Origin of the sequence: Desulfotomaculum sp. (assembly GCA_003513005.1) — a bacterium.
Classification (GTDB): domain Bacteria; phylum Bacillota; class Desulfotomaculia; order Desulfotomaculales; family Nap2-2B; genus 46-80.
Map to the genome: position 1 here is coordinate 1 of DOTD01000062.1, position 52,509 is coordinate 52,509.

50 protein-coding genes, 1 other RNA gene and 1 pseudogene are annotated in these 52,509 nt (G+C 48.0%); 20 read left to right on the forward strand and 32 right to left on the reverse strand.

Annotation, left to right across the window (positions count from 1 at the left end; genetic code table 11):
• Positions 1 to 305: 305 nt before the first annotated feature.
• Both DEH07_07490 and DEH07_07495 read left to right on the forward strand, forming a co-directional pair.
• Positions 306 to 1,256, forward strand: coding sequence for a DNA methyltransferase (locus tag DEH07_07490; GenBank protein ID HBY04368.1), 951 nt, complete (start codon positions 306 to 308; stop codon positions 1,254 to 1,256).
• A gap of 4 nt (positions 1,257 to 1,260) precedes the next feature.
• Positions 1,261 to 2,043, forward strand: coding sequence for a nciI (locus DEH07_07495; protein HBY04369.1), 783 nt, complete (start codon positions 1,261 to 1,263; stop codon positions 2,041 to 2,043).
• A gap of 274 nt (positions 2,044 to 2,317) precedes the next feature.
• On the opposite strand, the gene DEH07_07500 is transcribed toward DEH07_07495, so the two are convergent.
• The 4 genes from DEH07_07500 to DEH07_07515 are packed head-to-tail and all read right to left on the reverse strand — an operon-like array spanning position 2,318 to position 8,144.
• A complete protein-coding gene (locus DEH07_07500; GenBank protein ID HBY04370.1) occupies positions 2,318 to 2,830 on the reverse strand; it encodes a hypothetical protein in 513 nt (170 codons plus the stop codon).
• A gap of 42 nt (positions 2,831 to 2,872) precedes the next feature.
• Positions 2,873 to 3,112 (reverse strand): hypothetical protein, encoded by a 240-nt coding sequence (locus DEH07_07505; GenBank protein HBY04371.1) that lies wholly within the window; start codon positions 3,110 to 3,112, stop codon positions 2,873 to 2,875.
• An 11-nt stretch (positions 3,113 to 3,123) separates the two neighbouring features.
• Entirely contained in the window at positions 3,124 to 5,589 is a 2,466-nt protein-coding gene (locus DEH07_07510; GenBank protein ID HBY04372.1) for an endonuclease MutS2, read from the reverse strand.
• Positions 5,590 to 5,597: 8 nt separating this feature from the next.
• Positions 5,598 to 8,144, reverse strand: coding sequence for a peptidase U32 (locus DEH07_07515; GenBank protein HBY04373.1), 2,547 nt, complete (start codon positions 8,142 to 8,144; stop codon positions 5,598 to 5,600).
• 175 nt (positions 8,145 to 8,319) lie between these two features.
• Here DEH07_07515 and DEH07_07520 point away from each other — a divergent pair, with 175 nt between their 5' ends.
• On the forward strand, positions 8,320 to 9,018 hold the full coding sequence (locus tag DEH07_07520) for a hypothetical protein (protein HBY04374.1): 699 nt from the start codon (positions 8,320 to 8,322) through the stop codon (positions 9,016 to 9,018).
• Between the two features lie 38 nt (positions 9,019 to 9,056).
• On the opposite strand, the gene DEH07_07525 is transcribed toward DEH07_07520, so the two are convergent.
• From DEH07_07525 to DEH07_07565, 9 genes are all read right to left on the reverse strand, one after another.
• Positions 9,057 to 9,647: a DNA-3-methyladenine glycosylase gene (locus tag DEH07_07525; GenBank protein HBY04375.1), complete on the reverse strand. Its 591-nt coding sequence runs from the start codon at positions 9,645 to 9,647 to the stop codon at positions 9,057 to 9,059.
• Positions 9,648 to 9,760: 113 nt separating this feature from the next.
• Entirely contained in the window at positions 9,761 to 10,012 is a 252-nt protein-coding gene (locus tag DEH07_07530; GenBank protein HBY04376.1) for a cell division protein ZapA, read from the reverse strand.
• 150 nt (positions 10,013 to 10,162) lie between these two features.
• Positions 10,163 to 12,580, reverse strand: a complete 2,418-nt coding sequence (locus DEH07_07535) for a phenylalanine--tRNA ligase subunit beta (GenBank protein HBY04377.1) — start codon at positions 12,578 to 12,580, stop codon at positions 10,163 to 10,165.
• A gap of 36 nt (positions 12,581 to 12,616) precedes the next feature.
• Positions 12,617 to 13,639 (reverse strand): phenylalanine--tRNA ligase subunit alpha, encoded by a 1,023-nt coding sequence (locus DEH07_07540; GenBank protein HBY04378.1) that lies wholly within the window; start codon positions 13,637 to 13,639, stop codon positions 12,617 to 12,619.
• A gap of 379 nt (positions 13,640 to 14,018) precedes the next feature.
• Positions 14,019 to 14,813, reverse strand: coding sequence for an RNA methyltransferase (locus DEH07_07545; protein ID HBY04379.1), 795 nt, complete (start codon positions 14,811 to 14,813; stop codon positions 14,019 to 14,021).
• A 6-nt stretch (positions 14,814 to 14,819) separates the two neighbouring features.
• Entirely contained in the window at positions 14,820 to 15,464 is a 645-nt protein-coding gene (locus tag DEH07_07550; GenBank protein HBY04380.1) for a potassium uptake system protein, read from the reverse strand.
• 99 nt (positions 15,465 to 15,563) lie between these two features.
• Complete coding sequence (locus DEH07_07555; protein HBY04381.1) at positions 15,564 to 15,923, reverse strand: 50S ribosomal protein L20; 360 nt, start codon at positions 15,921 to 15,923, stop codon at positions 15,564 to 15,566.
• Between the two features lie 29 nt (positions 15,924 to 15,952).
• Positions 15,953 to 16,147, reverse strand: a complete 195-nt coding sequence (locus tag DEH07_07560; GenBank protein HBY04382.1) for a 50S ribosomal protein L35 — start codon at positions 16,145 to 16,147, stop codon at positions 15,953 to 15,955.
• 16 nt (positions 16,148 to 16,163) lie between these two features.
• Positions 16,164 to 16,700 carry a translation initiation factor IF-3 gene (locus DEH07_07565; GenBank protein HBY04383.1) on the reverse strand — a complete coding sequence of 179 codons (537 nt, stop codon included), beginning with the start codon at positions 16,698 to 16,700 and terminating at the stop codon, positions 16,164 to 16,166.
• Here DEH07_07565 and DEH07_07570 point away from each other — a divergent pair.
• Positions 16,626 to 16,808 carry a hypothetical protein gene (locus DEH07_07570; GenBank protein ID HBY04384.1) on the forward strand — a complete coding sequence of 61 codons (183 nt, stop codon included), beginning with the start codon at positions 16,626 to 16,628 and terminating at the stop codon, positions 16,806 to 16,808. The two genes, DEH07_07565 and DEH07_07570, sit on opposite strands and share 75 nt — an antisense overlap.
• A gap of 73 nt (positions 16,809 to 16,881) precedes the next feature.
• On the opposite strand, the gene DEH07_07575 is transcribed toward DEH07_07570, so the two are convergent.
• Positions 16,882 to 17,289: a DNA-binding protein gene (locus DEH07_07575; GenBank protein ID HBY04385.1), complete on the reverse strand. Its 408-nt coding sequence runs from the start codon at positions 17,287 to 17,289 to the stop codon at positions 16,882 to 16,884.
• On the reverse strand, positions 17,289 to 17,585 hold the full coding sequence (locus DEH07_07580; GenBank protein HBY04386.1) for an AbrB family transcriptional regulator: 297 nt from the start codon (positions 17,583 to 17,585) through the stop codon (positions 17,289 to 17,291). Before DEH07_07580 ends, DEH07_07575 begins: the two co-directional genes overlap by 1 nt.
• A gap of 168 nt (positions 17,586 to 17,753) precedes the next feature.
• Between DEH07_07580 and galE the strand changes: the two genes are divergently transcribed.
• Both galE and DEH07_07590 read left to right on the forward strand, forming a co-directional pair.
• Positions 17,754 to 18,740 (forward strand): UDP-glucose 4-epimerase GalE, encoded by a 987-nt coding sequence (galE, locus tag DEH07_07585; GenBank protein HBY04387.1) that lies wholly within the window; start codon positions 17,754 to 17,756, stop codon positions 18,738 to 18,740.
• A gap of 20 nt (positions 18,741 to 18,760) precedes the next feature.
• Positions 18,761 to 19,711: a GDP-mannose 4,6-dehydratase gene (locus tag DEH07_07590; GenBank protein HBY04388.1), complete on the forward strand. Its 951-nt coding sequence runs from the start codon at positions 18,761 to 18,763 to the stop codon at positions 19,709 to 19,711.
• Between the two features lie 12 nt (positions 19,712 to 19,723).
• Here the strand turns inward: DEH07_07590 and DEH07_07595 are convergent, their stop codons facing one another.
• Positions 19,724 to 20,644 carry a quinate 5-dehydrogenase gene (locus DEH07_07595; GenBank protein ID HBY04389.1) on the reverse strand — a complete coding sequence of 307 codons (921 nt, stop codon included), beginning with the start codon at positions 20,642 to 20,644 and terminating at the stop codon, positions 19,724 to 19,726.
• Positions 20,645 to 20,800: 156 nt separating this feature from the next.
• Here DEH07_07595 and DEH07_07600 point away from each other — a divergent pair, with 156 nt between their 5' ends.
• Positions 20,801 to 21,544 carry a phospholipase gene (locus DEH07_07600; GenBank protein ID HBY04390.1) on the forward strand — a complete coding sequence of 248 codons (744 nt, stop codon included), beginning with the start codon at positions 20,801 to 20,803 and terminating at the stop codon, positions 21,542 to 21,544.
• An 85-nt stretch (positions 21,545 to 21,629) separates the two neighbouring features.
• Here DEH07_07600 and DEH07_07605 read toward each other — a convergent pair whose 3' ends face one another.
• Entirely contained in the window at positions 21,630 to 23,171 is a 1,542-nt protein-coding gene (locus tag DEH07_07605) for a magnesium chelatase (protein ID HBY04391.1), read from the reverse strand.
• A 156-nt stretch (positions 23,172 to 23,327) separates the two neighbouring features.
• On the opposite strand from DEH07_07605, the gene thpR reads away from it, so the two are divergent.
• Positions 23,328 to 23,906, forward strand: a complete 579-nt coding sequence (thpR, locus tag DEH07_07610; GenBank protein ID HBY04392.1) for an RNA 2',3'-cyclic phosphodiesterase — start codon at positions 23,328 to 23,330, stop codon at positions 23,904 to 23,906.
• A gap of 3 nt (positions 23,907 to 23,909) precedes the next feature.
• Here the strand turns inward: thpR and DEH07_07615 are convergent, their stop codons facing one another.
• Positions 23,910 to 24,260: a hypothetical protein gene (locus DEH07_07615; protein ID HBY04393.1), complete on the reverse strand. Its 351-nt coding sequence runs from the start codon at positions 24,258 to 24,260 to the stop codon at positions 23,910 to 23,912.
• A 39-nt stretch (positions 24,261 to 24,299) separates the two neighbouring features.
• Here DEH07_07615 and DEH07_07620 point away from each other — a divergent pair, with 39 nt between their 5' ends.
• From DEH07_07620 to DEH07_07665, 10 genes and pseudogenes are all read left to right on the forward strand, one after another.
• Positions 24,300 to 24,578: an acylphosphatase gene (locus DEH07_07620; protein HBY04394.1), complete on the forward strand. Its 279-nt coding sequence runs from the start codon at positions 24,300 to 24,302 to the stop codon at positions 24,576 to 24,578.
• A 69-nt stretch (positions 24,579 to 24,647) separates the two neighbouring features.
• Positions 24,648 to 27,428: a single-stranded-DNA-specific exonuclease RecJ gene (recJ, locus tag DEH07_07625; GenBank protein ID HBY04395.1), complete on the forward strand. Its 2,781-nt coding sequence runs from the start codon at positions 24,648 to 24,650 to the stop codon at positions 27,426 to 27,428.
• A gap of 90 nt (positions 27,429 to 27,518) precedes the next feature.
• Positions 27,519 to 29,681, forward strand: a complete 2,163-nt coding sequence (locus DEH07_07630) for a (p)ppGpp synthetase (protein ID HBY04396.1) — start codon at positions 27,519 to 27,521, stop codon at positions 29,679 to 29,681.
• A gap of 16 nt (positions 29,682 to 29,697) precedes the next feature.
• A pseudogene (locus tag DEH07_07635) lies at positions 29,698 to 29,778 on the forward strand (D-tyrosyl-tRNA(Tyr) deacylase).
• A complete protein-coding gene (locus tag DEH07_07640) occupies positions 29,765 to 29,893 on the forward strand; it encodes a hypothetical protein (protein HBY04397.1) in 129 nt (42 codons plus the stop codon). The pseudogene DEH07_07635 and the gene DEH07_07640 overlap by 14 nt, the downstream one beginning before the upstream one ends.
• 19 nt (positions 29,894 to 29,912) lie before the next feature.
• On the forward strand, positions 29,913 to 30,536 hold the full coding sequence (locus tag DEH07_07645; protein HBY04398.1) for an MBL fold metallo-hydrolase: 624 nt from the start codon (positions 29,913 to 29,915) through the stop codon (positions 30,534 to 30,536).
• Between the two features lie 35 nt (positions 30,537 to 30,571).
• Entirely contained in the window at positions 30,572 to 31,819 is a 1,248-nt protein-coding gene (locus tag DEH07_07650; GenBank protein HBY04399.1) for a histidine--tRNA ligase, read from the forward strand.
• A 59-nt stretch (positions 31,820 to 31,878) separates the two neighbouring features.
• Positions 31,879 to 33,684 carry an aspartate--tRNA ligase gene (locus DEH07_07655; protein ID HBY04400.1) on the forward strand — a complete coding sequence of 602 codons (1,806 nt, stop codon included), beginning with the start codon at positions 31,879 to 31,881 and terminating at the stop codon, positions 33,682 to 33,684.
• Between the two features lie 49 nt (positions 33,685 to 33,733).
• Positions 33,734 to 34,087: RNase P RNA component class A (rnpB, locus tag DEH07_07660), an RNA gene on the forward strand.
• A 121-nt stretch (positions 34,088 to 34,208) separates the two neighbouring features.
• Positions 34,209 to 36,662 (forward strand): ATP-dependent protease, encoded by a 2,454-nt coding sequence (locus tag DEH07_07665; protein ID HBY04401.1) that lies wholly within the window; start codon positions 34,209 to 34,211, stop codon positions 36,660 to 36,662.
• Here DEH07_07665 and DEH07_07670 read toward each other — a convergent pair.
• The 9 genes from DEH07_07670 to DEH07_07710 form a co-directional block, all read right to left on the reverse strand.
• On the reverse strand, positions 36,659 to 37,156 hold the full coding sequence (locus DEH07_07670) for a hypothetical protein (GenBank protein ID HBY04402.1): 498 nt from the start codon (positions 37,154 to 37,156) through the stop codon (positions 36,659 to 36,661). The genes DEH07_07665 and DEH07_07670 overlap by 4 nt on opposite strands.
• A 22-nt stretch (positions 37,157 to 37,178) precedes the next feature.
• Positions 37,179 to 37,487 carry a hypothetical protein gene (locus DEH07_07675; protein ID HBY04403.1) on the reverse strand — a complete coding sequence of 103 codons (309 nt, stop codon included), beginning with the start codon at positions 37,485 to 37,487 and terminating at the stop codon, positions 37,179 to 37,181.
• Between the two features lie 56 nt (positions 37,488 to 37,543).
• Entirely contained in the window at positions 37,544 to 38,407 is an 864-nt protein-coding gene (locus DEH07_07680) for a protein translocase subunit SecF (GenBank protein ID HBY04404.1), read from the reverse strand.
• Between the two features lie 12 nt (positions 38,408 to 38,419).
• Positions 38,420 to 39,673, reverse strand: coding sequence for a protein translocase subunit SecD (secD, locus tag DEH07_07685; GenBank protein HBY04405.1), 1,254 nt, complete (start codon positions 39,671 to 39,673; stop codon positions 38,420 to 38,422).
• A 47-nt stretch (positions 39,674 to 39,720) separates the two neighbouring features.
• Positions 39,721 to 40,380 (reverse strand): phosphohydrolase, encoded by a 660-nt coding sequence (locus DEH07_07690; protein ID HBY04406.1) that lies wholly within the window; start codon positions 40,378 to 40,380, stop codon positions 39,721 to 39,723.
• A 29-nt stretch (positions 40,381 to 40,409) separates the two neighbouring features.
• Entirely contained in the window at positions 40,410 to 40,694 is a 285-nt protein-coding gene (yajC, locus tag DEH07_07695) for a preprotein translocase subunit YajC (GenBank protein ID HBY04407.1), read from the reverse strand.
• Positions 40,695 to 40,769: 75 nt separating this feature from the next.
• The gene (locus DEH07_07700; protein HBY04408.1) at positions 40,770 to 41,888 is read right to left on the reverse strand and encodes a tRNA guanosine(34) transglycosylase Tgt; all 1,119 of its coding nucleotides are present in this window, start codon (positions 41,886 to 41,888) and stop codon (positions 40,770 to 40,772) included.
• A 216-nt stretch (positions 41,889 to 42,104) separates the two neighbouring features.
• On the reverse strand, positions 42,105 to 43,130 hold the full coding sequence (locus tag DEH07_07705; protein HBY04409.1) for a tRNA preQ1(34) S-adenosylmethionine ribosyltransferase-isomerase QueA: 1,026 nt from the start codon (positions 43,128 to 43,130) through the stop codon (positions 42,105 to 42,107).
• A 2-nt stretch (positions 43,131 to 43,132) separates the two neighbouring features.
• Entirely contained in the window at positions 43,133 to 44,509 is a 1,377-nt protein-coding gene (locus tag DEH07_07710) for a stage II sporulation protein SpoIID (protein HBY04410.1), read from the reverse strand.
• Positions 44,510 to 44,762: 253 nt separating this feature from the next.
• On the opposite strand from DEH07_07710, the gene argH reads away from it, so the two are divergent.
• Entirely contained in the window at positions 44,763 to 46,097 is a 1,335-nt protein-coding gene (argH, locus tag DEH07_07715; protein HBY04411.1) for an argininosuccinate lyase, read from the forward strand.
• Positions 46,098 to 46,106: 9 nt separating this feature from the next.
• On the opposite strand, the gene DEH07_07720 is transcribed toward argH, so the two are convergent.
• The 5 genes from DEH07_07720 to DEH07_07740 form a co-directional block, all read right to left on the reverse strand.
• The gene (locus DEH07_07720) at positions 46,107 to 46,349 is read right to left on the reverse strand and encodes an RNA chaperone Hfq (GenBank protein ID HBY04412.1); all 243 of its coding nucleotides are present in this window, start codon (positions 46,347 to 46,349) and stop codon (positions 46,107 to 46,109) included.
• Between the two features lie 51 nt (positions 46,350 to 46,400).
• A complete protein-coding gene (locus tag DEH07_07725) occupies positions 46,401 to 47,330 on the reverse strand; it encodes a tRNA (adenosine(37)-N6)-dimethylallyltransferase MiaA (GenBank protein ID HBY04413.1) in 930 nt (309 codons plus the stop codon).
• A 111-nt stretch (positions 47,331 to 47,441) separates the two neighbouring features.
• Positions 47,442 to 49,205, reverse strand: a complete 1,764-nt coding sequence (gene mutL / locus DEH07_07730) for a DNA mismatch repair endonuclease MutL (protein ID HBY04414.1) — start codon at positions 49,203 to 49,205, stop codon at positions 47,442 to 47,444.
• 6 nt (positions 49,206 to 49,211) lie between these two features.
• Positions 49,212 to 49,349 (reverse strand): hypothetical protein, encoded by a 138-nt coding sequence (locus DEH07_07735; protein HBY04415.1) that lies wholly within the window; start codon positions 49,347 to 49,349, stop codon positions 49,212 to 49,214.
• 150 nt (positions 49,350 to 49,499) lie between these two features.
• The gene (locus DEH07_07740) at positions 49,500 to 52,085 is read right to left on the reverse strand and encodes a DNA mismatch repair protein MutS (GenBank protein ID HBY04416.1); all 2,586 of its coding nucleotides are present in this window, start codon (positions 52,083 to 52,085) and stop codon (positions 49,500 to 49,502) included.
• Between DEH07_07740 and DEH07_07745 the strand changes: the two genes are divergently transcribed.
• Positions 52,084 to 52,389 (forward strand): hypothetical protein, encoded by a 306-nt coding sequence (locus DEH07_07745; GenBank protein HBY04417.1) that lies wholly within the window; start codon positions 52,084 to 52,086, stop codon positions 52,387 to 52,389. The two genes, DEH07_07740 and DEH07_07745, sit on opposite strands and share 2 nt — an antisense overlap.
• The last annotated feature ends 120 nt before the right edge of the window (positions 52,390 to 52,509 follow it).

Below are 52,509 nucleotides of genomic sequence, written 5' to 3' on the forward strand. Positions count from 1 at the left end.
GTCATAAAGTGTACACCCATGTGCTAAACCGCGGACCTTCGGGCGTGCGCAGTCCGGTGGACGGACTTTGAAAAGGAGGTTTTTATGCCGACCCGCATAACATGCCGGGATAAATGGCTGGGAAGCGGCAAACCATTGCAGCAACGGGCTTTATCGTACCTTCGAAAGGAAATCCGAAGGCATCTTATAGGGGCAGAAAGCAAGGACTCCGCATCTTATGCGGATCCATCTAATTATTGTTGGCTGGAATAAAATAATGGCTGATTACCTCCAATTTAAAGAAAAAGAAGGATATGATAACCCCTATGAGTGAAAAGAACAAAACAGAATACGACTCAGTATCGAATGACCATTTTGTTATCCGAGAAAATAGTCCTCAATACGGCAAGCGGATAGACATTGGATTCACACGATCATGCAGTTGCGAACCATCTCACATAAACTGTATGACTGCGAAGGAGTGGCTTAAATCACAGCTCGGAGTCTGGCAATTTTTATACGAAGCAAGGGATGTGCGCGACAAGACACTTCATCCTGCCACTTTTCCGATCGCCCTTTCAAAGAAAGTCATTGAGTTGTTCACCCATCAAGGCGAGCTGATTCTTGACCCATTTATTGGAAGTGGAACGACGCTTGTTGCTGCCAGCGATACGAACAGGAATGCAGTTGGATTTGACTTGCAGAAACACTACATAGACTTATGCGAAAAAAGATTGCGACAGCAGGCGAATCTTTTTAACAAATCAAAACAACTTGCCATTCAAGATGATGCCAGAAATATTCATAAATATATTTCGAATGATACAATAAGTCTCATATGGACTTCACCGCCTTATGCCAATCTGCTGAACCGTGAGCGAAAGAATAAATCTAGGAGGGACAGAAATAACGAACAACTAGGAAAGGTTGAACAGTATTCACAGGACATACGCGATCTTGGAACGATGGCGATAGCGGATTATACAAACGCGATGGGTGACATATTTGAGTCATTGCTTCCCCTTTTGCGCCCGAAAGCCCATTGCGTTATAAATGTGCCTGACATGTGGTGGGAAAACCAAAGAATTACAATTCACGTTTCACTTATCGAGGAATTACGAAAAAGGGGTTATGAATTACGAAATATCATCATCTGGGATAGGACGAATGTCGTTAATAAAATCGGCATCTTCGGATGGCCCAGTAATTATATTACGATGGGGGTCACTTTTGAATACCTGCTTGATTTCTGGCGTTCCCCAACAGAAAAGGCGTAAGAATATGGAGATTTTCACGAAAGATGATTTAATCAACAAACTTCTCGAAATAAAGGCAAGGGGGTGGGTACCCAACGCGAGACGTGGAAATGCAGGGGGAGTTGGCAACACACTCGAAGACTTGCTTGGGATCCAGGAAAACAATTTGCCAATACCGAATGCGGCAGAGTGGGAGCTTAAATGCCAGCGAAAAGGTTCATCATCATTGACCACGCTTTTTCACATGGAACCTTCACCACGTGCCGTTCGTTTTGTGCCTCGCGTGTTTCTTCCCCAATATGGATGGATACATGAACAGGCCGGAGAGTTATATCCAGAGTCCGAAATGAGTTTCAGACAAACCATTCATGGCCAGGCGCGCAGCGATAGAGGCTTTTGCGTCGTTGTTGACAGAAGGACAAGGAAGGTGCTCATTTCTTTTGACGCTTCATCAGTGGATCAACGGCATCAAGATTGGCTTGCTTCCGTTAAGTTGCGCGTAGGGCTTTCCGAACTGAATCCGCAGCCTTATTGGGGCTTCGATGACTTGTTCCATAAAGCAGGCACGAAATTACTAAATTGTTTTTACGTGCAGGCTGACGTGAAGAAAGTCGCCGATCGTGAACATTACCATTACAATACGGTAATGATTTTGCGTAATTTCTCCCTGGAAAATTTTCTTAAGGCGATAGAAGATGGAATAATTCTGGTGGATTTTGACGCAAGAACAGGCCACAACCATGGTACAAAATTTCGAATTCGACAAGGCAATTGGGACCGCCTCTATTCCGATGTGAAAAAGATATAATCAGCCAACAAGGCGCTGCACCGGACGGCAATTCCGCTGCGCTCCATTGCCAGCCGGTTATGCGGAGCCGTTGGGCGTCTCATCAATCACTATCACCGTGCTTACGAAGGAGGAATTATGGCTAGCCCGACTTTCGATTTTCTAGTGCTTTTTAACTCTAAAAATAAATCTGAAAATGGTCTAACGCACTAAAAACATCGGTAATTCCCCACGAAAGCGAGTTTAAGTAGACCTGTTCGGTCAGGTCAAAAAGAGAACCAATAGCGGTCAGAGTCTAAGCGGATTCAGGTAATTTGACAACTGAATACCCCAAGCGCTGTAATAACTTAACCGCATGCTCTTCTGACGAAGCCACAAAGCCGGGTTTGCACTTTGCCTTTTCGTAGAGTGCCGGATTGAACAGTTCACCGGTTGAAAGCATGCAGTAAATTGCCGTCAGCATCATGCGAGCGATGGCGATAATCGCCTTCTTGTGGCCGCGGCGGAGCTTGATCGCCTCATAGCGGACGCGATAGTGCGGGAAGTCCTTGCACTTAATAGCGTTGTTGGCGCATTGAACGAGCACGGGCTTGATGTAAACGCCGGCTCGACTGATGCGAACTGATTTCTTCTTGCCGGCGCTCTGATCATTGCAGGGAGCAAGTCCAGCCCAGGAACAGAGATGCTTGGCAGAGTGAAATACCGACATGTTGGCGCCGATTTCAGAGAGAATGACAAGCGCCGCAAGTTGTTTAATGCCAGGAACTGACTCGATAATCCTCATAGCGCCGGAGTACGAGGCAGCCATCCGCAGAGCCGTTGCTTCTATCTGAGCTATATAGCTTTTAATTCAATCTATATGGCGCAGACACAAAGTGATTTTACCGGCCTGAACCTCGTTAATGGCGCCGTCAATGTCTAAAGCGATATCGTCTTCTTTCTTCAGCATCGAGCCGTGTAACAGCGGCCGAAAATCAAAGTCCTGATCATCAGGATGTTTCAACAGATGCCAAAGAATAGCCGAAGAGCTTTTGTTTTTGTCTATTAAAAAATGCGTAAATATACCAAAACGTACCACAAAATATGACAATTAATATATCACTAGGCAAGTTCTACTACGGTAACCCCCAGTCCTCCTTCGCCGTGTTCCCCAAACCGGAATGACTTAACCCGGGGATCCGCCTTTAAATACTGTTGGACGGCAATGCGAAGGGCTCCGGTTCCCTTGCCGTGAATTAAAAATATGCGCGCCAGGCCTGCAAGACCGGCGTCGTCCAGGTACTTGTCCACTTCAAGCAGGGCCTCTTCGGCTCTTTTTCCGCGCAGGTCCAACTGGGATGAGATAGCTCCGGCCTTATCCATGAGTGTGCCTCCGGTATGGACCTGGCCGGCGGGAGCAGTTTCTTTTTCTGCGGGGCGAAGTTCGTTCAGAGGAAGAAAAAGCTTAACCGCCCCGACCTGGACCTGGACACTGCCCTCCTCAACCGCATCAGTGATCCGGCCTCGCATATTAAACATGGGGACAAATACTTCCTGGCCTACTGTAAACCCTTCCTGGCTTTGTTCCCGGTTTTGAGGTTTAGACGCCTGCCTGCTGCTCCCTGCCTTAATCGCCTGTATTTTCCTGCGCACTTCCGAAATGGCGATTTCTTTATCACGGTTAGATTCCCCGGCCATCTGCTCCCGGAACTCCCGGATTGTCTCTTCCGCCTCTTTCTGCATCTTTAAAACAATCCGGCCGGCTTCCTCGCGGGCCTTTTCCGTCATCGACCGGCGTTGAGAGAGGAGATCCTCCTCCATTTTTTCGCAGCGCAGCCTGGTTTCCCGGGCCTGATCCAACAGCCGCTTTGTGTCCTCCCGCTCAACTTCAATATCCTGGCGGCTGCGTTCAAGATCCTTGATCAGATCCGCCATTTCAATCTGTTCTTTTGTCAGAAATTCCCTTGCCCTGTCGACAATCTTTTGTTCCATCCCCAGGCGCAGGGCAATTTCGAAAGCGTTGCTGTGTCCGGGTTTTCCCGTCAACAGCCTGTATGTAGGACGCAGCGTCATGGAGTCAAATTCTAAAGAAGCGTTTTCAACACCCGTCCTGCCCTGAGCAAAAGTTTTCAGTTCGGAAAAGTGGGTTGTTACCATTACCCTTGCGCCGGTATCAATCAGCCTTTCCAGGGTTGCCTGGGCTAAAGCCGCTCCTTCTGTGGGGTCGGTGCCGGCGCCCAGTTCATCAATCAAGACAAGGCTTGAAGGGCCTGCAGCCCCCAGGATATGGATGATATTGTTCAGATGTGATGAGAAAGTGCTCAGGTTCTGCTCGATACTCTGTTCGTCACCTATATCTACGAAAACCTGCTCGAAGATGCCCACTTCCGTCGTTTCCCCGGCGGGAATATGGAGTCCGGATTGGGCCATCAGGACAAGCAGTCCAGCTGTCTTCAGAGCGACCGTCTTCCCGCCTGTGTTTGGCCCGGTGATGACAAGTATGTTATAAGCTTTGCCTAAAAAAAGGTCGTTTGACGTTACATTCCCGGACAGCAGCGGATGGCGCGCTTTTTTTAAAGAAAAGTAAGCAGGTTTTTGTCCGGGCAGTGGTTCTTCGGCATAAAGATCGCTGCTGTAGCGTGCCTTAGCCATGATGAATTCCAGGTGTCCCAAACCTTCCAAAGACAGCCTGATGCTGTCGGCAGCCGCTCCGACCTGGCTGGAAAGGTCGCGCAGTATTTTAATAATCTCCTCTTTCTCTTCAGCCTGCAGCCGGCGTATTTCGTTATTGGCCTCAATGACCGCCATTGGCTCAATGAACACGGTGGCGCCGCTTGATGACTGGTCATGGACGATGCCCCTGACCTGCGAGCGGTATTCCAACTTAACCGGGACGACATAGCGGTCTTCCCTGATTGTAACAATGGGGTCCTGCAGATATTTCTGGAAAGCAGCGGAACGGATAAGTTTTTCAAGCTGGTCCTTGACAGAGCTGCGTGTGCGGGCCAATTTGCGCCTGATCGCCGCCAGAGCGCCGGACGCCGAATCGGATATCTCGGCTCCGGCGTCAATGGATGTGAAAATACTTTTTTCAATAGTATTATAGTAATCCAGCTTGGCGCCTGTCTCACCCAGTAACGGATAAGTTTCCTGCCGCGCTGTCAGGAAATCCTTAATCTGCCTGCAGGCGGCCAGGGTATGTCCGACGCTGAGCAGGTCGGACGGCTCAAGCACCGCCCCGTGGCCGGCTCTTTCCACTTGCTGCCGTACATCCGAATAGCCTCCTGTCTGCGCCAGAGGCTCAAGGCGCAAAAGCTTCTTTCCTTCTGTGGTTTCGGCCTGGGCTTTGCTAATTTCCTCCGCCAAAACCGAAGGCCTCAAGGCTAACACGCGTTCACGCCCCAGCGAAGTCCCGCAGTAACCCGCCAGATTTTCCAATACCTTATCATACTCAAGCCTTTTCAAAACGCGTTCGTTTATCTTTTTCACCAGACTCCAAACAGAGGCAAACAGGGCAAACAGAGGGACGTTCTTTTTGTTAGCAAACAGAGGGACGTTCTTTTTGTTTGTCCATTCTTCTATGTTCATTCTTTTAATTATAAGACTCCGCGGAAGAGGTGTCCAGAAGTGACGCCGCCGGGGTGGAGTACGGTAAGGGAATTTTTAATTTCGGCCAGCTGTGCGCCGTCATTTACACGGGCTGCCCGGCAGTATGCCCTTACAACTGCTTCAACAGAAGAAGGATCAAGCAGGCGGGCGTCTATCCGTACGGTTCCGATTCCCGCCTCCGCAAGTGTTGGAATGCTTTCCACCAGACATAAAACATGGGAGTTAAAAATATGCAGGCGGCAGGAACTGTCCATTTCAAGGGGGAATAATACGCCCAGCCTGTCCTTTAAAGAAAATTTCCTATTCCTGCAGGGTTGAGCGCATTTTCCCGGCAGGCATTTTTCAGCATCGATCAGGCTGCCGGGGGCACAGTATTCCGAAACCATCAGTTCGACCCTCCCATGCACAAGGACTTCCAGCATATACCCTGTCCGGGCGGCTATCCTACGGACTTGCTCAATTGTCAATTCTGGTGAAAGAGAAACCTGGGCTGCTCCCTGCCGCGAAAGATACTCAACAGTAAGCCTGTTAAAGGCATTCAGGGTGTAGTCGGTATAGACCGGGACAAGACCTTTTATTTTCTCCAGCAGCCCGAGGTTCCCGGCCAGAACACCGTCTACAGGCCAACTGCCCACCTCCTCAATCAGCCCGGTAAGTCCGTCCATCTCGCTGTTGCGGATAATCGCTGGCGTTGCTAAAACAAATTTAATACCGTTTTTCCGGCAGAATTCAAATCCCCTGAACAGTTCATCCCTGTTTACAGAAGACCTGGGGGAATATTCTCCGGATGAAAGGTAAACCAGGTCCGCTCCTGCGCGGACCGCTGCCTTTAAGGCGGATAGATCTCCTGCATGTACGGCAACCAGTGGACGGGTGTGCTGCAAGAACTGTTTTTTTCTGTCTTCCGGGCTGGTTTTAAAAACTCCGGCCAACCGCCGGTGAAAAACTTCAACAGCGACAGGCTCTATCTTCCAACTGTTCAGACGGGCCCGCTCAAGCGACACCACAGCTTCCCTTCTGGCCTGGTTTATCTCAGCGGCGGGATAAATTACACTTCCTTTAATTTCGCACTGCAACTCACTTAAGCTAAACGGAGTATTGCCCAGTCGGTCCATCTGCCGGCGCAGGTATGTTTCGTCCAGGGGCCGTTCGGAAGCCGTCTGTCCTACCTGTACGGTTGATCCGGAACCTGTGTTTCCGTCTTCATCCCTGACCGTAACTTCCATCGGTTCCCCGGCTCCCGCCCGTATAAAAAAGCTTACAGAAAGCTTTCTATTCTCTTTTGGAGATGTGAAGGTCAGTCTTGCCCGGTTAATCAGTTCCGCGTCATTTGTCTTGAACACCCTGTCGCCCTTCTTTACCGCTCCCTGGAAGGGGACCTTTACTGTCTGTCCTGGCCGAGCCTCACTGACTGTCTCTCCGTCCAATAAAAAAGCGCCGGCGACAAAACCCTTTCTGCCCCCTTCGGTGACCCAGATTCCAAGGCCGTCTCCTTTATTAAGCTTATCTTCAAGGTGAATTTCCACCATTTTTTTCTCCCAGTCGTAACTGCGCACCCTACCCAGAAAGATACCCCTGTTGTTCGGACGTTTGTAACTCATCATTTTATTGTACTGGCGGCCGTAGAAGTAACCGGTGGTAAATTCCCGGTTGAAGATCTGGGCAAGTTCCATGTTTTCCTGCGCTGTTACATAAAAACCTTCGTCCCCGTTTAAAACCGCCCTGTCGATTAATTTTCTGTAAATCCCTGTGACAACGGCAACGTATTCCGGCCGCTTGATCCTGCCTTCAATCTTGAAGGCGTCAATCCCAGCCCCGATAAGGTCGGGAATATGCCCGCTCATATTGAGGTCGCGCGGGCTTAAAAGATAATCCCCGGCTTTTTCCTGACCGACAAGGACAAGCGCCCTCCCCTTTTCGTCAGTAAGTGTATAAGGCAGGCGGCAGGGCTGGGCGCAGCTTCCGCGGTTGCCGCTCCGGCCGCCGATCATGCTGGAAAACAGGCACCTGCCGGAGTAGCTGATACAAAGAGCGCCATGGATGAAAACTTCTATCTTTGCCTTTTCGGCGGCGCAGATTTCTCTAATTTCGGACAGGTTCATTTCCCGGGACAGGACAACTCTCTTAAAACCTGCGGTGGATAAAAGTTCAACTCCCGGAAGGTTGTGGATTGTCATCTGTGTGCTTGCGTGAAGGGTCAGCCGGGGGACAACCTCACGGGCAAGCGCGGCCAGGCCGAGGTCTTGGACAATTATGGCGTCAGCGCCGGCATTGTATAGAAACAGGAGAAAACCGGCTACTTCTTCCATTTCCCGGTCGGCAACAAGGATGTTTACGGTGACATATACCTTCACACCCCGCAGATGAGCGTATTCTATAGCCCTTGCTATCTCCTGGTTTTCAAAATTGACGGCTGACCGGCGGGCGTTGAACATCCTGCCGCCCAGGTAGACTGCGTCAGATCCGTTTTGCACTGCTGCAACAAAGGACTCCCATCCGCCCGCAGGGGCAAGAAGCTCAGGTTTTTTGAGCAATAAAATCAGCGCTCCTAAAAAGAATTTTTTGCATATTATATTATCGGATTAATAACCATCCTAGCAAGTAGGCAAGTAGGGACGGTTCTTGCTTGCCTCTTGTTAATTGGGCAAGTAGGGACGGTTCTTGCTTGCCTCTTGTTAATTTATTCAAGGAAAATGGTTTTAAAAGGATCTGATTAAAATTATCCGTGTACTTACCTATAATATACACCACGGTGAAGGGATTTCCGGCATCTCACTGCCGGAAACAGCCGCAGTGATCAAAAAGAGCAGTCCCGATTTGGTTGCCCTGCAGGAAGTGGACATGTTTATGCCCCGCAGCCGCTTTGCAAACCAGGCCAAGAGGCTGGCCAAAATGCTCGGGCTGCGGTATGTGTATGGCCGCGCCGAGAGCTGGTGTATAGTTATGCGTTACGGCAATGCGATTTTATCCCGCTCAAGAATCCTCCGTCATAATAACCTTATCCTTTCCAAAGTCAAAGAACGACGGGCGCTTTTATGCGCCAGGATTAAGATCGGGCAATATCCGGATTTCTACTTTTTAAGCACACACCTGGGCTTGAGCAGTGATGAGCGCCGCACTCAGGTTGAAAAAATTGCGCAGATTGTCAACGCGTTGAAGGGACCTGTTATCCTGGCGGGGGATTTCAATACGGGGCCGGAAGCCGGGGAATTTAAAAGCCTGAATGGCCTTCTGAGCTTTTCCATGTTAACAATCCCTACCTATCCGTCTCATGAACCCGTTTATGTTGTGGACAATATCATGGTTTCCGGACACTGGTCAGTCCTCGGAGCCGCAACTGTAAAATCGCAGGTTTCCGATCACCTGCCGTTGATAGTTGACCTGGAATGCAATTATCACAAAAGTTAACTTGTATTAAGGGAGGTTAACTGTATTGCTAAGCGTGCTCATCTTTTTGAAACAAAGGGATTGCCGGCTATATAGAAACGCAGGGGAAGTTCTTTCCCCTCGCTTATACCAATCCGTGTTGTGCTGACAATCTTATGCCCGACCTCATCGGCGGCGCAGATGAAGAGTCCATTTTCGGTCAAATCCCGGCCATTCCAGCCTTTGTCGATTCCCATTGCCTGGACAAGCCGTCCCGGACCGCTGCAGAGTTCGGCCAGTTTATTCCTGCCCCGCCTTTCCTTCATAAGTTCTATACCCTCCAAGGGTTCCAGCGCTCTGATCAAAACGGCCTCTCCTATGCCCTGCTCCCTGGTCACTACGTTGAAACAATAGTACATCCCGTAAATAAAGTAGATATAGGCGCAGCCCGGGGGGCCGAACATAGCCCGGTTTCGTTTTGTCAAACCTTTTGCCGAATGGCAGGCAGGGTCGTTTTGAAGATAAGCTTCCGTTTCTACTATTATACCGGAAGTCATCCCATCAGAATTATTACTGACCAGGATGTGTCCGAGCAATTCCCGGGCAACTGTCCTGGTATCCCTGCCATAAAAGGATACCGGCAGTATGCGGCCAGTTTGTTCAGAGGCCATTCTTCTTTCTTTCGTAGCATTTTTCTCCATTCTGCCTTCTTCTGATCAAAATGCTCATGGAAATGTTCCATGAGCAATCATTTTATTCTGTATGGCTATTCTGTCATGGCGTCTTATTTTTTATGCTTTCCCCTAAGCTGCTGCTCATATTCCTTCTGCATTTTCATCAATTCGTCGGCGGTATTTATCGCCGCCAGAACAGCCGCCTTGGACGTGCCGAGCTTTGGATTCAGCGCAATGACCTGCCGCATTTTCTTGTTGACGTATTGCGCAAGCATTTCCATGTATTCAGGCGTTTCATCGCCTTTTAAGATATATGTCTCACCTAAAATTTCAACCTCGACACGGTTAACAGGTTCGCCCATATATTTTCACCTTCCGGCTTTTCTTTTATTTTTCGCCACCCGGGGAAATAATTCCTGCCATTGTGATAAACTTTTATATAGCTACTCTGAAAATGCTTTACATTAGGGAAGCCAACTGTCTATGTGCTCATGTTCGCCTTACCTCTCTATTTATGTGCGAAGCCGTGCCCCATACTTGCGGTCCAGTTCTCCGGAGACAGAATCCATACATTTCGCCACTTCTTCGTCAGTGAGTGTCCGGTCCTCAGCCTGGAATTTCAAAGAAAAGGCAAGGCTCCGGTAACCGGCCTGGATCTGTCCTCCCTCATAAACATCAAACAATGATACGGATGTCAGCGTATGCCCTCCTGACCGGCCTATAGTTTCCCTAATCCTTTCTGCAGGCACATCTCTGGGCGCCAATACGGCAATATCCCTTTCCATGGATGGAAAACGGGGCAGCGGCTGATATTTTCTAACGGTAGCGGCCAGGTTGGCAATTTTGTCCAGATCAAGTTCAAAGACAACAACCCGTATGGGAAGATCGAGCTTTTCCAATACTTCCGGATGCAGTTCACCAAGGATACCCAGTTCCTGTTCTCCGGCAAAAACCTTGGAGGTCCGGCCGGGGTGAAAACTGGGATTGGAGTATTCGGCTTCAAAGAAAAAGCCTGTTAAACCAACCTGCTGAAAAAGAGTTTCCAGAACTCCTTTTAAAAAATAATAATCAAGCGGCATAACTTTCCTGTTCCAGCCTCCCGAAGTTTCCCCCATGGCGGCTGCGGCAAGCATGGTTTTTTCTTCCGGAAGCCGTGAGGCCGGTACAAACACGCTGCCCAGTTCAAAGACAGCCCCGGATCTTATCTGCCGGTTATAATTTCGCTTCAGCGCTTCTACCAGGCCGGGTGTTATCCATGTGCGCATGACAGACTGCTCCTCACTCAGCGGGTTCTGCAATTTGACGGTCCGGCGCAGAGCGCTTTCCGGGGAGAGTTTGTAAAGGTCTGCCGTTTCCGGATTAAAGAAGCTGTAAGTGATTACCTCATTGAGACCGCAGCCTGCAAGTATATCTTTGATGTTCTCCCTAAACAGCTGGTTTGGAGTGCGTTTGCCAAGCGTTGTTCGGGCATTTGGCAAAGTTCCAGGGATCTGGTTGTATCCGTGGAGTCGGGCAACTTCTTCAACCAGGTCGGCTTCCATGCTGACGTCGCTCCGCCAGCTGGGCGCCCCGACGATTAGTTCGCTGCCGGGATCCTTAACATCGAACTGGAGGCGTGTTAAAATATCTGCTATTTCTTCTCCGGTTATTTCAGTGCCCAAAAGGAAATTTGTCCTTTCCGGGCGCAGGCAGATCATTTTTGGCTCTGCAGGCGCCGGGTAATTGTCCACTGCTCCTTCCAGTACCTGAACACCGGAAATCTGCTGAAGAAGTTGTACGGCCCTGTCGGCAGATCTGCGGCAGCCCGCCAGATCGATGCCCCCTTCAAATCTTTGTGAGGCGTCCGAGCGAAGACCGAGTATTTTGGATGTGCGCCTTATGCTGGCAGGGTTGAAATAGGCAGATTCCAAAAGGACGTTTGCAGTTTGATCAGTTACTTCTGTTTCAAGGCCGCCCATAACTCCCGCAATGGCAACCGGGTTTTTGGCGCCGGCGATAATTAGCATATCGGTAGTAAGTTCCCTGTTGATCCCGTCCAGAGAAACAAGGATCTCATTTTCCGCAGCCCTGCGCACCACTATCCGGCCTTCAAGCAGGGTATCATAGTCAAAAGCATGGAGAGGCTGGCCAAATTCCATCATTACATAGTTTGTCACATCGACAACATTGCTGATCGGGCGGACACCGGCGGCCCGCAAACGCTTCTGCATCCACAGCGGGGACGGCCCCACCTTGACACCGGTCATCAGGCGCGCCACGTAGCGGCGGCACAGGCGCGGTTCTTCTATGTCAACTTTTACCCTATCCGCGCAGGGTGGAAGTGATTCTTCAACTTTTGGAGGTGTATAATTTAAGGGAAGTTTTAAAATTGCGGCTACTTCCCTGGCAGCGCCGAGCATAGACAAGCAATCGCCGCGGTTTGGGGTCAGTTCAAGCTCTAAAATAGTGTCGTCCAGGCCGAGAAGAGGTTTTATGTCCAGGCCGGGAGGCGTATCTGCAGGCAGGATCATCACGCCGTGAGCCTGTTCGGGGGGCAGTGACTTAGCGTCCAGACCGAGTTCCTGTCCCGAGCAGAGCATCCCCCTGGATTCAACACCCCTTAATTTTGCGCGCTTGATGACCAAACCGCCTGCCAGTGTGGCGCCTTCAAGAGCTACGGGGACAATTTGCCCTTCCTGCACATTTGGCGCGCCGGTGACTATTTTCAAAGGCTCGCTGTCGCCGAAGGAGATTTCACAGATTAAAAGCCTGTCTGCATTGGGATGCCGTTCAATTCTTAAAATTTGTCCCGTAAAAACCTTTGTGATGCCTTCTCCTGGGTTTTCAATGCCTTCAACAGCCAAACCTGCCAGAGTCAGCCTCTCAGCCAATTCAAGCGGAGAAACAGTTACATTCACGAAATCCTTCAGCCAATTAAGTGAAACTCGCAAAACGCATTAAACCTCCTTAATTATGTCCCTTAGAGACTAAAACTGGTTGAGAAAACGAAGATCGTTGTCGTAAAACAAACGGATATCGTCAATTCCGTATTTGAGCATGGCCACTCTTTCCACGCCCATGCCGAAAGCAAAACCGGAGACTTCCTCGGGGTTATAGCCGGACATCTCCAGCACTCTGGGGTGAACAGAACCGCAGCCCAGTATTTCCAGCCAGCCTGTCTGTGAGCAAACCCTGCATCCACGACCGCCGCACATCACGCAGGAAATGTCAACTTCTGCGCTTGGTTCCGTGAACGGGAAGAAACTGGCCCTGAAGCGGGTCAGCGTTGCCGGCCCGAACATTTCTTTGGCAAAGAGCCCCAGAATTCCCTTCAGGTCGCCAAAAGTAATTCTTGTATCAATTAGCAGTCCTTCCACCTGCTGGAACATGGGCGAATGGGTGGCGTCGTCATCCCGCCTGTAGACCTTGCCCGGCGAAATTATCTTAACCGGGATAGCAGGGGCGGTCCGCTCCATGGTCCGTACCTGAACGGGTGAAGTATGCGTGCGCAGCAGGAATTCCTCTCCGATAAAGAAAGTATCCTGCATGTCTCTGGCCGGATGGTCTTTGGGAAAATTGAGGGCTTCAAAATTATAATAGTCAAGCTCGATTTCAGGACCTTCGGCAATCTCAAATCCGAGGCCAAGGAAAATATCTTCTATCTGGCGCCTAACCCTGGTAATGGGGTGAATTCTGCCGTGCGCCGGCGCCGTTCCCGGCAGGCTTATATCGAGGGCCTCTTCCAGTAAACGGGAGCGGATTGTTTTCTCTTTGACCAATGCCGTCCGTTCGGTTAACTCTTCCTCTATCCTTGCCCTTATTTCGTTGGCCAGCTGTCCGATGCGCGGCCTGTCTTTTTCATCAAGCGCCCCCATACCCCGAAGCACCTGGGTAAGTTCTCCCTTTCTGCCCAGAAAACGGACGCGAATCTTTTCGATCTCCTCAAGATCTTGAGACGAAGACAGCAGGTTTACAGCTTCAGCAGCAATCTTTTGTAATTTCTCTTCCAAAACATTTCGTCACCCTTTTTATGAAGATTAGTCCAAAAATAAAAAAACATCCACTAGGGACTATTTTAAAGCCATTCTCAGTTAAAATATAATAGTTTATGCAGCTTGGAAATATTGGAAATATTTCTCCGGGCAGGCGGGCATACTTCATTTAAGCATATGTTACACATCAATATATTTAATGCAATGCGTACCTCCTGTAAAGGATATAGGCTTTAACAGAACCGGTTGCTACGAAAAGCCTCCAAAAAAACTCGGCGGGAAATAACATAAGTTCACGACCCTTCCATAATTTTTGGGGACCTCAAGATGTCTTTTTTTGTTAACCTACGGGCCAATTATATCACAAGCAATTTTCTAAAACAACAAATTAAGGTGATCAAAAACGCTGGCGAACTGCTTCATAAAGTATTATCGACACAGCAACCGCCGCGTTTAAGGACTCCGCATGTCCCGGCATGGGAATATTTACTACGAAATCACAGATGTTCAACAGTTCTTCGGAGCAGCCGCCCGACTCGCTTCCCACAGCTATAACTGTGGGCGTCTTGAGGTCGCAGGAGATAACAGTCTGCTTTGCATACGGTGATCCCGCGACTAACTGCAGGCCGGCTGTCTTTGTAAAACGCTGCGCTTCGCCAATTGATTCAACTTCAATTACGGGAATATGAAAAAAGGAACCCATAGTTGCCCTTAAAGTCTTCGGGTTGTAAAGGTCTGCTGTTCCTTTGAGCAGAATTACGCCCTGCGCTCCGGCGGCGTCGGCGCTCCGAATAATTGTGCCGACATTGCCAGGATCCTGCACCCTGTCGACGAGGACAACCAGCGTAGGGTTTTCGGAAGCCAGCTGATCCAGCTCTTTTTCTTTGCGCCTAAGAACGGCTAAAACCCCCTGGGGGGTTTTAGTTGCGGAAAGTTTTTTGAAAACCTCCTGACTTACCTGGATGAGTTCAATACCGGCGGCATTCGCCGGCTCCTGAACCAACCTTCCCCGGTTACTTTCCTGCCAGGCAGGTGTGCAGACTATCTGTTCCACCGGCCAGTTGTAATGGAGAGCCTCACTGATCATCAGGCTGCCTTCGATGATGAACCTGCCCTCTTTCTTTCCAAAACGGGGGCGATAAAGGCGGCTGATATATTTAACCAGGGGGTTCTGCAGGCTGCTGACTGGCATTGAAAGTTATCCCCCGATTCTTTCCAGTTTGGCGTCGCTGCCGATAACCAGCAGTATGTCCCCTTTTTGGACAACCTGGTTTGCGTCAGGAGAAATAATGAGATCATCGCCGCGGCGGATGGCTATTACGGTAATGCCATGTTTCTGGCGCATGGCGGACTCCATCAGTGATTTGCCGATAAAACTGGACGGGGCAACCATTTCAGCGATACTGTATTCCGGCGAGAGGTGGATCTGGTCGATAATATTGCGGGATACCAGGGAATGGGCAACTCTTATGCCCATCTCGCGCTCAGGAAAGACCACTAAATCAGCCCCGACCTTTTGGAGCACCCTGCCGTGAAGTTCGTCGTTAGCCTTGGCAACTATTTTGCCAACGCCCATTTCCTTAAGCATTACCGTAACCAGAATGCTTGCTTTAACCTCATGCCCGATAGCAACGATTACCGTGTCAAAATTACGAAGCCCCAATGATTTGAGCGCCCGTTCATCCAGTACGTTAGCCTGTGCTACATAGGCAACTTCTTCAGCAACGCTATTGACTATTTCCTCGTCGTCATCCACCGCCAGAACTTCGTGCCCCATTTTTGCAAGTGTCCTGGCGACACTTGCCCCGAACCGGCCCAGGCCAATTACGGCAAATTGCTTCATGTCTTAATCCCCAACCTTTTCCACCTTTACAAAACAGTGCGCCGACTTTAACCGTCAGCGCTGATTTGTCTTGTATATCTTTTTGCCGGATGTCTGTTTTTATGCTCCAAGATTGGATTTAGCTACTTCGACAAGCTGGTCGAAAGCCTTTGCATCGTTGACCGCCAGATCGGCCAGCATCTTTCTGTTTATTTCCACTCCCGCCTTATGCAAACCGTTGATAAACTTGCTGTATGACAGGCCGTTTATCCTTGCCGCGGCATTAATGCGCGCGATCCATAAACGGCGGAAGTTTCTGGCTCTGACCTTGCGGTCCCGGTATGCATAGGACAGGGACTTCATAACCTGTTCCTTTGCTACCCTGAATAATTTACTTTTTGAACCCCGGTATCCCTTGGCAAGTTTTAAGACTTTTTTATGCCTCATATGGGATATAACACTGCTGTTCGCCCGTGGCATTTATAAAACCCCTCCCGTAGATTCTTTTTTTAGGATGGCAACAGCCGGCGTGCTTTTCTTATATCCACGGGGCTGACCAGAATTGATTTGCGCAGCCTTCTTTTACGGTGGGAACTCTTGTATCCCAGAAGGTGACTGCGAAAAGCATGAAAAGCCTTGAACTTACCCGAGGCGGTTCTTTTTATACGTTTTGCCGCGCCCCGGTGACTTTTGATTTTTGGCAAGATGAATACCTCTTTTCTACTGCTGTTTTGATTCCTGCTTGATTTCTTGTTTCGGCGCCAGGATCATAATCATATTTTTGCCTTCCAGCCTGGCATGTCTTTCTATCGTGGAGTGCTCCTTGACATGTTCGGCCAGGCGGTCTAAAATATTCTGTCCCAGGCGGGGGTGGACAATTTCACGCCCCCGGAACATGATTGTGGCTTTAACTTTATCTCCGTCTTTCAAGAAGCGGGCCACATTATTTGCCTTGACCAGAAAGTCATGCTCCTCGATTCCAGGTCTTAATTTTATCTCCTTGATGCTGACAATGTGCTGCTTTTTGCGGGCTTCCTTTTCTCTTTTGCTCTGTTCGTACTTGTACTTACCGTAGTCCATTAAGCGGCACACCGGCGGTTTTGCCTGCGGCGCAATCTCGACCAAGTCCTTCTCTTTTTCCTCGGCCAGGCGCAGGGCGCTGGCCAGGGACATGATCCCCAATTGATTGCCGTCCGAGTCCACCATTCTTACTTCTTTTACTTTGATCTCTTCATTGACACGGAAGTCTTTGATAATATTTACAACCTCCTGGAGATTTTAATAAAAAATAAAAGCGGCAATACCTGTCCCGCTTCCTCGCTAAGAAATATTCTTTACCTTATTTACAGCCGGAAGGCGCTTTAAGGTGAGAAGCGGACGGCTTCTGCTTCGCATTATTTTTACATTTCTTAAATTATATATATAAATTATAGAAGCGTCAACTACTACCACGTATGATCTGCAAATAATCCCTGGGCGTACAAATAAGGACACCCTGGATAATTTGACCTCGATAGGCGCTAAAGTACTGTAGATCCCCAGTGATTAAATGCGTGGAGCGTGCTTGCACAGCAGCTAGAAGCACGGGGCGATCTTTTTCCGGCAGGATTGCCGGACAGGGCATTTTCGGGTCGGCATCCGGAACTATCTCCACTTCCGCCAACAAATCTTTAAGCCGTTTGAACTGCCCAGGGCTGGAAAGGTTACGTATAGCTTCTTCAATTACATAGGCGGATGCCAGTAATCTGCACTGTTTCTGTCTGCTCATCTTCCGGAACACTTCCAGGCTGGGACTCCCGTAGGCTATGGAAAACAATACGTTGGCGTCCAAAAACAACCGGTTCATTAAATATTGCCGGACCTTTCATGCGGTATATTTTCCGGGTCCAAACCAAGCTTTTTTACCTCGGATACCGCCCATGCGTAGTCTTCCGCAGTTAAAGCATTATTTAATAAAAACTGCGCCTTTCTCTCCGGTGTATAAATTTCAACAGACAGAGCCACCCCAGGACGCAAAAGAATGCCCTCCGGCCGCGGTTCCGCAATCAACAGAGTCCCTTCTTCCAGACTGTATTCCTTGCGCAAGCCGGCAGGAATTACTACTGCTCCCCTTTTTCCAACTTTTATGGTTTCAGCATTCACGAACAATCACCTCTGATCATCAGAATATCTTATTGTCCGATATTTGTCAATGACATATAATCATCTAAGCTTCACAAAATTCAAGAAGGAATTTCCAACACAAAAAAAGAAAGTAAATGTAATACTAAAGATACTTGCAAAAAAACGGAAGGATATCTATAAAAAAAGATGAATATACTGGTCACCGGAGGCGCCGGTTATATCGGCAGCCATACCGTAAAGGAACTAATCAAGAATAACCACCATGTAATAGTTCTGGACAACCTGAGCAAGGGGCGCCGGAAGGCTGTTTTAAAAGCAAAATTTATACATGGCGACATCGGTAACAAAAAGTTTCTTACAGAACTGTTAAAATCGGAAAAAATTGAGGCAATTGTACACTTCGCCGCCAGCAGCCTGGTTGGCGAATCGATGGTAAAACCTGCGGAATATTACCGGAACAACCTGGTTAACGGCTTAAGCATTTTAGACGCAATGCGCGATGCTAAAGTAGAAAGCATTGTCTTTTCTTCGACTGCCGCTGTTTACGGCGAGCCGGCCGTGATTCCGATTCTTGAAGATAATCCAACCGTACCAACCAATACATACGGGGCCACAAAGCTTGCCCTGGAAGGCGCAATGAACTGGTACAGCCAGGCCTATGGATTAAGGTGCATTTCACTGCGCTATTTTAACGCTGCGGGCGCCGATCCTGAAGGTGAACTGGGAGAGGACCATAACCCTGAAACACATCTGATCCCCCTGGTGTTAAAAGCCGCTCTCTGCTTAGCGCCGGATATAAAGATTTTCGGCAGCGACTACCCTACTCCGGACGGAACCTGCATCAGGGATTACATTCACGTGACTGATCTGGCTGCTGCCCATATCCTGGCTGTCGAAGCTCTCGCCAATGGCGCAAAAACCAATACATACAATCTGGGAAACGGTTTGGGGTACTCTGTTCAGAAAGTAATCCATACAACCGAGGGGGTTATAGGAAGAGAATTAAATAAAAAGATAATAGAAAGGCGCCCGGGAGACCCTGCAGTTTTGGTGGCCAGTTCAGAGAAGATTAAAAAGGAGCTGAACTGGAAACCTTACCTGAACGACCTGCGCACAATAATTGAAACTGCCTGGAAGTGGCATAAAGCGCATCCCGGGGGCTATGAGATATAAAATAAATTGGGGGTGAGCAAATGACAATTAAAAATAAAAGAGTTGTTATTACCGGCGGAGCCGGCTTTATCGGATCTCATATAGTTGAAGAGTTATATAGGGATAACGAGGCAATAATTATAGACGATCTTTCTACCGGTAAGCTTGAGAATATAGAACCATTTCTGACCAACAAACACGTCCGGTTTGTCAACGGCAGTATAACTGATCTGCCGCTTCTTCAGTCAACCTTCCAGGGCGCCGATTATATCTTCCATGAAGCCGCTGTAACATCGGTACCCAAAAGCATATCAGACCCTTTAACAACTAATGAGGTAAATATAAAGGGTACTCTAAACGTACTAACAGCAGCCCGTGATAATAAAGCTAAAAAGGTTGGTTACGCTTCCTCATCCGCTGTTTATGGAAATAACCCGAATATGCCCTTAAGAGAGGAATATACTCCGCAACCCTTATCCCCTTATGCGGTATCCAAAATAACAGGTGAATATTACTGTAAAATATTTTCAGAAATTTACGGCCTGTCTACAGTTTCCCTGCGTTATTTTAATGTTTACGGCCCGCGCCAGGACCCGGAATCACAGTATGCAGCGGTAATACCTATATTTATTAGAAAGCTGTTAGCTAAAGAAAGCCCTGTAATCTATGGTGATGGAGAACAGACAAGGGATTTTATCTTTGTAAAAGATGTAGTAACGGCTAATATCTTAACCGTTTCAAATGATATTACGGGGTCAGTGAATGTTGGTTCTGGAAAAACTACGACCATAAATTCGTTAGCTAATATTTTAAGCGAACTTCTAGAAAAGAATACGGGGGGTATTAAACCTATCCGCACTGAACCCAGACAAGGGGATCCCCTTAGAAGTCAGGCAGATATAAATAAGATTAACGCCTTTAATTTTATTCAACAGTATACACTAGAAAAAAGTCTTGAAATAACAATAAAATATCATAGACAGCTTGCCTAACCGTTTTATTACCTAGGCGCCTTGCTGCAATTTATTAAAGCGAGGCGTAAAATGCAGTTCTTCGAGAAGTTTTGTATATTCATCCGGCTTTATCTGGTCCCAGGGTTTTTTTAGAATCGATACCAGCACACCTTCAATTACGTTTGTGCCAAATGAACGCCCTTCAAACTCGGGAGTCGAGGTAATCAGGTAACCGGCGCCCTTTTGGGTTAAGAATTCCACATCTTTAGGTGTGGTAGTATTCGTTATAATTACCTGACCGGTAAGCGCCGGAAGGTAGCGCCTGATGAAGTGAAAATCTCCTGCGATAACTCTTGCGTTCTGGTAATAGCTGCTGTATTTCTTTACTTTGTCTTCATTGGCGCCTTCCTGCTTTGTTCCCGTGGGATAGAGCATTTTAAAGGGCATTCTGACAATGATTGGCAGAAGGATGCGGGCAAGTATTACCAGGCTCGACAGGGACCGGATTGGGCATGGGATGCCCAGGGCAAAAATCAGGTCTCCAAAGGTTACATTGCAGCCGGCTTCTACAAGCGCTTCTGCCATGCCGAAACGGTCCACACCGCTGACCATCAGGACCGGCGCCCCGTCAGGAAGGAGATCGGTGTTTTCTTTCAGGTAAGCTATTGTTTGACGCTCAAGAGTGTTTTTAAGGCCGCTTCCGTCTACAACCGGAGTTTCCTTAACAGCCCTGACGAGCTTCAAGGCATCCTTTATGGCATAGCGTTTTTTGCCGGCGTAAAGGTAAATGTCGATTCCTCCCAGGCCGATTGCGTCTACTTTACCGTCCAAGCTTTTTAGGACATTGATTGCCTTCTCCAAATCACCGTCTGTTCCCAGCCGGCTGATTTCGAACTGTTCCCCCAGTAATTCCACCTGTACTTTGTGGTCCCTTGTAGATGAACCGAGGCTTACACTGACTACTTTCTTCAAAGCAAAAGCTCCATTTCTGCTATTTTTTATCATTTTAGCTGGAAAACTTAGAATTTGCAAGATTCACACGAAAAATAACCCTTCGGTTGACATTCAACCAGCCATTCTATATGATAGCTACAATAACTTAGTTTATAGCTTTAAGCGGGTGAACCGTTGGACTTTTCTATCTTGAGTTTAATTGATCCTTTAAAGGACATCCCTCTCTATGCGGCGCTGCTTACTATCCCCAGGCAGATCTGGGGAGCAAGCACAACGCATGTCTTTTGTAACCTGCAGGGGCGGATTATCCTGAAAAATGACGGATATGAACGTGAAGCCAAGCTGTTCAACCGGTTTGCCAACGACCTGGACAAGGGGGTTGTCTGGGCGGATAAGGGCTGGCGCAGCACGTGCCATCATTACAACCCGGAGACTAGGCGCGGCATCTGGCCCTGGGCCAGTTCAGCCCAGAAATGCGAGGTTTATTATAAGAAGGCTATCAGCTATTGGCAGAGCGGAAATTTCAATAAGGCAATGTTCATGATTGGAGCCGCCGCACATCTTGTACAGGACGCTTGTGTTCCTCACCACGCCTCCTGTATAATCTGCAACGGCCACCAGGCCTATGAAAACTGGGTGGAGAAAAGGAAGCTTCAGTTCAGGGTTCAGTCGGCGGGGATATATGATCATAGGGACACGCCACAGGATTGGATAATCGAAAATGCCAGGCTTGCTGGAAAATATTACAGCAGGCTGCGCTCTTTCAATGATTACCAGCAGGTTACAGCGGTCCTGCTGCCGATTGCACAGCGTTCCACAGCGGGCTTCCTCAAGTTCTGTTCCAGGCAGTTGCTCCTTCAACCCGTGGAAATCCACAAGACGTGTGAACTTTCTTTAACCGGTGCGCCTGCAGGATAAGGATTTTCTGTTCTAATCAACTTAGCTGTTAAATTGTAAAACCTAGAGTCCACGGGCAACCGGGGGTTTTTTCTTTTAAAGTTCTTTAGCTTGCTCCAAACCAGTATTTTCTTTCCAGACTGCGGTATTGAATTGCCTCCGCTAGGTGGACCGATTCAATCTGACCGGACTCGTCGAGGTCTGCAATGGTTCGTGAGACCTTTAATATACGGTCATGTGCCCGTGCGCTAAGGTTCAGCTGTGTGAAAGCGCCCCTTAAGAGAAGCCTGGCTTCCTTGCTTAGGTTACAAAACTTTCTTACCTGCTGGGGCCTCATCATCGCATTGCAGGTTATGGATTTATTGCCGAACCTTTCCTTCTGAATTTCTCTGGCCTTAACGACCCTTTCTTTTATTGCGGAAGAGGATTCATTTTGTTTTTCTTCCGCCAGTTCAAGGTAAGGCAGACGCGGAACTTCCAGGTGGATGTCTATCCTGTCAAGCAAAGGGCCGGAAATGCGGCTGATATATCTTTGGATTTGGTACGGGGTACAGGTGCAGGCATGTGTAGGATCTCCAAAAAAACCGCAGGGGCAGGGGTTCATTGCGCCAACAAGCATAAGCCTGGCAGGAAATGTGGCCACGCTGCTGACTCGTGATATTGTTATAATGCCGTCTTCCAGTGGTTGGCGAAGCGATTCCAGGGCTTCCCTGGGGAATTCGGGCAGTTCATCAAGAAATAAAACACCATTGTGGGCAAGGCTGATCTCTCCGGGACGCGGGCGCCTCCCCCCTCCAATAAGACCTACGGATGATGCGCTGTGGTGCGGGGATCGGAAAGGCCTTTGTATGATCAGGGGCTGACCGGGTTTGATCAGGCCGGCAAGGCTGTATATTTTGGTTACCTCCAGGGATTCCTCAAACGAAAGATCTGGTAGAATACCAGGCAGTCGCCTGGCCAGCATAGTCTTACCTGATCCGGGGCTCCCCAGCATGAGCAAATTATGTCCTCCGGCGGCAGACACTTCCAGCGCACGGCGAGCTGCGATCTGGCCGCGGACGTCGTTCATATCCTCAATTACCACTTCCCCGCAGCCGGTTAGTTGAGAGATGTCTAAGTTAAAAGCAGGAATATCTTCCTCTCCTCTTAAGAAGCGGACAAGCTGTTCAAGATTTTCAACTGGATAAACCCTGATGTCATGGACCAATGCAGCTTCAGCAGCATTTTCAGACGGTACGATTATTTCACCGACCCCCCCTTCCCTGGCAGCCAATGTATTCGGCAGAACACCGGTCACCCTGCGAAGACTCCCGTTCAGGGAAAGCTCTCCAATTAGAATGAACCTTGAGAGCGCATCCGGCTCAATCTGGGCGGTAGCGGCAAGAATACCAGCCGCAATCGGCAGATCGTATAATGGTCCCTCTTTGCGCATATCCGCAGGAGCGAGGTTTACAGTAATCCGCTGGAGGGGATATTGAAACCCGGAGTTTCTGATGGCTGCACGCACCCTGTCCCGCGACTCTTTGACCGCAGGATCAGGCAGTCCTACCAGGTCGAAACAGGGCAGGCCGTTGGCCACGTCAACTTCAACCTGGATAACATGACCGTCAAGGCCGGTAAGAGCTGTGCTTTTAACGGTGGCTAACATTAATCCGTCTCCAAAAGGCAATATATAGCAAAATACAAATTCATTATATATTTAATGATATATTTGGAAAAGATATTTTTATAATTATATCATCATTCGACATAATTCTTGACAAAAGAAACGTCAGGCGTTATTTTTTGTTGGGGGTGGGTTTGAATGCAGCAGTTACGACTTTTTTGGGCTGTCAATCTTCCGTTTGAGACAAAAAGGAAACTTAACGGTATTCAGTTGAAGCTTAGGGACATTCCCTGCGATGTAAAGTGGGCCGAGGAAGAAAACCTCCACTTCACGCTTAAATTTCTAGGCAATGTGGAAGTGTCAGCCGTGCCTGGCCTTGTGGATTCGGTTAAGGCTGCGCTTGCCGGCGTTCCGGTGTTTACGGTCCGTCCCCTTGGGATGGGATTTTTCCCCGGATCCGCGCGGCCACGGGTGCTCTGGGTGGGCCTGCAGGGAGAACTGGGCAGGCTTCAGAAAATTTATGAACTGATCAACAGTGCCCACCTTGCCCATGGTTTTCAGCTGGAAAAGCGGCCTTTTTCTCCGCACCTGACGCTTGCCCGCCTGCGATTCGGGAAGGGTTCGGAAGCGTTTGTCACGAAAGTTAATGAAATGAGCCCCGAGGTTGAGCAGATTGGCAGTTTAAAGGTAAGATCCGTGGACCTGATGCAGAGTGAACTAAACCGCCGGGGACCTGTATATACGCCGCTGGCTAAAGTCGAACTGGCAGGCAAATAAGGTTTAAATAAGGCCTGCCCGGCGAAAAGAAGAACAGAAGCGATGAAGGTAAATACAACCGTTTCCCGCGGAGCGGAGCAGGATTTCGGCAGCAGCCAGGAAATTCTGGGCTTTTACTTTTGGGTCTGAAAGGTACATAGCCAGCAGTCCCCTGACTACCAGGAGATGAAAGAGCGGATCAGAAAGTCCGCCGGCTTCCGAAAGGGATTTTTCGATAATGTATTCAAGTCTTTGAACGGTTTGTGACGGACAGGAATAGTAACTGGCAAAATTAAGGTCTCCCCCGGCAATGTCTTCCTGCTGATCAATAAAGTAGTCGAGCAGTATATTCAATTCCTCACTGGAAAATTTCAAACTTAACCACCTGTATTAGTATAACCAGGGGGGGCTTATATGCTTCGCAAACATTTTTTTGTAAGCGGCCGTGTTCAGGGTGTTTACTACCGGGTTTTTGTGCGGGAAACAGCCTGGGAAACAGGCGTGAAGGGATGGGTTAGAAACAGGCGCGACGGACGTGTCGAGGCGATTATGGAGGGCGGGCCGGATGCCATAGATGAAGCAATACGCCGCTGCCGGCAGGGTCCGCCGGGAGCGTTCATTGAAAAGATCGATATTGATGTAGAGCCATTTACCGGGGAGTTTAACGACTTCAAAATAGTTTCCACTGTCTAGTATTTCTATTGCCCTCTTATTGGCGGTTGCCATGCCTGCCATTCTTTACTATAATTCTTTTAAGGTGGTATGGCTTTCATGACAGAAAAAAGAAGTTGGCGAAAAAAAACAGTTGATCCTCTGCTTCAGCGCATTCTGCCCAGGGAGTTAAATATTTCCCCAACCCTGGCCTCGTTACTTTTAAACCGCGGCGTTAATACGGTTGAGGACGCGAGGGATTTTCTTGAAGGATCACTGGAGCGGCTGCATAACCCCTACCTCATGAAGGACATGGAACCTGCTGTAAACAGAATCCTCAACGCTGTCAAGAAAGGGGAAAAAATTCTCGTCTATGGGGATTATGACGCCGACGGAATTACAGGGACGGCGCTTTTAACTAAAGCTCTAAGACAGTTGGGCGCAGAAGCCGGCTATTATATCCCGGAACGCCTTAACGAGGGCTACGGTTTAAACAGGCAGTTTGTCGGATGGGCCAGGGACGAGGGTGTCAGCCTGGTTGTTACTGTTGACTGCGGCATCGGCGGAGCTGGCGTTGTGTCCATGGCAAATGAATTGGGCGGGCCAGATTTTGTAATCACGGATCATCACCATATGGCTGCAAAATTACCCGAAGCAGCAGCGGTTTTAAACCCGAAGCGATCTGATTGCGCCTACCCGTTTAAAGACCTGGCCGGAGTCGGTGTCGCTTTCAAGCTCGTCCAGGCTCTTTTCTTTCAATATAATCCCGGGACTAAAGTTGACTGGCAGGAATATGTCGAGCTTGCCTGTATAGGGACTGTGGCGGATGTTGTTTCACTGACAGGAGAGAACCGCATCCTGGTTAAAAGCGGCCTGGGTTTTTTAAATGGCGGCCCTGCAAACGCCGGCATTAAGGCTATCATGGCAGTAGGCGGTTTAAGAAAAGATAAATTTGAAACGAAGGAGATCAGTTTCATTATCGTACCCCGCTTGAACGCTCCGGGCAGAATGGGAAGCGCCAGGCAGGCGGTTGAACTTTTGCTTGCCGGAGATCCGGCTAAGGCTGCCGAACTGGCGGCGGAACTGGATAAATGCAACCGCACAAGGCAGGAGGTTGAAGCCGGTGTTCAGGAGGGAGTCCATAAACTGATGAAAGAAGACCGTTTTTTAGCTGAATCGGAAGTGCTGGTTGCGGCTGATCAAGGCTGGCACCAGGGTGTAATCGGAATAGTTGCTTCACGCCTGACTGATCTTCTCGGGCGGCCCGTTTTACTGATCTCCCTGGAAGAAGATATGGGCAAGGGTTCAGGGCGCAGCGTCCCCGGTTTCGATCTTTACGAAGCTCTGGCCAACTGCAGCGAATACCTTGTTGAATTTGGCGGCCACTCCGGGGCTGCGGGCTTTTCTTTAGGAGTTAACCAGTTGGATAATTTCCGGCGGGCAATTAACGAATATGCAAAAGACCTGCTGAGCCACGAACATACTCCCTCAATCCCAGAGGTTGAAGAAGTACTGACCCTTGCTGAAATTACCGAACAGCTTGCTTCGGAAATAACTCTTTTGGCTCCTTTTGGGCAGGGCAACCCTCAACCGGTTATCGGGTGTCCTGAGGTAACGGTTCTGCGTTCCCGAGGAGTTGGCAAAGACGGAAGCCATTTAAAATTAACTCTTCAGCAGGAGGGCGCAATCAGGGACGGAATAGGCTTTCGCCTGGCAGGCGCAAATGGCGGATCCGTCCAGGGCAAGGTTGTTGATCTGATCTGCACGCCGGTTCTCAACCATTGGAACGGTATTACCAGCGTTGAGTTGGATGTAAAAGAAATAATCACACCTCATGCAGAGAAACTGGGAGAAATGATCTGTTTTGAGACTGGCGAGTCACAGACGGCGGCGTGTGAGATTTCAGGGCCGGCCAATGGCTGCGGTTTGTTTCTGGATGCCCTGTTTGATTCCGCATCAGAGCATTTGGCGGACGATTGGAATAAAATGGCCCTGCCGGACTTTGCTTTGAACTGGTTTCAGGAATATAAAAGACTGTACAATCGTGTCTTTTTACCAGGCTGGTGCGAAGATTGTGCTCAGCCTTCGCCCGAATCGGGTGTTGTCAACCTGGAAAAAGCGCCGCTAGTAGATCTGCGAAATACAACCGGCAGACCATCGACTCTGTCCGGGCTTGCCGGCGGCGGAAAACGAACCCTTGTCCTGGTTGACTGCGCCTACAGGACCATTGAACTTGCCTCTTACCTGCGTAAATCAAGCAGGTGTTCCGCTGCTTTTCTGCACCGCTGGATTTCACCGGCAGAACGCGAGGCTATCCTGTATTTTTTTGCCGGGGGTTCGGTTAAAACACTTGTTGCGACTGCAGGACTTTATCCGTCCCTTGAAAGTAATGAAATAGACCAACTGGTTGTTTATGACCTGCCCTGCGGCGAACAGGAATGGAATCTGGCTGTAAAAGGACCGCAGCGTGATAAAAGAAGTATCTTTCTTATGTTTGGGGAAGGAGATAGAAACAAATTCCGGGATTATCTTTCTTCACTGGCGCCGGACAGGGATTTTCTGGCGCGCCTTTACACGTTGATGCGTCAGTTTAATAACTTCGCTACAGAACGCGTTTTGACTGAACTTACTATGGCTCTTCAAAAGGCGGGTTTGAAATGGGCCAGGGAGTATACGACGGGGATAGGCCTGGCTGTTCTGCATGAACTTGGTCTGTTGGTGGAACGGGAAATAGATGAGGAATCGATTGTCGCATTGTCCCCCGCTCCAAAAGGAAAACTGAAATTAGATGATTCAAGGATATTTTGCTGGGGCCAGGCATCCAGAGACAGGGCCGTAACCTGGCAGCAGGATATATTAAATTTATCTGCCTGGCCAAACGTTGAGTTATAAGGAAGGCATTATGGAATACCAGGAATGACACTGGTATTTTTTTATAGTATAATTTTAGTAAATTGGGCAGCAGAAAAAGAGGGATAAAACATGCCGCAGGAACTTATAAAGAAAGTCTCCCTCTATAATAAAAATGCCGATCTTTCTTTGCTCAACAGGGCGTATGAGTTTGCAAGCGACGCGCACAGCAATCAGAAAAGGATTTCAGGCGAGCCGTTTATCCTTCACCCCCTTGCTGTGGCCTTTGTTTTAGCCGAGTTGGAGCTTGATTTGGAGACGTTGGCGGCAGGGCTCCTGCATGATGTTGTTGAAGACACGCAGGTTACTTTAGAACAAATCGAAAAAGAATTTGGAAACGAAATCGCCCTTCTTGTTGACGGGGTAACCAAGTTAAGCCGGCTTGAGTTTAAGTCCAAAGAAGAGAACCAGGCTGAAAATCTCCGTAAAATGTTTCTTGCCATGGCCAAGGACATCCGGATAATTCTGATTAAACTTGCCGACCGCCTGCATAATATGCGCACGCTCGGCTATCATCCCGAGTTCAAACAGAAGGAAATAGCTACCGAGACCCTGGAAATATTCGCTCCGCTGGCCCATAGACTGGGTATATACAGGGTTAAATGGGAAATGGAAGACCTGGCCTTCCGCTATATCCACCCCCGTGAATATTTCGATATTGATAAAATGATCGCCAGCACCTGGGAGAAGCGTGAGGAGTATATCCGCGGGGTGATTGCCATGCTGCGGGAAAGGCTGGAAAGCATGGGGATAAAAGCCGAAGTCGGAGGCCGTCCCAAGCATCTTTACAGCATCTACTCAAAAATGGCCAGGCAGAAGAAGGAATTAAGCGAGATCTATGATGTGCTGGCTGTAAGGCTGGTTGTGGATTCAGTAAAGGAATGTTATGCGGCTTTGGGAATCGTGCATACTTTGTGGAAGCCCATTCCCGGCCTGTTCAAGGACTACATAGCCATGCCCAAGTCAAATATGTACCAGTCTCTGCATACCATAGTTATCGGGAGAAATGGCGAACCTCTGGAAGTTCAGATCCGTACTGCGGAGATGCACCGCACCGCCGAATATGGTATTGCCGCTCACTGGCGCTATAAGGAAGGCGGGCAGACGGATAAGCAGTTTGACGAAAAACTCGCCTGGTTGCGCCAGCTTCTGGAATGGCAGCATGAACTGCGCGATGCGCGTGAGTTTATGGAGTCGCTTAAGATAGACCTGTTTTCAGATGTTGTCTTCGTTTTTACTCCCAAGGGCGAGGTTTTTGAGTTTCCCAACGGATCCGTGCCGATAGATTTTGCCTACCGCATACATACCGAGGTGGGACACCGCTGTGCGGGGGCAAAAGTCAACGGGCGGATTACAACACTGGACTATAAACTTAAAAACGGCGATATAGTTGAAATTATTACTTCAAAACAATCTTCCGGCCCAAGCCGGGACTGGCTGACCCTAGTTAAAACCTCCCAGGCCAAGTCACGGATCAAGCAGTGGTTTAAAAGAGAACTGCGTGATGAAAATTCCGTCAAAGGGCGGGATATGCTGGACAGGGAGATAAAGAAGCAGGGCCTCAGCCTGGAAATATTGAAAAACGAAAAACTCATGGAAATGGCCCGCCGGCTGAATATATTTACGGTTGAGGACCTCTACGCGTCAATCGGCAACGGCGCCGTGAGTCCGCTGACGGTAATTAACAAGCTAAAAGAAGACACTGTCAAGCCTGTGCAGGCCTCACTGGAGGAAGAACTGCAGCAGCTGAAACCTGAGACGTTTGCGCCTGTTAAAAACCAGACAACCCAGGGTGTTACTGTAAGGGGGATGGATAATCTGCTCGTCAGGCTGGCTCACTGCTGCAAACCTGTGCCCGGCGATCCGATAGTGGGCTACGTTACTAGGGGGCGGGGCGTGTCGATTCACCGTAGTGACTGCCGCAACCTGGGCCAATTTCAAAAAGGTGACCAGGAGAGGCTTGCCGAGGCCGTTTGGAGTCAGGATTTCAGGTTTCCTTTCCAGGTTAAGCTGGAGGTGTGGGCAACGGACAGGGCGGGACTGTTAAGCGACGTAATGGCGATATTAACCGAGATGAAGATGAGCGCCAACTGGGTGACCGCCCGGGGAGGAAAGAAAAACAATGTGGCCATAATTGAAATGGTTATGGAGATGAAGAATAAGGAAGAGCTTGATTATCTTGTGAGCAGGCTAAACCGTGTCAAAGATGTCTACGAGGTAAAAAGGACCAGTTAGAAGGAGTGCTTAATAATTGCGGGCGGTTGTGCAGAGGGTATCCAGAGCGGCGGTGAGCGTGGACGGTTTCAAAATAGGGGAGATTGGATCCGGATTGGCTGAAAGCGAGAGGCATCCGGGTAGCCACGGGAGAATTTCAGGCTTACATGAAAGTTGAAATTATAAATGACGGACCGGTTACAATACTTATAGACAGTAAAAAGAGCTTTTAAAGCATAGGAGGTATGCTTGTTGATCATAAAAGGTTTTGAAGTGGGCCCTATAGCGGCGAACTGCTATATTATAGGCTGTGAGGAGACCAGGGACGCCGCAGTGATTGACCCCGGCGCCGATGCGCCCAGGATTATGCAGTGGCTGAAAAAGCTGAATCTGAACTGCAAGTACATTATTTTGACCCACGGACATATCGATCATATTGGCGCTGTAAGCGGAATCTACGAGCAGACGGGCGCACAGGTGTTGATCCATACCAAGGACGCCGATATGCTGACGAACCCGAACAGCAACCTCTCCTGGATGACGGGGGGAGAAATGAAGGTTAAGGCAGCGGACCGCCTCTTAGAAGAGGGCGATAAGATACAGGTGGGCAAACTGACCATTGAGGTTATCCACACACCCGGGCATACACAGGGCGGGATTACCCTGAAAGTTGAAAACAATTTGTTAACGGGGGATACTCTTTTTGCGGGTTCCATCGGCCGTACGGATTTTCCCGGCGGAAACTACATTCAACTGATCGGAATGATTAAAACAAAATTAATGATCTTCCCCCCCATCACGTCGGTTTTTCCGGGGCATGGGCCAATGACCACAATTGGCGATGAAGCGAAATATAACCCCTTCATGCGTATGTGATCTGTGACAGGAGGAATTAAGAGTTGCCGAGCTCAATAAACCGGCCGCGGGGGACTATTGATGTGCTGCCGGGTGAAGTTGAAAAATGGCAGTATGTCGAAGAGTCTTTCCGGCGTATCTGCCGGGAGTACGGGTATGCCGAAATCCGCACGCCTGTTTTTGAATATACCGAGCTGTTTGACAGGGGCGTGGGAGACACTACCGATATAATTGAGAAAGAGATGTATACTTTCCTTGACCGGTCGGAAAGATCATTGAGCCTGCGTCCTGAAGGCACGGCGCCGATTGCGCGCGCATACGTCGAGGACAAGCTGTATTCGGGCCCCCAACCGGTTAAAGTATACTACCAGGGGCCGATGTTTCGCTACGACCGGCCGCAGGCCGGCCGTTACCGGCAGTTTCATCAGCTCGGGGCAGAGGTTTTCGGCTCTTTTACGCCGGCCATAGATGCGGAAGTAGTCGCCATGGCTATGGACTTTTGCCGGCGCTTCGGTTTAAAGCTGGACCTGCATATAAACAGCGTTGGCTGCGGTATGTGCAGGCCGGTGATGCGTGAAAAGCTATGCGCCAGCCTGAAGACACGCCTGGAGGATTTGTGCGGCGACTGCCGTATCCGGTTGGACAAAAATCCGCTGCGCATACTGGACTGCAAAGTAAAGCGCTGCCGGGAGATGGCCGGAGAGGCTGCGGCAGGCTTAAAATTTCTTTGTCCGGAGTGCGCTGATCATTTCGGGGAAGTGCTCAGTTACCTTGACGCTTTGAATGTAGAGTACATAGTTGATCACTGCCTTGTGCGCGGGCTTGATTATTATACCAGGACGGCTTTTGAAATCATGGCTCCTGGCATAGGAGCCCAGCGTTCTGTCGGCGGCGGCGGACGTTATGACGGCTTGGTGGAAATGTTCGGCGGACCCCCGACGCCCGGTATAGGTTATGCTATGGGACTGGAAAGGTTTCTTCTGGTCATGCAGGAACAGGGCCTGTCTGTGCCGGACAGCAGGCAGCTTGATGTATACCTGGTTACAGCTGAAAAAGATCTGGAAGGCCGGGCGATGATGCTTTTACAGGAACTGCGGACAAACGGCATATATGCGGACAAAGACTACACCGGGCGGAGCATGAAGGCCCAGCTGAAGCAGGCTGGAAAATCCGGCGCTCCTTATGTTGTCATACTTGGCAGCGACGAGCTCAGCAAGGGAAAGGTTGCCTTAAAAGACATGCTGTCCGGCAGCCAGACTGAAGTTCCGCTGTCTGACTTGACTGCACAATTCCTAAAGGAATAACTTGCGGAGATAGTTATAGAACAAAAAATGAGACCTTCGGGCAAAAAGGAGCTTTTCGAATGGAAAATATGCAAGGTTTAAAACGCGCCCACAACTGCGGCATCTTACGCAGAGATCACATTGGCCAGGAAGTAGTCCTGATGGGATGGGCTCAACGCTGCCGGGATCACGGCGGATTGATTTTTATCGACCTGAGGGACAGGACCGGCATTGTTCAGACGGTATTTGACCCGGATCGCGTAAAAGAAGAATTTGCCAAAGCTGAGGGCGTACGCAGCGAATATGTTCTTGCAGTCACCGGAAAAGTTGAAGAAAGGCCTGAAGGCACTGAGAACCCAAATTTGGCTACAGGGCAGGTAGAGGTTATGGCGGCTCATATCCGGATCTTAAACACTGCCAAGACCCCTCCCTTTTATATTGAAGACGGTGTTGATGCAGAAGAAAACGTTAGGCTTAAATACCGCTACCTTGACCTGCGCAGGCCGGAAATGCAGCGTGCTTTCGAACTGAAGCACAAGGCTGCGGTAGCAGCCAGGGAGTTTCTGAACAGCCGGGGGTTCTGGGAAATAGAGACACCGATGCTTACCTTGAGCACTCCGGAAGGGGCGAGAGACTTTCTGGTGCCAAGCAGGTTAAACCCGGGCAGTTTTTATGCGCTTCCGCAGTCACCACAGCTGTTCAAGCAATTATTAATGGTCTCCGGGATGGAAAGGTATTACCAGGTTGCCCGCTGCTTCAGGGATGAAGATTTACGGGCTGACCGTCAGCCGGAATTTACCCAGATTGACCTGGAAATGTCTTTTGTTGATATAGATGATGTCATAGAAATAATCGAGAACATGGTTGTTTCTATTTATAACTCAACGGGAACCTCAAGTCTGGAACTCAAGCCTCCTTTCCCCCGGCTTTCCTATCGGGAAGCAATTGATCGTTTCGGAAGCGATAAGCCCGATACCAGGTTTGGTTTGGAGCTTGTTGATTTTACGGACCTTGCCGCCCATTGCGGTTTCAATGTCTTTTCTAAAGCAGCGGATACCGGCGGCCAGGTAAAAGGAATCAACGCAAAGGGCTGCGGCAGTTTAAGCCGCAGGGAAATCGATGAATTGATCGATTTTGCAAAAATATACAAGGCAAAAGGCCTGGCCTATTTTACAGCCACCGGCCAGGGACTGAAATCGCCTTTGAACAAATTCTTTACGGAAGACGAACTAAAGACAATTGCCGAAAGGTTTAAAGCCGAAGAAGGCGACCTGCTCCTTTTTGTAGCCGGCCGGCCTTCCGTTGTGGCTGATGCCCTGGGCGCCTTGCGCCTTCACATTGCCGGGATGACCGGCATGATTCCTGAGGATGAACTGAAGTTCCTCTGGGTTGTTGATTTTCCCCTCCTTGAATATGACGAGGTTGAGAAACGTTTCACAGCCAGGCATCACCCCTTCACTTCCCCGCAGGACGAAGATCTGCCGGCGCTGGAAACTGATCCTGCTTCCGTCCGGGCCAGGGCATATGACCTTGTGCTTAACGGAGTGGAAGTCGGCGGCGGGAGTATCCGTATCCACCGGCGTGATGTGCAGGAAAGAATGTTTGCAGCGATTGGAATTTCACCGGAAGAAGCGCGCCAGAAATTCGGCTTCCTGCTGGATGCTTTCGAGTACGGTACACCGCCGCATGGAGGGTTTGCGATTGGTTTCGACCGCCTGATCATGCTTTTAAGCGGCAAAAAGACAATCAGAGACGTGATTGCCTTTCCAAAAACACAAAGCGCTGCAGACTTGATGAGCAGCGCGCCGGGCAAGGTTTCCGCCGGGCAGCTCCGGGAACTTCACATCAAGATAGATTTGGGCGGAAAGCTGAAGGAAAACCGCTAAATTTGCTATAATTCGTCCATTATGCTAAAATAAAAAGATGAATAATCAGTGAGTAAACCGGGTGATCGCAAGCAATTCCGCTTCGGAAACGCTTGAGGAAAGTCCGAGCTCCACAGGGCAAGGTGCTGGGCAACACCCAGTGGGGGCAACCCTAAGGAAAGTGCCACAGAAATGAGGACCGCCTGTTTTTTAAACAGGCAAGGGTGGAACGGTGCGGTAAGAGCGCACCAGCAGCTCTGGTGACGGGCTGGCTAGGTAAACCCCACCTGGAGCAAGACCAAATAGGGAGACGTTGAGGCTGCCCGCTGAGTCTCCGGGTAAGGTCGCTTGAGGCGCCTGGCAACAGGCGTCCCAGACAGATGATCATCCACGACAGAACTCGGCTTACAGGTTTGCTCACTGCATAAAATAACCGGACTTTTCAGCCCGGTTTATTTTTTATTAAAGCAGGATTTGTCACAATTGAGTATAATTAAATAGTTTATAAAGAAAAAGAAGAATTAAAGCATCCGGGAGGTTTTAAAATGTCATTTGAGATAAAGAATTTTGAGATACCTTTAGAGAAACTCCGCAGGCGCTGCAGCCTGAAAGAATTTATATGTGAAAACACAACCCAGATTCCCCCGCTGCAGAATTTTATCGGGCAGGAACGGGCTATCAAAGCCATGGGGTTTGGCATAACAATGAATGCTCCGGGATATAACATATATGTTGCCGGACCTCCCGGCACCGGGAAAAGCACATATATTCAGGCTGTCCTGACCGATTATGCCCAGGATAAGCCTGTACCGGAAGACTGGTGCATCCTCTTTAACTTCGGCAGCCCGGATCAGCCATATACTGTATCACTGCCTGCCGGGCAGGCGCAGGTCTTCAAAAAGGATATGGAGGAATTAATATCCGACATCAGGTCTACAGTTCCCAAACTTTATGAAGGGGACGATTACGAAAAAAACAAGCAGGCTATACTTGACGAGATGGAAACCCAGATCAATGCGCAGATGGAACAGGTCCAGTTGGAGGCTAAAGAAGCCGGCTTTATGATGAAGCAGGGGCCTGAAGGGATGATGTTCATACCAGTAAGGGATGGCAAACGGCTGACACCTGAAGAGTTCGAGATGCTTCCGCCGGATAAGCAAAAGGAAATCCAGCTGGCTGTCCGCAATTTACAGCAAAGAATGGAAGAAGTATTCACCGACGGCAAAATGATTGAAAAACGAACCAAGGAAAAGATACAGCAGCTGGATAAACAGATTGCCGGACGCGCTATTGAGCCTCTTGTTAATCAGGCGCAGGAGAAATACAGGGATTTTTCAAAAATAGTTCAGTACCTTAATGAAGTGGTCGAGGATATTATCCAGCATATCGATCAGTTTAATGTGACTGAGGCGCCCAAACCGGGGCCGTTTGGTTTTGTTGATCCAAGAGAATTATTTAATCGTTACAAGGTAAATATTTTCATCAGCAACGGCGAGACAAAAGGGGCTCCCGTCGTTATAGAAACGAATCCGACCTATTATAATCTTTTCGGTAAAATAGAGTATAAGAATATCATGGGCGGAATGAGCACGGACTTTACAATGATTAAGGCAGGAGCTATTCACCGCGCTAATGGAGGTTACCTCGTTCTGCAGGCAAGGGATATTTTTCAGGATCCTTTTGCCTGGGACGCCTTGAAGAAAATGATTAAAAGCAGGCAGACAGTAGTAATAAATGTCGGCGAACAGTACAGGATAATTCCGACAGCAAGCTTAAGGCCGGAACCTATCCCGGTTGATGTGAAAATAGTCTTGATCGGGAGTTATAATATATATCACGTGCTCCATGCCTATGATGAAGACTTTCAGAAATTTTTCAGGGTTAAGGTCGATTTTGACACTGAAATGCCCCGCACACCTGAGAACCTTAATCACTATGCGGCTTTTGTCGGCGCTGTCTGCAGGCGCGAGAACCTGACGCACTTTGACCGCTCAGGCCTGGCTGAGTTAATCGAGTTCGGTTCCCGGCTTTCCGGCAGTCAGGATAAACTTTGCACCTGCTTTAATGAAATTGTCCAGATTGTCTATGAAGCTGAAGCATGGGCCAGGGTGGATGGATCCACCTATGTCGGCGCCCCTCATGTCAGGCGGGCTTTTGAAGAGCGTATATACCGCTCCAACCGGATTGAGGAAAAGCTGCAGGAAATGGTTGTGCAGGGCAAGTTTCTCTTAAGCACGGAAGGTTCTGCAGTGGGACAGGTAAACGGACTTTCAGTGATCAATATCGGTGATTATTCTTTCGGGAGACCTTCCAGAATTACGGCAAAGACGTTTATGGGCCAGGAAGGGCTGGTCAATATAGAGCGCGAGACGCGTATGAGCGGAAGCCTGCATACCAAAGGAGTCCTTACTTTAACGGGATTTTTGGGAGACAGGTTTGCTCAGGATAAACCCCTGCGTCTTACGGCAAGGATCACTTTTGAACAGCTTTATGAAGGTGTTGACGGGGACAGCGCATCGAGCACTGAACTGTATGCCCTTCTTTCAGCTATTTCCGGTCTGCCGTTAAGACAGGATATTGCAGTTACAGGGTCGGTGAACCAAAACGGTGAGATTCAGCCAATCGGCGGAGCGACCGAGAAAATAGAAGGGTTCTTTGAGGTTTGCAAGGCGAAGGGTTTAACTGGAAAACAGGGTGTGATGATCCCCGCCCTGAATATAGATGACTTGATGCTCAAGCATGAAGTATTGGACGCCGTTAAAGAAGGTAAGTTCCATATTTATGCGGTAAGCACTGTTGAGGAAGGGATATCGCTGCTTACCGGCACTGAAGCCGGAGAGCGTTCAGAAGACGGCGCATATCCGGAAGAAACGGTGTTTTACCTTGTAGATCAAAGACTGCGCCAGTATGCGGAGGATCTTTCGAGCTTCGGCAAGAATAAGGATAAGGAGGAAGAAGGACAGGGCTGTGACAGCTGTGACGGCTGCGGCGCCTGCTAGTACCTGCTCAGGTCCTCCCAGGTGTCTTCCATACTGTAACCTGTGCTCTCGATGCCTTTACGGTGGCCCTGACGGTAAATATCGTCAATGACGTCTTCTTCGGCAGGACGGACTGAAAGGTTGGGCGCCTGCTCAGCCACAACACGGCAATCAAAACAGACGGTAGTATACGGTACAGCTTCCAATCGCTCCAGGAGGATGTCCTTCCCGCAAATATCACATTCGCCGTAAGTGCCGTCTTTTATTTTATCCAATGCTCCGTCGATAGCTTTGATTACAAGAACGGCGTCTTCGCGCAGGGCGAAATCTTTACTGCGTTCGAACAATTCCGATCCCAGATCACCCGAATTGTTATCGTACATGGACAACTCGCCTGTTGACACCTTCATTGACATGGCGAGGCCGTTCTCATTGATAAATTTTATCCTGCCTAATAATTTATCCTTTTCATCTTCCAAAAGCCTTTTAAAAAACTTTAGTTTTTTACGATCCATTTGTTTTCCTTCCGGAAATATTTTAAGGTTTAAGCTGGGTCTGCACCGTGTATACTATCTCGGCGATGAAATTTCCAATTAACGGCAGGTTCAGCGCTACCAGACGCCTTAGAAAAATTACGACTATGGCGCCCAGGACAGTAAATCCCACAGCTATCCCGATGCCTCTGGCCAAGCCGGCGATGAAGTTGATATACATCAGCCGCAAGGGTCTGTTCAACAACTCGACGTACTCGGCCAGTTTCATTTTTTCAATATTAACGGCAAACTCGGTTAACTTTCCCCGAAGGGATATTAATAAACTTTTTTCGTCACTCTCGATCTCCGGCATTAACCCTCACCTGCGGTATATAGGCTACCCCGAAAATCTGCAAATGATGAATTTTCTTAATGGCTCTTTTTTTCCAGCCGCTTGAGGTCTATCCACAGCGGGCTTGCGTTGCAGATAGAAGAATACATACCGCTGACGACGCCGATCAACATAGCCAGCACAAAGGTCTTAATTGTGCTGCCGCCCAGGAAGTACATGGCGACAAGGACAAAGATGACCGTGAGCACGGTGTTGATTGATCTCGTCAACGTCTGCCAGAGGCCTCTGTTGACCACATCCTCAATGCTTTCTCCCTTCTGGCGATGCAGCATATTTTCCCTGATCCGGTCAAAGATGATAATTGTGTCATTTATCGAATAACCGATAATTGTCAGGATAGCGGCTACAAACGCGCTGTCTATCTCGATCCTGAAAAGTGAGAAAATACCGGTAACCACGAGCACGTCGTGCAGCAGGGCGATAATTGCCGCCAATCCCTGCTTGAATTCGAAACGGACGGTTATGTAAATTATCATCAGGACCGAAGCTATTATTAAGGCAATCAGCGCTTTTTGGGTAAGCTCGCGTCCGATTATGGCTCCAACTGATTCGTTGCGGAGTATTGTAGACTTGCCCAGTTTACCGAGCGCCCCCAGGAGATCGTCGTTTTGGTCCTGTGTCAGATGGGGAGTCCGGATCAGATAGCCGGTTTCGCCGATTTTTTGAACGGCATGACTGCCTCCAATCTTCCGGGAGGATATGGTATTTCTGATTGTTTCTACGGCAACCGGTTTATCATAGCTGATCTCGATAATATTGCCGCCGGTGAAGTCAATGCCCTTGTTCAAACCCTGGACTGCAAGAGAGATCAAACCCGGCAGGATGATTACTAAAGATATGATGTACCAAATTTTTCTCAGTTTGATAAAGTGCAGGGACATATTTTTGACCTCCTATGCTCCGTAAAGTTTTGTGTTCTTCACTATACCGCTGTCGGCGACAACGTGCAGGAACCACCTGGTCATGGTGATTGCCGTGAACATACTGGCAATTATACCTATGGCAAGAGTTACCGCAAATCCGCGTATGGGGCCCGTGCCGAAGAAATAAAGCACTATGGCGGCCACAATCGTGGTTGTGTTGGCGTCGAATACCGCGGTGAATCCTCTTTTAAATCCTGTGTCAATTGCTGAACGCAGGCTTTTGCCTGTCCGGAGTTCCTCTTTCATTCTTTCAAAGATAATCACATTGGCGTCTACGGCTATACCGAGCGACAGGAGAAAGGCTGCAATTCCGGGAAGGGTCATGGTTACGTTCATTGATACAAAGATGATTAAAACAATCAACGTGTAAATTAGAAGCGCAAAGTTTGCAATCAAGCCCGGAACTCTGTAATACATAAGCATAAAAATAAGTATGGCAACAATACCGACTATTCCGGCATGCATGGACTTATTGAGGGAATCAGCTCCCAGGGATGGTCCGACTGAACGTTCCTCTTCAACGGAAACTTTTACAGGAAGTGCGCCGGAACGAAGAAGTATGGCTATGTTATGGGCTTGTTCAAGTGACTCATATCCTTCTATCTGCGCCTTGCCTGAAGGGATGGCTTCCTTTACCACGGGGTTTTGCAGAAGTTCGCCGTCGAGGTAAATACCTATTTTTTTGCCGACGTTAGCCGCGGTTACTTCGGCAAATTTGCGCGCTCCTACCGGCGTGAAGGTGAGATCCACAACTATGTTTTGGGAGTCCTGTCCCTGTGCTTCCAGTGCGTCTTTGAGGTCGGCTCCGGTCAGAACGGTTTTTCCGTCCTCAGTCTTAAACTCCAGGTGGGCTACTTTTACAATGGTGCGTACAGCTTCCCTGGCGTTTTGGATTCCCGCCAGTTCAACTATCAGACGCTTTGTTCCCTGCTGCTGAATAACCGGTTCGGATACACCAAACTGGTTTACCCTGCGTTCGATTACGGCAATCAGTTGTTTCATTTTCTCCGGAGTTACTTTTGCTTCGGCTGTATCCTGGGCTTCCAGAACGACATGGACTCCGCCGCGCAGGTCCAGCCCAAGGTTAACTTTATTAACTAACGGAAAGAACTTATTTAATAGTTCATTATGCTTAAAAGCGGGTACAAAGGCGGCTACAGTAACAATAATTACCGCCGCTAAGATGCAGACAATCTGGATGATTCTGTTTGTCTTGAGTTTCATTGCGCCACGTGCTCCTTTCTTCTTCAGTGTTTCAAATAAACATTTATTTAAAGTAACTTGGAACCGTTTGTGATCAGTTCAAAGTTGCATTTTAAAAAGGTTGCCGCCCTTCTGCACAGCATCATCCGGCTTAAAAAGATTTCGAAGTACTCCATTATGGAACAGATGCTGTTATCGATGGTAAGGTCCATGGTAATAATACGGTCTTTTTTGTTTATCCTGAGGAAGGCGTATTCAACCGCGTAATTAACCCTGTCATGTATGTCAAAAGTTGCAAAGTCAGGGTTCCTTACACGGGAACGGTGTACATCGGACTTGTCCGCCATAATCAGGGCGGCGGCCACATCGTTTATCGGCTGGCCGTACTCTTCCTCATGGTTGGCTACAGCGGAAATAACTGAGGCGACTTCATCCGGGCGCATTCCCATATTTATTAATATATTAAAACACAGGGCAGCCCCTGAAATACCATGTTCGTTGCGGTTCATGACATTTCCGATATCATGCATGTAACCGGCTATAGAAGCCAGTTCGGCAGTTCTTTCAGGGTAATCCAACTCTTTTAGTATGTTATAAGCGATGGTGCTGACGAGGTTGATGTGCCTGTAACTGTGTTCCGTATAACCAAGTATGCCGAGGTACTCGTTTCCCTTTCTGACAAAACTGTCAACTATGGGATTGTTTTTAATGTCGTCGAGTCTGATCAAAGATTACGCCTCCCATGGTTGAGAGCGGTTTACTCCACTTCTTCCTCCTCCCCCTGTGTTCTCTTTTGCATCACAGAGGATTTGAGAATCTCGAAGCGGACATTGTCTGCTACCCGGATAATGAATGTGTCTTCTTTTACTTTTACAATGGTACCATAAATACCGCCCGCTGTGGTAATGAGATCGTTGACCTTTAAATCAGCGATTAACTGCTGAAGTTTTTTTTGGCGCTGCTGCTGTGGTCTGATCATCAAAAAGTACAGAGCAGCAAAAAGAACAATCATGTACAAAACCGTTACCATCTGCCGGTCCATAAGTATCTCCTCCTTTCCAAATGGTTAATCTATTCGTTTCGATGAAGATAAAACCCTTTTCCAGAATGTGAAAATTTAATTTAATGATGAATAATATTGGTGTAAAAAATTTATTTTATATTCTTTAAAGCAGCCGTTGGTTATTGAAGCGCGGATTTCAGACATCAAATTCAGTATGAAATGGAGATTATGAATGGTTGTCAACCTGATTCCCAGAACTTCCCCCGCTTTGATCAAATGGCGTATATATGCCCTGCTGAACCTTTGGCAGGTGTAACACCGGCAGCCGGGCTCGAGCGGGTTGTGATCGTCAGCGCAATCAGCATTGCGGACAACCAATTTGCCTTTTGACGTAAAAACAGTGCCGTTGCGCGCCATCCGGGTTGGCAGCACACAATCGAACATATCGATCCCTCTTTCTACTCCCTCCAGAAGGCAGTCCGGAGATCCCACCCCCATAAGATAGTGAGGTTTGTCCCAGGGTATCAAAGGGACGCATTGATCAAGAATGTCATACATGATCTCTTTAGGTTCGCCTACGCTTAAGCCGCCAATGCCGTAACCGGGAAATCCAATCCGGACAAGTTCCTCTGCGCTTCTTTCCCTCAGTTCCGGATAAATGCTTCCCTGGACAATGCAGAAAACAGCCTGATCTTCTTTGCGGTGGCTTTCCAGACAGCGTTTGGCCCACTTGCTGGTGCGTTCCGTCGCGGCTTTAGCCTGTTCAAAAGAACAGGGATAAGCGACGCATTCATCGAAAGCCATGGCAATGTCAGAGCCTAGAGCCTGTTGTACATTCATGGCAGTTTCCGGGCTGAAGAAGTGTTCCGAACCGTCAATGTGAGACCGGAAAGAAACTCCCTCATCCCCAACGCGGCAAAGGGCAGCCAGACTGAATACTTGAAAACCGCCGCTGTCGGTAAGAATGGGGCCATCCCAGTTCATAAAGCGGTGTAGGCCGCCGGCTTTTTTAATGATCTCCTGACCGGGCCTGAGGTATAGATGGTAGGTATTACATAAAACCAGTTTGCCCCCTGCCGCTATAATCTCATCAGGCGCCAGGGTTTTTACCGTAGCCTGGGTACCGACGGGCATAAAAGCCGGAGTTTCCAGAAGGCCGTGAGCCGTTTCAAGAATTCCGAGCCTAGCCCTGCTTTTTGAATCCTGTCCGATTACCTTAAAGTTCACTGACATTTCATGCTCGCCTCTCAATTAGCAAGTAGTAGCAAGTAGGGACGGTTCTTGCTTGCTTGCTACTCTCAATTAGCAAGTAGGGACGGTTCTTGCTTGCTTGCTTGCTTGCTTGCTACTCTCAATTAGCAAGTAGGGACGGTTCTTGCTTGCTAGCTAGCTACTCTCAAAATCTACTTGAGTTAGCTTGCATTAGGGAGATAAACTGCCAAGCGTGCTCTATAAAATAAGCATGGCATCTCCGAAACTGAAAAAACGGTACTTATCCCTTACCGCCAGCCTGTATGCGGAAAGGATTTTACCGCTGCCTGCAAAAGCGCTGACCATCATTAAAAGGGTCGAACGGGGCAGGTGAAAATTGGTAACCATTGAGTCGATTACCTTAAAACTATATCCGGGATAGATAAATAAATCAGTCCATCCGCTTGTTGCCGACAGAGATCCGTTTTCACGGGCTGCGCTTTCTAAACAGCGGACAGTCGTAGTTCCTACGGCAACCACCCGGCCTCCTTTTTCCCTGGCCATATTTACGGAATCGGCGGTATCCTGGCTGACTTCGAAGTACTCCGAGTGCATACGGTGCATAGATATATCTGTTGCGGACACAGGACGGAAAGTTCCCAGGCCGATATGCAATATAATTTTCTTTATGGCTATACCTTTTTTTTGTACTTTTTCCAGCAGTTCACCGGTAAAATGCAGCCCGGCCGTAGGGGCAGCAACCGACCCCTCCTGCCGGGCATATATGGTCTGATAGCGCTGCGGATCACCTGTGTATTTTTTTATGTATGGAGGCAGGGGCATTTCACCGGCATCCTGAATGAGTTCCTCGAAATTTCCTTCAAAAGAGAACTCTATAATCCGTCCGCCGGAATCAGTAAAATCAATAATTCTTCCGCTGAACAGTTCGTCGCCAAAAACAAGCTGATCATTAATTTTTACTTTTTTACCAGGACGGACCAGAACTTCCCATCTATATGCGTCTAGTGGTTTGAGCAGGAGTATTTCGATATTTGCGTCGCCTGAAACCTTTTTGCCGGTTAGTCTGGCGGGGATGACTTTTGTTTCGTTGATGACAAGAACGTCCCTATCGTTAAGGTAATCAGGCAGATCTTTAAACAATCTGTACTCGACATCCGGTTTGCTTCTATATATAACCATTAAACGCGAAGCGTCCCGCCGCTGGGCAGGTTCTTGCGCAATAGATGATTCCGGCAAATCGTAATCAAATTCGCTTGTTTTCAAACTTATCCTCCATAACTGCCGGAAATCTCAACCCCCGTGTAATAGTATTTCAGAATGCTCTGGTAGTTATAACCTTGTTTGGCAAGCCCAAGGGCGCCGTATTGAGACATACCAAGGCCATGGCCCCATCCGTTGCCCTGAATAGTTACTTCCAAAAGATTTTGGCTGTCGTCAAATTTTTTGTTTAAGGTAATCATAGCGCTTTTCAGTCCCAGTACCATTCTGACCGCATTGGAGTTGTATATGTCTTCGGTTATGGGATTGCTGTCGGTATCAAATCCAACAAAGGACATTTTTTTTACACGCGCGCCTGTCGATGTCCGCTCAACTTCTATGAGATCAGTTACTCTGCTGAACTTGTAGCCAGCCTTGTTGATAAGATTGGTTAGTTGTTCTTGCGTATAGGTAACTGACCAGTTGTAATGATTATTGTTTTGATCTGCAGTGTCGGGTCTTGCCCGGAGATAATCGACTGTGTTTGACCAAACATCTTCGCTGTTTTCAGTATAGCCTCCGCTGCTGCTGTGAAAAACGGCGTCAACAGCCTGGCCGCGGTAAGTCATAATCTGTCCGCTTGTGGCCTGCACGGCGCTGTTTGTAGCCGGGTTTTCCCAGTCAAAACCTTTGTATACCTGGCTGGTCTGGCTGGCCAAAAGATCAAATCCGTATTTACTATAAGATCTCAACTGGGCCAGAGAATAGCTTCTGGCTGCGACTGCCTGAGCTTTTAGGGCTTCAGCAGGCCATGCCGAAGGCATCTCAGAGGGCAGTACGCTGTAAATGTATTCTTCGAACGGCAGCTCGTTTATTACAGTCAAGCCCAGATCATCAGGACGGATTTCCAGGTCCCCGCGGTATCGTGCGCTGCTTTCGCCATTGTATACCCTGATCAAGTTTTGGTCTTCCGTTTTATTGAGGGTGGACCTGCCGGAAGCTGATAAAACTTCCGAACCTGTTAGATTATGTTTAGAAATAGATTTGTTGTTTGCGCCAAGGATGACCAGTTCTTCCTTTTCTCCCTCGCCGCTCCGGTTGGTCACAGACCCGCTGCCGGAAGCGATACCGACTTCTAATTTGTTCCCCAGGAGATGAAGAGATCCGTAAATGCTGTTGACCAGATTCCCGTTTTTAAAGAGTAAAAGCTGGTTGCCCTCTTTGGTAACCTGCCACCTATCGTTTTTAAGCGCGCTACCCAGAACGCGGTTAGCAGATGAATCTATGAGTTGGCAACTTCCCGAAACGGAAAACTCAACCTTTTGAACACCCTGGCTCAAGCCTATTCTGATCGTTTCCGGTTCGACGATAACACCATTGGAAGCATTTGTCGCCGGGCAGATAAACAAAAGGCAAAGGGAAAGGAAGAAAAGCTTTTTTAACATATCCACTCCAAGGGGTCAGGCTTGATTTTCCCTGCAGGCGCCGCTTTAGCAGCATTGATATCTACTCTTTCTTTTCGACATCAATGATGAAGTTTCCTTCAAAATTAACACTTTCATAATTTCCGAAGCGCTTTAAACTTTTGTTCCCGCCTGAAGCATGTTATAATCCGGCTAAGAATGTCATTTGATTACGGGGGAGAGAAAAGTGGCCAAGAAACTATGGAGCGGTCGTTTTCAGAAAGATACAGACCCGATGATGGACGATTTTCACTCATCAATTTCTTTCGATTTTCGCCTCAGCCGGTATGATGTAAGAGGGAGCATAGCCCATGCCACGATGTTGGGGAAACAGGGTATTATTACCGATAAGGAAGCGGAAATGATTGTCGTGGGATTAGAGGGGATTCTAAAGGATATTGAATCCGGCAAAATTGCCTTTTCGCCGGAGGCCGAAGATATCCACATGAACATAGAACAAATACTCATTGAAAGAATTGGCGAAACAGGCCAGAAACTGCACACCGCAAGAAGCCGGAATGATCAGGTAGCGCTGGATATACGCATGTTTTTAAAGGATGAAATAGGCAATATCATCCAACTTATAAAAAAGCTTCAAAGTTGCCTTCTGGAGCTTGCCGAAAAGCATGTTGAAACTGTAATGCCGGGGTACACACACCTGCAGCGCGCCCAGCCTATAACACTAGCCCACCATGTGCTGGCTTACATAGAGATGTTTCAAAGAGATGTGGAAAGACTGAGGGATTGCTATAAACGCACGGATATTCTGCCCCTTGGAGCCGGGGCTCTAGCAGGCACAACACTTCCAATTGAACCGGATTACGTTGCCGGGATGCTGGGTTTTTCAAAAGTGGCTGTCAACAGCCTTGACGCTGTTGGCAGCAGGGATTTTGCCGTTGAATTCAACGCTGCGGCGGCGCTGATCATGGTCAATCTAAGCAGGTTTTGTGAGGAATTAATCCTATGGTCGAGCGCAGAATTCGGTTTTATTGAACTTGACGATTCTTACAGTACGGGCAGCAGCATGATGCCCCAAAAGAAAAACCCCGATGTGGCTGAATTAATCCGCGGTAAGTCAGGCCGTGTATTCGGGAACCTGCTTGCGTTGTTGACCGTTTTAAAAGGGCTTCCTCTGGCTTATAATAAGGATCTGCAAGAAGACAAAGAAGCCATTTTTGACTCTGTGGATACGATAAAGAACTGTCTGTCGATTTTTTGTCCGCTTGTCTCGACGATGAAAACCAAATCAGATAGAATGCGCTCCGCAGCCAACGGAGGATACGTCAATGCTACTGATCTTGCAGACTACCTGGTGGTTAAAGGTGTTCCCTTTAGAAAAGCTCACAGCCTGGCCGGACAGATAGTATATTCCTGCATAAAGGACCAGAAATCTTTAGAAGATCTTACACTTGCTCAACTTAAAAAGTTCTCGGAATTAATTGAAGATGATGTTTTTCAATTCATTAAAATTGAGCGCTGTGTGGATAATCGTCGTAAGCTGGGTGGACCGGCGCCAGATTCTATACGGCAGGCCATCACCCAGGCGAAAATTAACCTGGAGAACAGTTAGTCTTTAAAACTAGGTTGCCTTTGGATCGACTAAAGACGCGCTGACCGGCCGAATCGGGCTGACAGTAGAGATGGCATGTTTGTAAACCATCATTTGTTTGCCTTCGCTTTCCAGAAGCACCGTAAAATTATCAAAACCTCTGACCATCCCCTTGAGTTGGAATCCATTTACCAAAAAGATGGTCACGGATATATTTTCTTTACGGACCTGGTTCAAGAATGCATCCTGAAGATTTATTTGAGTCTTTGTCACAAGAGGTCCCTCCCCTGGGAAATTTTATCTTTAAAAAACTTCGACACTACTTTAGTATACTCCTTCTAAACGCTTGATTATTTCTGCAGCCGGGTCGGAAACACACCCGGTATCAATCCAATTTACCCGTGGGTCATGCCTGAACCAGGTAATCTGTCTTTTAGCGTACCTGCGCGTGTTTCTTTTTAATGTTAATATGGCATTCTCCAGCGTAGTCGTCCCCTTTAAATAAGGAATTATTTCCTTATAACCCAGCCCCTGCATAGAGGTAAGTTCAGAGCTGTAACCATCTTTCAATAACTTGCTTACTTCATTAGTAAGACCATCGGCAACCATTTTTTCTACACGCTTTTCTATTCTTTTATAAAGGTCCCCCCTGTTCATTATCAAGCCGAACATGAATAAGCGATATTTTTCAGTTTTTTGGCCGTCCCTGGCATGAAGCTTTGATATAGGCGTTCCTGTGTTGTGGTAAACTTCAATTGCCCGGATAACACGTTTTATATTGTTTGGATGGAGCCTTGCGGCAGTACAGGAATCCACTTTTTCAAGCAGACGGTGGACTGCCAGGACACCGTCAGATTCAGCCAGTTTGTGCAGACGTGTCCGTAATTCTGTGTCAACTCCTGTTTGCGTAAAACTGTATTGATCGATTACTGAACGCACATACAAGCCTGTACCTCCTACCATAACAGGAATTTTACTCCGGCTGACGATATCCAGGATTTGTTTTTCGGCTTCTTTGCGAAATAGGGCAACACTGTATTGTTCATCAGGATCAATAATGTCAATCATGTAATGGGGTATTTCCTGCCGTTCCTCTAAAGAAGGCTTAGCGGCGCCTATATCCATTCGTCTGTATATTTGCATCGAATCAGCGGAGATTATTTCCCCGTTAACCTGTTTGGCTACATTGATTGATGTTGCCGTCTTGCCGGTAGCTGTAGGGCCGACAATTACACATAATGGAGGAAGTGGCATTTGAGTTTAATTACCCGCTTTTCTAAAAAACATTTCAACTATCTTGAAAACAACTATCCTAAAAATTAATTTGAAATAATCTTGCATTAGGAAGGTCAACTGCCTACGTGCTCATGTCCTTAAAAACCTTCTGGTCAGTTCTTTGTATGGGTAAAGCACCAGAGTCGGCCGGCCATGCGGGCACGTATAGGGGTTCTCCGCAGATGATATTTTCTTTAAGAGTTCCTGCATTTCATCCAGGGACATTTTCGTTCCTGATTTAATGGCTAATCTGCAGGCTGTTCTTGCAGCCAGGTGCAGGAGTAAATCACGTCTGTCTGCTGCGTTGGCGCCAGACAGGTAATCAAGTATGTCGAACAGATAGGCTTCTGCGTCTGTAGTTGGGAAGTTATCCGGGATTCCTCTAAGAAAAATTGTGTTTCCTCCCAGATAATCAATTTCAAAACCTGAATCAGATAGAAAATCTGTGTGTCCCATAATCTTTTGTGATTCCGCAGGGCCAAGATGTACAGGGCATGGAGTCAGCAGCATTTGTGAATTAAGACTTTCTGAAAATCCTGACAGGTATTTTTCATACAGAACCTTTTCATGCGCAGCATGCTGGTCAATCAGGTAAAGGCCTTCCTCTCCTCTACAAAGTATATAAGTAGGGTGAAGTTGTCCAATGACCTGAAGTGACGGGAAAAGGGCAACGCCCGGGTATTCTGCAGATGGTTCCAAAAGAAATTCTTCCTGTTTGTATTCGGATGCCGCTGCTGCCGTTTCAGGCAAAACTAAATCGAAACGGTTTTGTCTGTCTGCTTCCCTGGGTATAATCAGGCTGGTCTGTAGAGCTTTACGTAAACTCTGTCTTACATGAGAGCAAATTTCCTTTTCATTTAAAAGCCTGATTTCCATTTTTGCCGGGTGTATGTTTACGTCTATCTGTTTTGTATCAACATTGATGTGCAACGCAGCAAGAGGAAAGCGGCCCGTAGGCAGCAATCCCCGGTATGCTTCGAGAATAGACTGCGTTATCGTATTGCTTCTGATATAACGTTTGTTAACGATTACCGTAATTTGCTGTCGTGTACTTCTTTTTATGGAAGGTTTTCCTATTAAACCCTTGATTTGAATTTGTTCATTTTTGGAATCCACGTGCAGCATCTCACACATAATGCGGACGCCATATATCGACGCAAGCACTTCAAAAAGCACTCCGGAGCCGGGAGATGAAAATATTTCCCTGCCGTTTTGTTTATATGTAATTTTTACTGATGGATGCGAAATGGCCAGGCGGCTTAAGTAATCGCCGATCAAGCTGCCTTCCGTAGAGCGGTTTTTAAGGTGTTTACGCCTTGCCGGAGTATTATAAAAAAGATCTTCAACAATGATCGAAGTTCCCTGCTGAGCGCCGATCTCTCCGGATGAAACAATATTCCCGCCATGGTTCTCTATGAGAAATCCCGTGTTTTTGCCGGAGGTCCTGGTTTTTAATTTAAGTTTGCTGACAGCCGCTATGCTGGGCAAAGCCTCGCCTCTAAAGCCCATCGTTGTTATTGTACTCAAATCTTCGAAACCGTGTATTTTGCTTGTTGCATACCTTAGCATGGCCAAACGGGCATCTTCCTTATCCATCCCTGATCCGTTGTCAACTACGGAAATTGATTTTAACCCGCCTTCTAATACATCGACTGTGATTACAGTTGCACCAGCGTCAAGAGAGTTTTCCACAAGTTCCTTGACGACGGAGGCAGGCCTTTCCACCACTTCACCGGCTGCAATTTGATTTGCGGTTATTTCATCTAAGACGACTATTTTGGGCAAAAAATTACCTTCTTCATAAGAAATCTCGAAAAACAATTTGGAATAGAAATAAAGCATAGGCGGGTCCATCTTCCCTTACCTCATCCAGCTTCCCCCTGTTATACAGATCGTCTGACCAGTAATATACTCCCCTTCATCTGAGATCAGGAATATGACCATATTGCCGATATCCTCCGGCGTGCCTTTTCTGGGAAAGGGTATTTCCGCATGCATTCTTTCTATCTCTTCCCGGGGATATATGTTGGGTATAAACTGAATGTCAATGCGTCCGAATCTGTTCAGTGTGGTTTCGACAACACCTTTTACATCATCAGGGCTAGTTAGCTACCTTGTCTTTAAGTCTCATGGTTTAATTCCTTACTTTCAGTATAGCCGTTTACTCTTTTTGAGTTCCATCTGCCAGCGGGCGAGTATGTTTAAAGCTTCCAGGGGAGTTAATTCCCATATGTTTAAGGCAGCCAAATCGTCCTCAATACTCAATTCGTCCTGTGTAGCGTTTTTTTCAAGGACAGAAGCAGTCTCAATATCGGAATTTTGACGGCACAGCAGGATGTCCATAATTTCACGGGCACGGTTTAATATATCGTCCGGTAAACCAGCCAGCCTTGCGACCTGTATGCCGTAGCTGCGGTCAGCCTTTCCTGGCGATACCTGACGAAGGAAGATAATATTGTCTCCTTTTTCCTGAACGGTCATTGTAAAATTATTTACGCCAGTCAGTGTCTCCAATTCGGTAAGTTCCTGGTAGTGGGTGGAAAAAAGTGTTTTAGCTTTTAGCTTTTGCGCAATAAATTCTACAAGCGCCCAGGCGATGCTTATGCCGTCATATGTGCTTGTGCCCCGTCCTATTTCATCCATAATAATAAAACTCTTCTCAGTAGCGGATTTTACAATTTCCCTGCATTCATTCATTTCTACCAGGAAAGTGCTCTGGCCGGCTGCCAGGTCGTCGCTCGCCCCTACCCTGGTAAGGATGCGGTCAACGAGCCCTATTTCAGCCTGCCGGGCAGGGACGAAGCTGCCGATTTGAGCCATCAGGACGAGCAAGGCTGCCTGCCGCATATATGTGCTTTTGCCTGCCATATTAGGGCCGGTAAGTATTATAAAATGGTTTTCTTCATTAAGTAAGAGGTCATTGGGAATAAATTCGCCGGTTCCAAGAATTTTTTCCAGCACTGGATGCCGGCTTTCTTTCAGGTATAAGCGTTTGCCCTCGAACATTGAAGGTCGTGTATAATTTCCTTTGACGGCCGCTTCAGCCAGGGAATACAGGCAGTCTGCAACAGCCACAGCCTGGGCTGTTTTTTGCAGACCCGGGATTGCCTCTCCCACTTTACTCCGTATTTCGGAAAAGATCTCGTATTCGAGTTGTACTAAACGATCCTGGGCGCCGAGAATTTTCTCTTCCAGTTCTTTAAGCTCGGGTGTAATAAACCGTTCTCCATTGGCAAGTGTCTGCTTCCTGATATAATCATCCGGTATCAAGCCCAGATTCGACCTAGTGACTTCCAAGTAATATCCAAAAATCTTATTAAAACCTACTTTTAAGGATTTTATGCCTGTACGTTCCCTTTCCCGTATTTCCAGGTTGACCAGCCATTCTTTACCGCCGGCGCTTAAATTCCTTAGCCTGTCAACTTCGGGATGATATCCTGCTTTGATTATTCCGCCATCCCTGACTGATGCGGGAGGATCGTCTGTTATGGCTTTGTCCAGCAGATTCCACAGTTCTTCTGGAAATATAACCCTTTTTGATATTTCCAGCCAAAGTTCCGAATGGCTGCCGCTTAAGAGTTGTACCAACGACGGAAGCACAGAAACTGATTTTTTTAAGGCCAGCAGGTCACGCGCGTTTGCAGATCCATAAGCGACCCGGGCAGTAAGTCTTTCAAGGTCATAGATGGAGGAAAGAATCTGTTTAAGTTCATACCTGAATATTAAGCTGCCGGCGGTTTCTTCGACAGCTTCCTGCCGCTTAATGATTGAATCCAGATTAAGAAGGGGCCTGTCAATCCAGGACCTTAACTGCCGTCCTCCCATGGCTGTCAGGGTATGGTCCAGGACCCAGACAAGTGTGTGCCTGCTGGTTCTGTCGCGCAAAGAGAGTTTTAACTCCAGATTACGCCTGGTAACGTCATCAAGAATCAGGTAATGACCCGGTGAGTAAAACTCTATTTTATTAATTTGAAGAAGATCACATTTTGCTGTCTCTTTCAAATAATGGAATACCCCCCCTGCCGCATTGGAGGCCAAGGGGTACTTTTTGTTTAAGGGTTCATCAAAACTGCTGCCGGGCTTATTTGATAAAAGTTTCTGAATCCCGGCGGTGTTAAAAGCGTCATCCGGCAGTGTCGAAACAGCCGAAGGCATTCTTTTTTTTATTTTTCTGTTAATCTCTTGCGCCAGTATATTGCTGGAAAGTATAACTTCCAGGGGTTGGAGTCTGGACAGTTCTTCGAGCAATAAAGTTTCGGCGTTTTCTCCGTCAAACTGAGCAGCCATAAAAAGGCCAGTGCCGATATCAGCAATGGCGAGTCCATATGCGGCGTTCGTGCCGCTGACTGCTGCGACGAAATTATTTTTCTTTTCTTCCAGCGGCTGTCCTTCAATAAAAGTACCCGGAGTGATGACCCTGATAACCTGCCGGCGGAAAATACCTTTAGCTGGACCAGGTTCCTCGATCTGTTCACAAATAGCGACCTTATATCCTTTTTGGATAAGACGCCCAATGTAATTTTGGGAGGCATGAAATGGAATACCGCACATGGGAACACGCTTATCCTGGCCGCCTTCACGGCTTGTAAGCGTAATTCCAAGTTCTTTTGAAGCGAGAAGAGCGTCATCAAAAAACATTTCATAAAAATCACCGAGACGAAAAAACAAAATTGCGTCCTGGTGCTGATGTTTTATTTCAAGATATTGTTCGATCATTGGTGTATAACCCAACATTTATTCCTCCCGTGGCACATTATACCATAAACAGCAGCTAGTTATAACAGGCAGAACATGTATTTTGGGTCTTAATATAAAGCCGGGTGTAGAAGGTTCGAGAACGATCAGAATTAAAAACGAAGCAGCCAGAAGGGTAAGAATGGTTGATAAACGGATTACCACTGTAAGAGTAACAACTGATCCCGGATTGGTGACGTGTATTAGGAAGGTTAGCGAAGGAATAAGCAAGGGGACGCCGATTAGGAATTTTACAGTAGAAACAGGGGAAATTATCAGAAGAATAACGCCTGCCTCAAAGTAAGCCGCATATTGATGAAGCAGCAGCCGGATTAGATGTATTAAGAGAAAGGGCAGGAAGGGATTTGACTTTTCATCCTGCCTTAGTAATGCTTAAAATTTTACGCCAAGAAATAAATGTTAC

Coding starts and splice junctions, on each gene's coding strand:
- DEH07_07590 (HBY04388.1), top strand. CDS start 18,761: ATGACAATTAAAAATAAAAGAGTTGTTATTACCGGCGGAGCCGGCTTT.
- DEH07_07725 (HBY04413.1), bottom strand. CDS start 47,330: ATGCCACTTCCTCCATTATGTGTAATTGTCGGCCCTACAGCTACCGGC.
- DEH07_07555 (HBY04381.1), bottom strand. CDS start 15,923: ATGCCACGGGCGAACAGCAGTGTTATATCCCATATGAGGCATAAAAAA.
- DEH07_07530 (HBY04376.1), bottom strand. CDS start 10,012: ATGGGCGAACCTGTTAACCGTGTCGAGGTTGAAATTTTAGGTGAGACA.
- DEH07_07500 (HBY04370.1), bottom strand. CDS start 2,830: ATGGCTGCCTCGTACTCCGGCGCTATGAGGATTATCGAGTCAGTTCCT.
- thpR (HBY04392.1), top strand. CDS start 23,328: ATGCAGCAGTTACGACTTTTTTGGGCTGTCAATCTTCCGTTTGAGACA.
- DEH07_07680 (HBY04404.1), bottom strand. CDS start 38,407: ATGTCCCTGCACTTTATCAAACTGAGAAAAATTTGGTACATCATATCT.
- DEH07_07510 (HBY04372.1), bottom strand. CDS start 5,589: ATGAACATAGAAGAATGGACAAACAAAAAGAACGTCCCTCTGTTTGCT.
- recJ (HBY04395.1), top strand. CDS start 24,648: ATGGCTTTCATGACAGAAAAAAGAAGTTGGCGAAAAAAAACAGTTGAT.
- argH (HBY04411.1), top strand. CDS start 44,763: ATGATGGACGATTTTCACTCATCAATTTCTTTCGATTTTCGCCTCAGC.
- yajC (HBY04407.1), bottom strand. CDS start 40,694: ATGGACCGGCAGATGGTAACGGTTTTGTACATGATTGTTCTTTTTGCT.
- galE (HBY04387.1), top strand. CDS start 17,754: ATGAATATACTGGTCACCGGAGGCGCCGGTTATATCGGCAGCCATACC.
- DEH07_07675 (HBY04403.1), bottom strand. CDS start 37,487: ATGCCGGAGATCGAGAGTGACGAAAAAAGTTTATTAATATCCCTTCGG.
- DEH07_07550 (HBY04380.1), bottom strand. CDS start 15,464: ATGAAGCAATTTGCCGTAATTGGCCTGGGCCGGTTCGGGGCAAGTGTC.
- DEH07_07575 (HBY04385.1), bottom strand. CDS start 17,289: ATGAACCGGTTGTTTTTGGACGCCAACGTATTGTTTTCCATAGCCTAC.
- DEH07_07700 (HBY04408.1), bottom strand. CDS start 41,888: ATGTCAGTGAACTTTAAGGTAATCGGACAGGATTCAAAAAGCAGGGCT.
- DEH07_07525 (HBY04375.1), bottom strand. CDS start 9,647: ATGGCCTCTGAACAAACTGGCCGCATACTGCCGGTATCCTTTTATGGC.
- DEH07_07665 (HBY04401.1), top strand. CDS start 34,209: ATGTCATTTGAGATAAAGAATTTTGAGATACCTTTAGAGAAACTCCGC.
- secD (HBY04405.1), bottom strand. CDS start 39,673: ATGAAACTCAAGACAAACAGAATCATCCAGATTGTCTGCATCTTAGCG.
- DEH07_07620 (HBY04394.1), top strand. CDS start 24,300: ATGCTTCGCAAACATTTTTTTGTAAGCGGCCGTGTTCAGGGTGTTTAC.
- DEH07_07605 (HBY04391.1), bottom strand. CDS start 23,171: ATGTTAGCCACCGTTAAAAGCACAGCTCTTACCGGCCTTGACGGTCAT.
- DEH07_07710 (HBY04410.1), bottom strand. CDS start 44,509: ATGTTAAAAAAGCTTTTCTTCCTTTCCCTTTGCCTTTTGTTTATCTGC.
- DEH07_07655 (HBY04400.1), top strand. CDS start 31,879: ATGGAAAATATGCAAGGTTTAAAACGCGCCCACAACTGCGGCATCTTA.
- DEH07_07735 (HBY04415.1), bottom strand. CDS start 49,349: ATGCATGCGGAAATACCCTTTCCCAGAAAAGGCACGCCGGAGGATATC.
- DEH07_07545 (HBY04379.1), bottom strand. CDS start 14,813: ATGCCAGTCAGCAGCCTGCAGAACCCCCTGGTTAAATATATCAGCCGC.
- DEH07_07490 (HBY04368.1), top strand. CDS start 306: ATGAGTGAAAAGAACAAAACAGAATACGACTCAGTATCGAATGACCAT.
- DEH07_07670 (HBY04402.1), bottom strand. CDS start 37,156: ATGGATCGTAAAAAACTAAAGTTTTTTAAAAGGCTTTTGGAAGATGAA.
- DEH07_07740 (HBY04416.1), bottom strand. CDS start 52,085: ATGTTGGGTTATACACCAATGATCGAACAATATCTTGAAATAAAACAT.
- DEH07_07495 (HBY04369.1), top strand. CDS start 1,261: ATGGAGATTTTCACGAAAGATGATTTAATCAACAAACTTCTCGAAATA.
- DEH07_07630 (HBY04396.1), top strand. CDS start 27,519: ATGCCGCAGGAACTTATAAAGAAAGTCTCCCTCTATAATAAAAATGCC.
- mutL (HBY04414.1), bottom strand. CDS start 49,205: ATGGACCCGCCTATGCTTTATTTCTATTCCAAATTGTTTTTCGAGATT.